This window comes from Limnohabitans sp. (assembly GCF_040400975.1).
Taxonomy (GTDB): domain Bacteria; phylum Pseudomonadota; class Gammaproteobacteria; order Burkholderiales; family Burkholderiaceae_C; genus Limnohabitans_A.
The window spans coordinates 57,672-114,644 of the sequence record NZ_JBBAPF010000004.1 but is presented as its reverse complement, the minus strand read 5'-3'; the positions used below and the strand labels follow the sequence as shown (position 1 = coordinate 114,644).

General features: G+C 58.6%; 53 protein-coding genes (2 of these 53 running past the window's edge). 21 read left to right on the top strand and 32 right to left on the bottom strand.

The window, feature by feature from the left end:
• Nucleotides 1-322, top strand: partial view of an acyl-CoA dehydrogenase family protein gene (locus ABWQ00_RS04735; protein ID WP_353237523.1) — the 3' portion only. 860 nt of this gene lie to the left of the window's left edge; only the last 322 of its 1,182 coding nucleotides appear in the window; the start codon falls outside the window, past its left edge; it ends in the stop codon at nt 320-322.
• Between the two features lie 10 nt (nt 323-332).
• Nucleotides 333-1,448: an acyl-CoA dehydrogenase family protein gene (locus tag ABWQ00_RS04730; RefSeq protein ID WP_353237522.1), complete on the top strand. Its 1,116-nt coding sequence runs from the start codon at nt 333-335 to the stop codon at nt 1,446-1,448.
• Between the two features lie 171 nt (nt 1,449-1,619).
• On the opposite strand, the gene ABWQ00_RS04725 is transcribed toward ABWQ00_RS04730, so the two are convergent.
• Together ABWQ00_RS04725 and ABWQ00_RS04720 are read right to left on the bottom strand one after the other, a co-directional pair.
• Nucleotides 1,620-2,549 (bottom strand): DNA ligase, encoded by a 930-nt coding sequence (locus tag ABWQ00_RS04725; protein WP_353237521.1) that lies wholly within the window; start codon nt 2,547-2,549, stop codon nt 1,620-1,622.
• Between the two features lie 136 nt (nt 2,550-2,685).
• Nucleotides 2,686-3,243 carry an HNH endonuclease gene (locus tag ABWQ00_RS04720; RefSeq protein WP_353237520.1) on the bottom strand — a complete coding sequence of 186 codons (558 nt, stop codon included), beginning with the start codon at nt 3,241-3,243 and terminating at the stop codon, nt 2,686-2,688.
• Nucleotides 3,244-3,422: 179 nt separating this feature from the next.
• Here ABWQ00_RS04720 and ABWQ00_RS04715 point away from each other — a divergent pair, with 179 nt between their 5' ends.
• From ABWQ00_RS04715 to lspA, 3 genes are all read left to right on the top strand, one after another.
• Complete coding sequence (locus ABWQ00_RS04715; protein ID WP_353237549.1) at nt 3,423-4,460, top strand: bifunctional riboflavin kinase/FAD synthetase; 1,038 nt, start codon at nt 3,423-3,425, stop codon at nt 4,458-4,460.
• A gap of 132 nt (nt 4,461-4,592) precedes the next feature.
• On the top strand, nt 4,593-7,460 hold the full coding sequence (gene ileS, locus ABWQ00_RS04710) for an isoleucine--tRNA ligase (RefSeq protein ID WP_353237519.1): 2,868 nt from the start codon (nt 4,593-4,595) through the stop codon (nt 7,458-7,460).
• 31 nt (nt 7,461-7,491) lie between these two features.
• Entirely contained in the window at nt 7,492-8,007 is a 516-nt protein-coding gene (gene lspA, locus ABWQ00_RS04705) for a signal peptidase II (RefSeq protein ID WP_353237518.1), read from the top strand.
• 59 nt (nt 8,008-8,066) lie between these two features.
• Here the strand turns inward: lspA and ABWQ00_RS04700 are convergent, their stop codons facing one another.
• Nucleotides 8,067-9,050 carry a quinone oxidoreductase family protein gene (locus ABWQ00_RS04700; RefSeq protein ID WP_353237517.1) on the bottom strand — a complete coding sequence of 328 codons (984 nt, stop codon included), beginning with the start codon at nt 9,048-9,050 and terminating at the stop codon, nt 8,067-8,069.
• Between the two features lie 131 nt (nt 9,051-9,181).
• Between ABWQ00_RS04700 and ABWQ00_RS04695 the strand changes: the two genes are divergently transcribed.
• From ABWQ00_RS04695 to ABWQ00_RS04660, 8 genes are all read left to right on the top strand, one after another.
• Complete coding sequence (locus tag ABWQ00_RS04695) at nt 9,182-10,081, top strand: DMT family transporter (protein ID WP_353237516.1); 900 nt, start codon at nt 9,182-9,184, stop codon at nt 10,079-10,081.
• An 83-nt stretch (nt 10,082-10,164) separates the two neighbouring features.
• Nucleotides 10,165-13,233: a BPTD_3080 family restriction endonuclease gene (locus ABWQ00_RS04690; RefSeq protein ID WP_353237515.1), complete on the top strand. Its 3,069-nt coding sequence runs from the start codon at nt 10,165-10,167 to the stop codon at nt 13,231-13,233.
• Entirely contained in the window at nt 13,230-14,072 is an 843-nt protein-coding gene (gene dinD / locus ABWQ00_RS04685) for a DNA damage-inducible protein D (RefSeq protein WP_353237514.1), read from the top strand. Before ABWQ00_RS04690 ends, dinD begins: the two co-directional genes overlap by 4 nt.
• Before the next feature lie 12 nt (nt 14,073-14,084).
• Entirely contained in the window at nt 14,085-16,961 is a 2,877-nt protein-coding gene (locus ABWQ00_RS04680; RefSeq protein ID WP_353237513.1) for a site-specific DNA-methyltransferase, read from the top strand.
• A gap of 112 nt (nt 16,962-17,073) precedes the next feature.
• Nucleotides 17,074-18,018: an SIR2 family protein gene (locus ABWQ00_RS04675; protein ID WP_353237512.1), complete on the top strand. Its 945-nt coding sequence runs from the start codon at nt 17,074-17,076 to the stop codon at nt 18,016-18,018.
• Nucleotides 18,015-19,775, top strand: a complete 1,761-nt coding sequence (locus tag ABWQ00_RS04670) for an ATP-binding protein (RefSeq protein WP_353237511.1) — start codon at nt 18,015-18,017, stop codon at nt 19,773-19,775. The genes ABWQ00_RS04675 and ABWQ00_RS04670 overlap by 4 nt, the downstream gene beginning before the upstream one ends.
• 2 nt (nt 19,776-19,777) lie before the next feature.
• On the top strand, nt 19,778-21,061 hold the full coding sequence (locus ABWQ00_RS04665; protein WP_353237510.1) for a hypothetical protein: 1,284 nt from the start codon (nt 19,778-19,780) through the stop codon (nt 21,059-21,061).
• Entirely contained in the window at nt 21,061-23,202 is a 2,142-nt protein-coding gene (locus ABWQ00_RS04660; RefSeq protein ID WP_353237509.1) for a 3'-5' exonuclease, read from the top strand. The genes ABWQ00_RS04665 and ABWQ00_RS04660 overlap by 1 nt, the downstream gene beginning before the upstream one ends.
• Here ABWQ00_RS04660 and ABWQ00_RS04655 read toward each other — a convergent pair whose 3' ends face one another.
• The 11 genes from ABWQ00_RS04655 to ABWQ00_RS04605 form a co-directional block, all read right to left on the bottom strand.
• Nucleotides 23,203-24,003, bottom strand: a complete 801-nt coding sequence (locus ABWQ00_RS04655; RefSeq protein WP_353237508.1) for an SDR family oxidoreductase — start codon at nt 24,001-24,003, stop codon at nt 23,203-23,205.
• A gap of 68 nt (nt 24,004-24,071) precedes the next feature.
• Complete coding sequence (locus ABWQ00_RS04650) at nt 24,072-24,977, bottom strand: DMT family transporter (RefSeq protein WP_353237507.1); 906 nt, start codon at nt 24,975-24,977, stop codon at nt 24,072-24,074.
• Nucleotides 24,978-24,980: 3 nt separating this feature from the next.
• A complete protein-coding gene (locus ABWQ00_RS04645) occupies nt 24,981-25,772 on the bottom strand; it encodes an alpha/beta hydrolase (RefSeq protein ID WP_353237506.1) in 792 nt (263 codons plus the stop codon).
• Entirely contained in the window at nt 25,772-27,394 is a 1,623-nt protein-coding gene (locus tag ABWQ00_RS04640) for a gamma-glutamyltransferase family protein (protein ID WP_353237505.1), read from the bottom strand. Before ABWQ00_RS04640 ends, ABWQ00_RS04645 begins: the two co-directional genes overlap by 1 nt.
• 1 nt (nt 27,395) lies before the next feature.
• Nucleotides 27,396-28,370, bottom strand: coding sequence for a Bug family tripartite tricarboxylate transporter substrate binding protein (locus ABWQ00_RS04635; RefSeq protein WP_353237504.1), 975 nt, complete (start codon nt 28,368-28,370; stop codon nt 27,396-27,398).
• A gap of 166 nt (nt 28,371-28,536) precedes the next feature.
• A complete protein-coding gene (locus ABWQ00_RS04630; RefSeq protein ID WP_353237503.1) occupies nt 28,537-30,048 on the bottom strand; it encodes a tripartite tricarboxylate transporter permease in 1,512 nt (503 codons plus the stop codon).
• 13 nt (nt 30,049-30,061) lie between these two features.
• Nucleotides 30,062-30,550, bottom strand: a complete 489-nt coding sequence (locus tag ABWQ00_RS04625; RefSeq protein WP_353237502.1) for a tripartite tricarboxylate transporter TctB family protein — start codon at nt 30,548-30,550, stop codon at nt 30,062-30,064.
• A 145-nt stretch (nt 30,551-30,695) separates the two neighbouring features.
• The gene (locus ABWQ00_RS04620; protein ID WP_353237501.1) at nt 30,696-31,466 is read right to left on the bottom strand and encodes a class I SAM-dependent methyltransferase; all 771 of its coding nucleotides are present in this window, start codon (nt 31,464-31,466) and stop codon (nt 30,696-30,698) included.
• A gap of 10 nt (nt 31,467-31,476) precedes the next feature.
• Nucleotides 31,477-32,307 (bottom strand): TatD family hydrolase, encoded by an 831-nt coding sequence (locus ABWQ00_RS04615; protein WP_353237500.1) that lies wholly within the window; start codon nt 32,305-32,307, stop codon nt 31,477-31,479.
• A 15-nt stretch (nt 32,308-32,322) separates the two neighbouring features.
• Entirely contained in the window at nt 32,323-33,021 is a 699-nt protein-coding gene (gene lolD / locus ABWQ00_RS04610; protein ID WP_353237499.1) for a lipoprotein-releasing ABC transporter ATP-binding protein LolD, read from the bottom strand.
• Complete coding sequence (locus tag ABWQ00_RS04605) at nt 33,014-34,282, bottom strand: lipoprotein-releasing ABC transporter permease subunit (protein ID WP_353237498.1); 1,269 nt, start codon at nt 34,280-34,282, stop codon at nt 33,014-33,016. Before ABWQ00_RS04605 ends, lolD begins: the two co-directional genes overlap by 8 nt.
• A 49-nt stretch (nt 34,283-34,331) precedes the next feature.
• Here ABWQ00_RS04605 and ABWQ00_RS04600 point away from each other — a divergent pair, with 49 nt between their 5' ends.
• Complete coding sequence (locus tag ABWQ00_RS04600) at nt 34,332-35,279, top strand: hypothetical protein (protein ID WP_353237497.1); 948 nt, start codon at nt 34,332-34,334, stop codon at nt 35,277-35,279.
• A 7-nt stretch (nt 35,280-35,286) separates the two neighbouring features.
• On the top strand, nt 35,287-36,996 hold the full coding sequence (recJ, locus tag ABWQ00_RS04595; RefSeq protein WP_353237496.1) for a single-stranded-DNA-specific exonuclease RecJ: 1,710 nt from the start codon (nt 35,287-35,289) through the stop codon (nt 36,994-36,996).
• 3 nt (nt 36,997-36,999) lie between these two features.
• Here the strand turns inward: recJ and coaD are convergent, their stop codons facing one another.
• The 4 genes from coaD to ABWQ00_RS04575 all read right to left on the bottom strand — a co-directional run bounded on the left by coaD (nt 37,000) and on the right by ABWQ00_RS04575 (nt 41,194).
• Complete coding sequence (gene coaD, locus ABWQ00_RS04590; protein ID WP_353237495.1) at nt 37,000-37,506, bottom strand: pantetheine-phosphate adenylyltransferase; 507 nt, start codon at nt 37,504-37,506, stop codon at nt 37,000-37,002.
• A gap of 50 nt (nt 37,507-37,556) precedes the next feature.
• Nucleotides 37,557-38,204, bottom strand: coding sequence for a 16S rRNA (guanine(966)-N(2))-methyltransferase RsmD (rsmD, locus tag ABWQ00_RS04585; RefSeq protein ID WP_353237494.1), 648 nt, complete (start codon nt 38,202-38,204; stop codon nt 37,557-37,559).
• A 138-nt stretch (nt 38,205-38,342) separates the two neighbouring features.
• Complete coding sequence (locus tag ABWQ00_RS04580; protein WP_353237493.1) at nt 38,343-39,719, bottom strand: M16 family metallopeptidase; 1,377 nt, start codon at nt 39,717-39,719, stop codon at nt 38,343-38,345.
• 32 nt (nt 39,720-39,751) lie between these two features.
• Nucleotides 39,752-41,194, bottom strand: coding sequence for a M16 family metallopeptidase (locus ABWQ00_RS04575; RefSeq protein WP_353237492.1), 1,443 nt, complete (start codon nt 41,192-41,194; stop codon nt 39,752-39,754).
• A gap of 7 nt (nt 41,195-41,201) precedes the next feature.
• Here ABWQ00_RS04575 and ftsY point away from each other — a divergent pair, with 7 nt between their 5' ends.
• The 3 genes from ftsY to ABWQ00_RS04560 all read left to right on the top strand — a co-directional run bounded on the left by ftsY (nt 41,202) and on the right by ABWQ00_RS04560 (nt 44,515).
• Nucleotides 41,202-42,311, top strand: a complete 1,110-nt coding sequence (gene ftsY / locus ABWQ00_RS04570) for a signal recognition particle-docking protein FtsY (RefSeq protein WP_502908074.1) — start codon at nt 41,202-41,204, stop codon at nt 42,309-42,311.
• A 156-nt stretch (nt 42,312-42,467) separates the two neighbouring features.
• Nucleotides 42,468-43,400, top strand: coding sequence for an RNA polymerase sigma factor RpoH (gene rpoH / locus ABWQ00_RS04565; RefSeq protein ID WP_353237491.1), 933 nt, complete (start codon nt 42,468-42,470; stop codon nt 43,398-43,400).
• A gap of 110 nt (nt 43,401-43,510) precedes the next feature.
• Nucleotides 43,511-44,515 (top strand): Bug family tripartite tricarboxylate transporter substrate binding protein, encoded by a 1,005-nt coding sequence (locus ABWQ00_RS04560; protein WP_502908073.1) that lies wholly within the window; start codon nt 43,511-43,513, stop codon nt 44,513-44,515.
• Between the two features lie 13 nt (nt 44,516-44,528).
• Here the strand turns inward: ABWQ00_RS04560 and ABWQ00_RS04555 are convergent, their stop codons facing one another.
• From ABWQ00_RS04555 to ABWQ00_RS04535, 5 genes are read right to left on the bottom strand one after another with little or no spacing between them, the layout of a single operon-like run.
• Nucleotides 44,529-45,137, bottom strand: a complete 609-nt coding sequence (locus tag ABWQ00_RS04555; RefSeq protein WP_353237490.1) for an SCO family protein — start codon at nt 45,135-45,137, stop codon at nt 44,529-44,531.
• Between the two features lie 10 nt (nt 45,138-45,147).
• Nucleotides 45,148-46,044, bottom strand: a complete 897-nt coding sequence (gene cyoE / locus ABWQ00_RS04550) for a heme o synthase (RefSeq protein ID WP_353237489.1) — start codon at nt 46,042-46,044, stop codon at nt 45,148-45,150.
• Nucleotides 46,041-47,171 (bottom strand): COX15/CtaA family protein, encoded by a 1,131-nt coding sequence (locus tag ABWQ00_RS04545; protein WP_353237488.1) that lies wholly within the window; start codon nt 47,169-47,171, stop codon nt 46,041-46,043. The genes cyoE and ABWQ00_RS04545 overlap by 4 nt, the downstream gene beginning before the upstream one ends.
• Nucleotides 47,172-47,174: 3 nt before the next feature.
• The gene (locus ABWQ00_RS04540; protein WP_353237487.1) at nt 47,175-47,888 is read right to left on the bottom strand and encodes a redox-active disulfide-containing membrane protein; all 714 of its coding nucleotides are present in this window, start codon (nt 47,886-47,888) and stop codon (nt 47,175-47,177) included.
• Nucleotides 47,839-48,582, bottom strand: coding sequence for an SURF1 family protein (locus tag ABWQ00_RS04535; protein WP_353237486.1), 744 nt, complete (start codon nt 48,580-48,582; stop codon nt 47,839-47,841). The genes ABWQ00_RS04540 and ABWQ00_RS04535 overlap by 50 nt, the downstream gene beginning before the upstream one ends.
• A gap of 14 nt (nt 48,583-48,596) precedes the next feature.
• Here ABWQ00_RS04535 and ABWQ00_RS04530 point away from each other — a divergent pair, with 14 nt between their 5' ends.
• Nucleotides 48,597-48,830, top strand: coding sequence for a twin transmembrane helix small protein (locus ABWQ00_RS04530; protein ID WP_353237485.1), 234 nt, complete (start codon nt 48,597-48,599; stop codon nt 48,828-48,830).
• Nucleotides 48,831-48,904: 74 nt separating this feature from the next.
• Here the strand turns inward: ABWQ00_RS04530 and ABWQ00_RS04525 are convergent, their stop codons facing one another.
• The 8 genes from ABWQ00_RS04525 to ABWQ00_RS04490 all read right to left on the bottom strand — a co-directional run bounded on the left by ABWQ00_RS04525 (nt 48,905) and on the right by ABWQ00_RS04490 (nt 55,170).
• The gene (locus tag ABWQ00_RS04525; protein WP_353237484.1) at nt 48,905-49,786 is read right to left on the bottom strand and encodes a cytochrome c oxidase subunit 3; all 882 of its coding nucleotides are present in this window, start codon (nt 49,784-49,786) and stop codon (nt 48,905-48,907) included.
• A gap of 42 nt (nt 49,787-49,828) precedes the next feature.
• Complete coding sequence (locus ABWQ00_RS04520; protein ID WP_353237483.1) at nt 49,829-50,056, bottom strand: DUF2970 domain-containing protein; 228 nt, start codon at nt 50,054-50,056, stop codon at nt 49,829-49,831.
• Complete coding sequence (locus ABWQ00_RS04515; protein ID WP_353237482.1) at nt 50,053-50,676, bottom strand: cytochrome c oxidase assembly protein; 624 nt, start codon at nt 50,674-50,676, stop codon at nt 50,053-50,055. Before ABWQ00_RS04515 ends, ABWQ00_RS04520 begins: the two co-directional genes overlap by 4 nt.
• Before the next feature lie 10 nt (nt 50,677-50,686).
• Nucleotides 50,687-50,797, bottom strand: coding sequence for a cytochrome oxidase small assembly protein (locus ABWQ00_RS04510; RefSeq protein ID WP_238147388.1), 111 nt, complete (start codon nt 50,795-50,797; stop codon nt 50,687-50,689).
• Nucleotides 50,798-50,808: 11 nt separating this feature from the next.
• Nucleotides 50,809-52,425, bottom strand: a complete 1,617-nt coding sequence (gene ctaD / locus ABWQ00_RS04505) for a cytochrome c oxidase subunit I (protein WP_353237481.1) — start codon at nt 52,423-52,425, stop codon at nt 50,809-50,811.
• 32 nt (nt 52,426-52,457) lie between these two features.
• Nucleotides 52,458-53,630 carry a cytochrome c oxidase subunit II gene (coxB, locus tag ABWQ00_RS04500; protein ID WP_353237480.1) on the bottom strand — a complete coding sequence of 391 codons (1,173 nt, stop codon included), beginning with the start codon at nt 53,628-53,630 and terminating at the stop codon, nt 52,458-52,460.
• A gap of 77 nt (nt 53,631-53,707) precedes the next feature.
• The gene (locus tag ABWQ00_RS04495) at nt 53,708-54,184 is read right to left on the bottom strand and encodes a DUF2244 domain-containing protein (RefSeq protein ID WP_353237479.1); all 477 of its coding nucleotides are present in this window, start codon (nt 54,182-54,184) and stop codon (nt 53,708-53,710) included.
• A 95-nt stretch (nt 54,185-54,279) separates the two neighbouring features.
• Complete coding sequence (locus ABWQ00_RS04490; protein WP_502908071.1) at nt 54,280-55,170, bottom strand: biotin synthase; 891 nt, start codon at nt 55,168-55,170, stop codon at nt 54,280-54,282.
• Between the two features lie 414 nt (nt 55,171-55,584).
• Here ABWQ00_RS04490 and ABWQ00_RS16320 point away from each other — a divergent pair, with 414 nt between their 5' ends.
• On the top strand, nt 55,585-56,049 hold the full coding sequence (locus tag ABWQ00_RS16320; protein WP_502908070.1) for a ComF family protein: 465 nt from the start codon (nt 55,585-55,587) through the stop codon (nt 56,047-56,049).
• Nucleotides 56,050-56,091: 42 nt separating this feature from the next.
• Nucleotides 56,092-56,589, top strand: coding sequence for a tRNA (uridine(34)/cytosine(34)/5-carboxymethylaminomethyluridine(34)-2'-O)-methyltransferase TrmL (gene trmL / locus ABWQ00_RS04480; RefSeq protein ID WP_353237477.1), 498 nt, complete (start codon nt 56,092-56,094; stop codon nt 56,587-56,589).
• Here trmL and ABWQ00_RS04475 read toward each other — a convergent pair.
• Nucleotides 56,580-56,973 carry the 3' portion of a MaoC family dehydratase gene (locus ABWQ00_RS04475; RefSeq protein ID WP_353237476.1) on the bottom strand. 62 nt of this gene lie beyond the right edge of the window, so only the last 394 of its 456 coding nucleotides appear in the window; its start codon lies beyond the right edge, outside the window; it ends in the stop codon at nt 56,580-56,582. The two genes, trmL and ABWQ00_RS04475, sit on opposite strands and share 10 nt — an antisense overlap.

The window sequence follows — 56,973 nt, the reverse complement described above, 5'->3', positions numbered from 1 at the left end:
CGTGGCACTGGAGATGCTGGTGCTGCGGGTCTTGTCCGCCGAAAAGTCTGGCAAGAACTCACTCGACATCGCGGGCCTGCTCAAGATCAAGGGCAGCGAAATCCAACAGCGCTACTCCGAGCTGATGATGCAAGCCGCAGGCCCCTTTGCCCTGCCCTTCATCTTCGAAGCCATGGACGCGGGCTGGCAAGGCAACTTCCCAGGCGGCGTGGTGGCCAATGCGCCTTTGGCAGCCAACTACTTCAACATGCGCAAGACCACCATTTACGGCGGCAGCAACGAAGTGCAACGCAACATCGTCGCCCAGACAGTTCTGGGTTAAGGAGACACACATGGATTTCGATTTTTCTGACGACCAAGAACAACTGCGCGACGCAGTGCGCAAATGGGTGGACAAGGGCTATGACTTTGACCGCCGCCGCGCCATCGTCGCAGCCGGCGGCTTTGACCGCGCCGCTTACGGCGAAATGGCTGAGCTGGGCTTGACTGGCCTTTACGTGAGCGAAGAGCACGGCGGTATGGGCATGGGCCCTACTGAGGCCATGGTCACCATGGAAGAACTCGGCCGCGGCATCGTGCTCGAACCCTTGACCCAAACCCTGATTTGCAGCGCCACCCTGCAGACCCACGCCCCTGCAGCCCTGCAAGCCGCTTGGCTGCAGCGCATGGCTGCAGGCGAAGCCATCGTGGTGCTGGCGCAGCAAGAACGCGGCGCCCGTTACCAACTGGGCCGCTGCACTGCTGTGGCCAGCGAATCGGGTGGCATCTGGACCGTGAGCGGCACCAAAAGCGTAGTAGCCATTGGCGACCAGGCCGATGCCTTTGTGGTGCCTGCCACCGTGAACGGACAAATCGCATTGTTTTTGGTCGAGCGCAGCGCCAGCGGCGTGAGCACCCAAGCCTATGGCACGCAAGACGGATCAAGGGCCGCCGAATTGGTGCTGAACAAAGCTTCCGCGCAGCTGATCACGCGGAATGGTCTGAACGCTTTGGAAGAAGCGGTGGACATCGGCATCGCCTGCACCTGCGCTGAGGCTGTGGGCGTGATGGACAAAACCTTGGCCATCACTGTGGACTACATGAATACGCGCAAGCAGTTCGGTGTGGCCATTGCCAGCTTCCAGGCTTTGCGTCACCGCGTGGCCGACATGAAGATGCAACTGGAGCTGGGCCGCTCGATGAGCTACTACGCGAGCCTGAAATTGCACGCACCCGCCGACGAGCGCCGTCGCGCCTTGGCCCGCGCCAAGTACCAGCTGGGCGTATCCATGCGCTTCATCGGCCAGCAAGCGGTGCAGCTGCACGGTGGCATCGCCGTCACCGACGAGTACATCGTGAGCCACTACTTCAAGAAATTGACGCAGCTGGACATGACATTCGGAGACACCTTGCACCAGCTGGGTGAAGTTTCAGCCCGGATGCAGGAGACGGCGGGCGTCTTCGCCTGAAGTGAACCAGTAACCCGAGCAAGACGGGAGGGCGGCGCGGTTCGGGCGATGTGGCAAAGCGAAGCGCCTCCGAGCCCGAAGCGCGCCGCCCTTGCGCCTTGCAGCTCAAGACCAGAATCTTCCGAATGAGCAAACCCACAAAAAGGCCCCGCATGGGGCCCTTTGTCATCCTCACTCCGCCTCTCGCACCCGCACAAAAGAGGCAAAGCGCGGCAAACCCGATGGCGTGCGCTCTGGAAAACGGTAGGTGACCCAAGACCCGACAGGCGGCGGGTCTCGGCGCTGGGCATCGCTCAGGCCCGAGCCGAGGGCAAAGCGCTGACCCGAAGGCAGCTGCACCAGCAAAGCCCCTGTTTGGCCTTTCAAACGGCCTTTGCCTGCCTGATGCCCCACCACCAAGCCCTCTTCGTCCAACTCGGGTTTCAGCTTGAACAGGGCATCGGTGCGGCCGGACTGCCACAGGGCATCAGCCCGGTGCAGCATCAGGCCCTCGCCGCCTTGGCGCACCGTCGCTTTTAAAAGCGTTTGCAAAGCCTTGGCGTCGTTCACCACCCGCTGGGCGACAGGTTTCAACCACGCCACTTGTGCTGCGGCCAAGCTGGATTGAACAAGGGCCAACCGCTCTGTGAAAGTGCCGGAATGCCCAAGCGTGTCAAACACCCAATATTGAACCCCACGCCAAGCCTCATCGTTGGGCACCGATTGGCGGACCACGCCCGAGAGCTGGTCGAACATCCCTCTTGCCACCCACAATTCGCCGTCCAGTGGCAAAGGAGGCAGCGCAGAGACAAACCAAGTCGGCGCCACAATGCGACGACCGCTGCGAAAACGCAACACCTGCCCATCCCAAACGGCTCTGACCCCATCGAGTTTTTCGCTGACGCAAAATCCCAAGGGAGATCGATTTTGGGGCCACATCTGGGCCAATTGAACCTGAACAGGCACTGGCCCATGCTCTGCAGGAGCTGTGGTGTTGGATTGAGCCCGTGCGGTGCGCACCAGCCCTGAAACGGTGATCAGCCACATCAAAGCCCGACGCCGCTTGAAGGCTGCAGCCATGAGCGGCTGGACGCGCGGTAAGCCCAAAGAACGTATTGACATGATGTATCTCCCGGAGGACATCAGACCCCTTAATTGGGGTCTTTTGTTTTCAGGGAATCATGATGCTGCGCTTTATGGCCAGGCGCAAGCCCTGTCAGCGAACGTCAACGTCAACGCTTGCAAACAGACCGCTGGGTCATGCCATCAAACGCGAACTCTTGGGCACATGCGCCATCAGAAACTCCATCTGGTCGCTCAAGATGCGGCGGTTCCGCAAGATGAAGTCCTCCCACAGGCTGGGCACATAGGGTGCATACAGCAGGGGCATCTTGGCTTGCTCAGGGGTACGGCTGCTTTTTCGGTGGTTGCAAGAGCGGCAAGCGGTGACCACATTCATCCAGTGGTCAGGGCCTTTTTGGCTGACTGGGACGATGTGCTCACGGGTCAGCACCGATTCGTGAAAATGCCCGCCGCAATATGCGCAGACATTGCGATCGCGCACGAACAACTTGGGGTTGGTCAAACCCGAGCGCATGTCAAATGGGTTGATGCGGGGCACGCCTTGGGTGCCGATGATGCTGTTGACAGTGATGATGGATTGCTGGCCGGTCAGCGCGTTGTGTCCACCGTGGAACACGGCCACTTGCTGGCCCGCCTCCCAGCGCACCTCGTCGGCGGCGTAATGGGTGACCGCTTGCTCCAGCGTGATCCACGATTGCGGCAAGCCTTGGGCCGAGAGTTTCAAAACCTTCACAGACGCCTCCATCCAACAGTTTAAAAAACCACTGACACGAAAAGTCCCGTCTCGATCGGTCCACACGCCTTTGGTGACAGGCTGCGGTGATCGGGCTCAGTCACAATATACCCTCTTACATAGACAAATCCGTGAAAGCTGGCGAGCGGCCAGAACTGCGGCTGGGCATCAAAAACAACATGAAGGTTTTTCGCGGCTTCCACCACCCCCATCTGGCCCCCGCCTGCGCTGTGACCATCGGTAATTTCGACGGCGTGCACCGGGGTCATCAGGCCATGCTGGCGCTTTTGCGCAGCGAAGCAGCGCACCGCAACGTGCCCAGCTGCGTGATGACCTTCGAGCCCCACCCGCGCGACTACTTTGCCAAAGCCCTGAACAAGCCCGATTTGGCCCCGGCCCGCATCGCCACCCTGCGCGACAAACTGCAAGAACTCGAGCGCTGCGGCATCGACCAAGTGGTGGTCTTGCCCTTTGATGCCCAACTGGCCAGCCAGTCGCCGGATGACTTCATTCATCAGGTCTTGGTGCGCGGACTGGGCGTTCGCTATGTGCTGGTGGGCGACGATTTCCGCTTTGGTGCCCAACGCGCGGGCGACTACGCCATGCTCGACACGGCCGGACAAAACTTGGGCTTTGACGTGGCGCGCATGAACAGCTACGAGGTGCGCGGCCTGCGCGTGTCCAGCTCTGCCGTGCGCGAGGCCCTTCACCGGGGCGACATGGCAGCGGTGCAGGCCCTGCTGGGCCGCCCTTACAGCATCAGCGGTCATGTGGTGCATGGGCGCAAGCTCGGCCGTGAATTGGCCGCCTCAGCCGATGGCGCAGGCGATGGCTTTCGCACCTTGAATTTGCGTTTTTCGCACTGGAAGCCCGCGGCCAGCGGCATCTTCGTGGTCGAGGTGCATGGCCTGACAGATCAGCCTTTGCGCGGGGTCGCCAATTTGGGCATCCGCCCCTCTTTGGACCCGAATGATGTCAATGGCGGACGTGTGCTGCTGGAGACCCATGCCTTCGGCTGGCCTGCCCAACTGGGGGCCGAGGGGGGCTACGGTAAAATCATCCGCGTGGACTTGCTGCATAAATTACACGACGAACTCAAGTACGACGGTCTGGACGCCCTGACAAAGGGCATCGCCAAAGACTGTGAAGACGCACAAGCGTGGTTTGCTTCCCGCCACGGTGAAACCAGCCGCCAAACCACCCGCGACCGAATTTGACGCTCCGGCCCTCGTTTGCCGCCTTCGACAGGCTCAGGGCGAACGACTTCAACGGCCCACCCCCTCTTGATCTTTCCGAACGGCTGAGCCGCTCGGGCTGAGCTTGTCGAAGCCCTCTCGACTTGACGCAACATGACCGACAAAACGCAGAACCCTGACACCCGCATCAACATGATGGACACCCCCTTTCCCATGCGGGGCGACCTGCCCAAGCGCGAGCCGGGCTGGGTGAACGAGTGGAACGACGGTGGTTTGTACAAAAAGCTGCGTGCTGCCCGCCAGGGTGCCCCGCTGTTCGTGCTCCACGACGGCCCGCCTTATGCCAATGGCAAGCTGCACATCGGCCACGCACTCAACAAAGTGCTCAAAGACATGATCGTCAAGTCCAAGCAACTCGCTGGCTTTGACGCGCAATACATCCCCGGTTGGGACTGCCATGGCTTGCCGATCGAAAACGCGATTGAAAAACTGCACGGTCGCAAATTGTCCAGAGACGACATGCAGGCCAAGAGCCGCGCCTTTGCCACCGAGCAAATCGGCCAACAGCGCGAAGACTTCAAGCGCCTGGGCGTTCTGGGCGACTGGGAGCGGCCCTACCGCACCATGGACTTCGCCAACGAAGCCGGTGAAATCCGCGCCTTCAAACGCGTGATCGAGCGTGGCTTTGTTTACCGTGGCCTCAAGCCTGTTTACTGGTGCTTTGACTGTGGCTCTTCATTGGCCGAGTTTGAGATCGAATACCAAGACAAACAAAGCGACACGCTGGACGTGGCCTTTGAGACCGACGATGCGGCCAAATTGGCTGCGGCCTTTGGCCTCACGTCTCTTCCTGTTGGGCAAAGCGGCTTTGCCGTGATCTGGACCACCACCGCCTGGACCATCCCCGCCAACCAAGCCCTCAACGCCCACCCCGAGCTGACCTATGCGCTGGTGCAAACCGACAAGGGCTGCTTGGTGCTGGCCGAGTCGCTGGTCGACAAATGCCTCGAGCGCTTTGGCCTGCAAGGCGGCACGGTGCTGGCCACCGCCAAGGGCACGGCGCTGGGCGGTCTGAATTTCCGCCACCCACTGCACGACGTGGATCCCGGCTACAAGCGCCTGTCACCGGTTTACCTGGCCGAATACGTCAGTGACAGCGACGGCACGGGCTTGGTGCACTCCTCGCCCGCTTATGGCGTGGATGACTTCAACTCCTGCATTGCCAACGGCCTGAAGTACGACGACATCCTGAACCCGGTGCAAGGCAACGGCACCTATGCAGAAGACTTCCCGCTGTTTGGCGGACTGCACATCTGGAAAGCCATTCCCGCGGTGCTGGAAGCGCTGCGCAATGCGGGTCGCTTGCTGTCCACCGTGACCATCACCCACAGCTACCCGCACTGCTGGCGTCACAAAACCCCCGTGATCTACCGCGCCGCGGCCCAATGGTTTGTGCGCATGGACGAAGGCGTTGGGGTCTTCACCCAAGACAAAGCGTCCAAGACCTTGCGCCAGCTGGCGCTCGACGCGATCGAGCAAACCCAGTTCTATCCCGAAAACGGCCAATCCCGCCTGCGCGACATGATCGCCAACCGCCCCGACTGGTGCATCTCGCGTCAGCGCAGCTGGGGCGTGCCCGTGCCCTTCTTCCTGCACAAAGACTCGGGCGAGCTGCACCCCAACACCATGGCCATCCTGGATCAGGCCGCTGACATCGTCGAAAAAGGCGGCATCGAAGCCTGGAGCCGCGTGACGGTGGAAGAGATTCTGGGCGCAGCCGACGCCCCGCACTACACCAAAAGCACCGACATTCTGGAAGTCTGGTTCGACTCCGGCTCCACCTTCCAGCATGTGCTGCGCACCAGCCACAAAGACGCTTACGGCGTGCCGCCCTTCCACGAACAAGGTCCCGAAGCTGACCTGTACCTCGAAGGTCACGACCAGCACCGCGGTTGGTTCCACAGCTCGCTGCTGCTGGGTTGCGCCTTGTACGACCGCGCCCCTTACCGAGGCCTGCTGACGCATGGCTTTGCCACAGACGGCCAAGGCCGCAAGATGAGCAAGTCGCTGGGCAACACTGTGGAGCCCCAAACCATCACCTCCAAAATGGGCGCTGAAATCGTGCGCCTGTGGGTGGCCAGCACCGATTACTCGGGTGACCTCAACATCGACGACAAAATCCTGGCCCGCGTGGTGGACTCATACCGCCGCATCCGCAACACGCTGCGCTTTTTATTGGCCAACGTGAGCGACTTCGATCCCGCAAACGACACCGTGCCCGACAACCAGTTGCTGGAAATCGACCGCTTTGCCCTGGCCCGCGCCGCGCAGCTGCAAGCCGACATCCGCGCCCACTTTGACGCGTACGAATTCCACCCTGTCGTCAGCAAGCTGCAAATTTATTGCTCGGAAGACTTGGGCGCGTTCTATCTGGACGTGCTCAAGGACCGCTTGTACACCACAGCCCCCAAGTCGCTGGCCCGTCGCAGCGCGCAAACCGCGCTGCACCGCATCACCCACGGCATGCTGCGCTGGATGGCACCGTTCTTGTCTTTCACGGCCGAAGAAGCTTGGACAACTTTCGGCACATCGGAATCCATCTTCCTGGAAACCTTCGGTGATTTCGGCGTGACCGATGCAGCACAAAACATCGCCCTTTTGGCCAAATGGAGCCGGATCCGCGAGATCCGCGACTTGGTCAACAAGGACATCGAAAATTTGCGCACCGCAGGCCAAGTGGGTGCCTCCTTGCAAGCGGAGATCACGCTGACTGCGCCAAGCGCCGACCACGTCCTGCTGGCAAGTTTGGGTGCAGACATCAAGTTCGTGTTCATCACATCCAAAGTGACTTTGCTAGCGGGCGACACACTCGAAGTGCAAGTAGCGGCCAGCCAAGCCACCAAGTGTGAGCGCTGCTGGCATTACGCCGACGACGTAGGACACGACGCCGACCACCCCACGATTTGCGGTCGCTGCGTGAGCAACCTGCACGGTGCTGGCGAAACCCGCAGCGTAGCCTGAGCTTCACGCACCAACAACACGAGGCAAACCCATGGCCAGCAGCAAAAAAATCGGCAAGAGCTATGCCAGCAAAAGCCAAAGCATGGCGCTTTGGTTGGGCATTGCCCTCTTGGTGCTGGTGCTCGACCAGTTCACCAAAGTGCTGGTGTTGGGTGCTTTCCAGTTGGGCGACAGCACCCCGATCACCTCGTTTTTTAACCTGGTGCGGGTGCACAACCACGGCGCAGCGTTCTCGTTTCTGGCGAGTGCGGGCGGCTGGCAGCGTTGGTTTTTCACTGGTATTGGCGTAGCTGCGGCCATCTTCATCGTCTGGATGCTGCATGCCCACCCCGGTCAAAAACTCTTCAGCTTGGCCATCTCGCTCATCCTAGGCGGTGCGATGGGCAACGTGATCGACCGCCTGCTGCACGGCTACGTGGTCGACTTTCTGGACTTTTACTGGGGCACTTGGCACTTCCCGGCCTTCAATGTGGCCGATGCCGGCATCAGTGTGGGCGCTGCGCTGCTGATCCTCGACGAAATCCTGCGGGTGCGGCGCGGGCGTTGAGCCGAATCCGAGATTAAAAAAAGCCCGCCTGAGCGGGCTTTTTCAATTCAAACGGACCATCAAAGCGTGATGATGGTGCAGCCCGTTGTTTTGCGGGCTTCCAGGGCGATGTGGGCGTCCTGAATTTGCGCCAAGGGGAAGGTCTGGTCGATGTGGATCTTGACCTTGCCGCTGGTCACGGCTTCGAACAAATCATCGGCCATGGCCTGGGTGTTTTCGCGGGTGGTGATGTGGCTGAACAAAGTCTGGCGCGTCACGTAAATGGAGCCCTTGGGGCCCAAAATGCCGGGCGCAAACGGGGCCACCGCGCCAGAGGCATTGCCAAAACTGGCCATCAAACCAAACGGTGCCAAGCAGTCGAGCGACTTGTCCCAAGTGTCTTTGCCTACCGAGTCGTAGACCACCTTCACGCCCTTGCCACCGGTGATCTCTTTCACCTTGGCCTGGAAGTCTTGCGTGGAGTAGTTGATGCAAAACTCGGCACCGTTGGCCAGCGCTAAGGCGCACTTGGCATCGCTGCCGGCCGTGCCAATCAAGCGCAGGCCCAGGGCCTTGGCCCACTGGCAAGCGATCAGGCCCACGCCACCAGCGGCGGCATGGAACAGCACAAAGTCACCCGCCTTCAATCCACCTTGGGGCAAAGTGCGCTTGAGCAAGTACTGCGCCGTCAAACCCTTGAGCATCATGGCCGCACCCGTCTCGAACGAGATCGCATCGGGCAGTTTGCAAACGCACTTGGCGGGCATCACACGCACTTCGCAGTAGCTGCCGGGCGGCTGGCTGGCATAGGCTGCACGGTCGCCCACCTTCAGGTGCGTGACGCCTTCGCCCACGGCTTCGACCACGCCCGAGCCTTCCATGCCCAGCTTGAGGGGCATGGGCAAGGTGTACAGGCCGCTGCGCTGGTAGACGTCGATGAAGTTCAGACCGATGGCTTTGTGGCGGATGCGGATCTCGCCGGGGCCAGGCTCGCCCACGGCGACATCGACCAGTTTCATGACTTCGGGACCGCCGTTCTGGTCGATTTGGACTGCAAGGCTCATGGTGTTCTCCTGTTGGAATGGGGTGACAGACCGGACACTTTGCCACGAAACGCGAGCCTGAGCCGGTAAAAGGGGCAGTTGGGGGACAGTTTGGCGACAGCGGGAAAACCCGAATACCGATACAGTGCCGCATGACTCAGAAACTCTCGCCCATAACCGCCTTGCTCTTGACCATTCCGCCCCTGCTGTGGGCTGGTAACGCGGTGGTGGGTCGCTTGGTCAGCGATTTGGTGCCGCCCATCACGCTCAACTTTTTACGCTGGGCTGTGGCCTTGTTTCTCTTGCTGCCTTTGGCGGCCTGGGTCTTGAAGCGCAACAGTGGCCTGTGGCAGCACTGGCGTCGTTTTGCGCTGCTCAGCTTGCTGGGCGTGGGCTGCTACAACGCGCTGCAATACCTGGCCCTGCAAACTTCCACACCGCTGAACGTGACCTTGGTGGCCGCCAGTGGCCCGGTGTGGATGCTGGCCATCGGGGCGCTGTTTTTTCAGGCCCCGGTGCGGCGCGCCCAGATGTACGGCGCGGTGTTGTCCATTGTGGGTGTGCTGGTGGTGCTGTCACGGGGTGATTGGACGCAGCTGTTGGCCGTTCGGCTGGTCATCGGTGATGTGTTCATTTTGCTGGCCACAGCCTGCTGGTCTTGGTACAGCTGGATGCTGACGCGCAAAGACGAACCGGAGGCCATCCGCCAAGACTGGGCCGCCTTCTTGCTCGCGCAAGTGGTCTTTGGTCTGGGCTGGTCGGGCTTGTTTGCGGGCATGGAATGGGGCCTGACCGATGCCCACATCACCTGGGGCTGGCCCTTGGTCAGTGCACTGGCCTTTGTGGCCGTGGGCCCGGCCGTGCTGGCCTACCGCTGCTGGGGCCTGGGCATCCAGCAGGCGGGGCCCGCAGTGGCCGGTTTTTTTGCCAACCTCACCCCGCTGTTCGCGGCCATCTTCTCGGCTGCATTTTTGGGTGAGTTGCCGCAGCTGTTTCATGCGCTAGCGTTCGCGCTGATCATTGGTGGGATCTGGGTGTCGTCGCGGAGATGAGGCAACTTCCAATTTGAGCCACTGGAAAAGGTATTTTCCGATTACGATAGAACTCATTTTTTTAAAATAGAACTTGTAGTCGGATGAGCAACCTCTTCTTCGAAAAACCCATCCTCAACTCGCCCTACGACTACCCCAGTCAGCACTGGGAGCTGGATGAAACGGGGCAGCCCACACAAAAGATTGTCGAAGCACGTCGTCAGGCTGAATTCATCACGCCCATCCCCAAGCCCAAAAAACCCAAATCCAAAGACGCGCAAGCCGAATTAGACATTGGCAGCGATGTCTCCACTGAAGAACAGCAATACCACTCGGCCATCATCAACGGCGTTCGTGCCGAGGTGGACAAATGGCGGTCCATTCCCAACCCCAACGATTGGGGCGTGACACCCGAAACCGCACGATTGCTCCAGCACTGGCGGCATCACGACTTTAGTGGCGTGCGGCCCTTCTTCTGCCAAGTCGAGGCCGTAGAAACCGCCATCTGGCTCACCGAAGTGGCACCGGGCAAAGGCAAAGCCGCCCAAAAGTTCATTGACCACCTGCACGATGCCAACGAAGACGCCAACCCCGGCGTCATGCGGCTGGCACTCAAACTGGCCACAGGCGCTGGCAAAACCACCGTCATGGCCATGCTCATTGCTTGGCAAACCATCAACTGGGCTCGTCACCCCACCAGCAAAAAATACACACGCGGTTTCTTGCTCGTCGCCCCCGGCCTGACCATCAAAGACCGCCTGCGCGTTCTGCTGCCCAACGACGCAGACAGCTATTACAAAACCCGCGAACTCATCCCCAGCGACATGATGGGCGAACTTGAAAAATGCAAGATCGTCATCACCAACTACCACGCCTTCAAGATGCGTGAGCGCATCGAAATATCCAAAGGCGGCAGGCAACTCCTGCAAGGCCGTGGTGGCCAAGCGCTCGACACCATGGAAACCGAAGGCCAGATGATCCAGCGCGTCATGCCTGAACTCATGGGCCTGAAAAACGTCATGGTCATCAACGACGAAGCCCACCACTGCTACCAGGAAAAACCCGTCAAGCTTGAAGATACCGACGACCTCAAAGGCGACGACAAAAAAGAAGCTGAAGAAAACAACGAAGCCGCCCGCCTGTGGATCAACGGCATCAAAGCCGTGCAACGCCAGTTGGGCGTGAACCGCGTGATCGACTTGTCGGCAACGCCCTTCTTCTTGCGCGGTTCTGGCTATGTGGAAGGCACCCTCTTCCCCTGGACCATGAGCGACTTCTCGCTCATGGACGCCATCGAGTGCGGCATCGTCAAACTGCCCCGTGTGCCCGTGGCCGACAACATTCCCGGCGCAGAAGTCCCCATCTTCCGCAACCTGTGGGACAACATCAGCAAAGACATGCCCAAAAAAGGCCGGGGCAAAGCCGAAGGCCTGGACCCGCTGAAGCTGCCCACCAAACTGCAAACCGCATTGCAGGCCCTGTACGGCCATTATGAAAAAACCTACGACCTCTGGCAGACCGAAGGCATTCGTGTGCCACCCTGCTTCATCGTGGTGTGCAACAACACCTCGGCCTCCAAACTGGTCTATGACTACATCTCGGGCTTTCAGCCCGCAGCCAACCCCGACGGCACATTGCCGCCACCCTATTTGGGTGCCCTGCCCCTGTTCTCCAATTACGACCAAAACGGTGACCCACTGGCCCGCCCCCGCACCCTGCTGATCGATAGCGAACAGCTCGAAAGCGGCGAAGCCCTGGACGACAACTTCCGCCACATGGCGGGCACAGAGATCGAGCAGTTCCGCCGCGACATCATCGAACGCACGGGCGATCAGCAAGCGGGCAGCAAAATCACCGACGCCGAGCTGCTGCGCGAAGTCATGAACACCGTGGGCAAAGTCGGCAAGCTGGGCGAATCCATCCGCTGCGTGGTGTCCGTGTCCATGCTCACCGAAGGCTGGGACACCAACACCGTCACCCACGTTTTGGGAGTGCGGGCCTTTGGCACCCAACTGCTGTGCGAACAGGTCATTGGCCGAGCCCTGCGCCGCCAGTCCTACGAGCTGAACGAAGAAGGCAAATTCAACGTCGAATACGCCGACGTTCTGGGTATCCCGTTTGACTTCAACGCCGAGCCCACCATCTCCAAGCCCGTCAAGCCCCGAGAGACCGTCCACGTCAAAGCCATCAAGCCCGAGCGCGACGCGCACGAAATCCGCTTCCCCCGTGTGCAGGGCTACCGCGTGGTGCTGCCCGAAGAAACACTCGATGCCGTGTTCAACGACGACTCCACCTTGGTGCTCACGCCCGAGCTGGTTGGCCCCTCCATCACCCGGCAAGAAGGCATCATTGGCGAAGGCGTCGAGCTGACGCTGGCCCACACCCGGGACATGCGCACCTCCACCCTGCTGTACCACCTTACGCACCGCCTTCTGTACACCAAGTTCCGCGACCCCGGGGAAGAGGCCAAGCTGCACCTGTTTGGCCAGCTCAAACGCATCGTCAAACAATGGTTGGACCAACACCTGGACTGCAAAGGCGACACCTACCCAGCGCAACTGCTCTATCTGGAGCTGGCCGACCGCGCCTGCGAACGCATCAAACAAGCCATCGACCGCGCCAACCTGGCCCAAGGCAACAGCCAGATTCAGGCCGTGCTCGACCCCTACAACCCCGTGGGGAGCACAGCCCATGTGAATTTCACCACCAGCAAAACCGACCGCTGGGAGGCCAGCGCCCAACACTGCCACCTCAACTGGCTCATCATGGACAGCGACTGGGAAGCCGAGTTTTGCCGCGCCGCCGAAGCGCACCCCCAAGTCCGCAGCTACGTCAAAAACCACAACCTTGGCTTTGAAGTGCCCTACCTGATGGGCGCCGAAACCCACCGCTACCGCCCCGACTTCATCCTGCGCGTGGACGATGGACATGGCCAGGATGACTTGCTCAATCTGGTGGTCGAGATCAAAGGCTACCGTGGCGAAGACGCCAAAGACAAAAAAGCCGCCATGGAAACCCGCTGGTTGCCCGGCGTCAACAACGCCCGCCAATACGGCCGCTGGGCCTTTGCCGAATTCACCGACGTGTACGCCATGCAAAAAGATTTTGGCGACAAAGTGCAGGCGCAATTCGATGCCATGTTGAACAAGGTCAAAACGGGAGCCACACCATGAAAAAAGAAATGGTCCAAACCCTCACCGACACCTTTGAGGGCCATGCACAACAAACCGAAAGTGGTGTCGAATACTGGCTTGCAAGAGACATCCAGCATCTGCTTGGTTACACCAAGTGGGAAAACTTCCTGAATGTCGTCAACAAGGCCAAAACAGCTTGCGAAGTCTCTGGACATGACATCGACAACCATTTTCCTGACGTCAGGAAAATGGTCGACCTGGGCTCCGGCAGCCAGCGCGAAATCGACGACATCATGCTCACCCGCTATGCGTGCTACCTGATTGCACAAAACGGTGATCCTCGCAAGCCTGAAATTGCATTTGCCCAAACCTACTTTGCAGTGCAAACCCGCAAGGCCGAGCTGATCGAGCAACGCATGCTGGATGCCGAACGCATCCACGCACGCAAAAAACTCACTGAGACAGAAAAAGAACTCTCACAAGTCATCTACGAGCAGACCGGCGGAAACCAGGACTTTGCCCTGATCCGCAGCAAGGGCGACCATGCCCTGTTTGGCAAAAGCACCCAGGCCATGAAAGCCCAGTGGAAAGTGCCCGACAGCCGCCCACTGGCCGACTTTGCGCCCACGATTTTGCTCAAGGCCAAAGACTTCGCCACCGAAATCACCATCTTCAACGCCCGCCAGCACCAGATGGACCGTGAGGGGCAAATCTCCAAAGAGCACATCACCAACAACCAAGCGGTGCGCAACACCCTGCTCGAACGTGGCATTCGCCCCGAAAGCCTGCCACCGGAAGAAGACGTCAAAAAGGTCGAACGGCGCTTGCAGTCTGAAGACAAGAAATCGCTGAACAAGCCCGACACCCTGGACAACTGACAAGAACAAACCATGGCCACCCGCAAAACCACCCCCAAAGCACCCAAAGCCGACCTGCAGGTTGAAACGCTCAAGCACGCCGACGACACCCGCAAAAACATCCCCACCGCCGAATTCCAGTCGGTGGTGCAGCGCGAACACCAGCAGCAAGTGCAAGTGACTTACGAGCGCGGTGCACCCGCTGGACCGCTACAAGACGAACGTAACGACCGCAACCGCGACCTGGACCCGCAGCTGGTCTGGCGAGGCAAAGACCAACAAGACTGGAGCGACTTGGTGGTCAACGCGCCGCCGCTTTACATCCAGGAAAAAGTGCACCCCAAGGTGCTGATCGACGACCTCAAGCGACAAACTGAAAAAGCCAAAGCAGCCACAGAGCCCGAGCAACAAGGCTTTACGGCAGACCTGTTTGCCGACATGGCCAAAGACTTCAACGGCCTGCCTGACGACGACGCCAAAACCGAGTTTTATGCGCACGACCAGCATTGGTCCAACCGCATGATCTTGGGCGACAGCCTGCAAGTCATGGCCAGCCTGGCCGAACGCGAAGGCCTGCGCGGCAAAGTGCAATGCATCTACTTTGACCCGCCCTACGGCATCAAGTTCAACAGCAACTTTCAGTGGAGCACCACCAGCCGCGATGTGAAAGACGGCAACGCCGACCACATCACCCGCGAGCCCGAAATGGTGAAAGCCTTTCGCGACACTTGGAAGGACGGCATCCATTCCTACCTGAGCTACATCCGCGACCGCCTGACCGTAGCGCGTGATCTGCTGACCGAATCAGGCTCGATCTTTGTTCAGATTGGGGATGAGAACGTGCACCGCGTACGGGCGGTCTTGGATGAGGTTTTTGGGGAAAACAATCACATAGCCACAATTGCATTCGCAAAAACATCAAGTGCCACATCTTCTTTTGTCGCAAGTACATTCGACACTCTAATTTGGTATTCCAAAAACAAGACAACGGCAAAATTTAGACAGTTAATGCTTGAAAAATCGCATGCAAGCCAAGGAGCTGGTGAATATGCATATCGACGAACAAATAAAGGTGAAGTAATACGACTCACACAGGAAGATCGACTGAACAAAGAAATTTCTTCATCTGCATTAAGGATTGATAACCTAACCTCACAATCAGGTGGTGATTCAACTAGATTTCGTTATCGATTAAACAACCGCGACTTCTTTCCTGGCTCGGGCGGGTGGAAAACCAGTCTTATTGGCATGGAACGTCTTGATAAAGCACACCGGCTTTACATTCGTAGTACGTCAATGAACTATGTACGATTTCTTGGCGACTTTCCCGCACTACCTTTAAGTAATGTCTGGACTGATACCGCCATTGCGGGCTGGAGCGAAGATAAACAATATGTAGTTCAAACTGCTCGTCGCGTTATTGAGCGTTGTATCTTGATGACAACTGACCCTGGTGACCTCGTACTCGACCCTACTTGCGGATCAGGAACAACCGCATACTGCTCAGAACAATGGGGCCGCCGCTGGATCACCATCGACACCTCACGCGTCGCACTGGCCTTGGCACGCGCCCGCATCATGGGCGCACGCTACCCCTTCTATCTGCTGGCCGACAGCAAAGAAGGTCAAGCCAAAGAAGGCGAAGTCACGCGCACCGCACCCAAGAGCCACGCCACCCACAGCAACATCCGTCAGGGCTTTGTGTACGAACGCGTGCCGCACATCACGCTCAAAAGCATTGCCAACAACACTGAAATCGACGTCATCTACGACCACTACCAAGCCCTGCTGGAGCCGCTGCGTGAGCAACTGAACGCAACCCTCAAAACGCAATGGCAAGAATGGGAAATTCCTCGCGAACCGGGCGAGAAGTGGAGCGATGCCGCCAAAAAACTGCATGCCGACTGGTGGAAGCAGCGCATTGCCCGTCAGCAAGAAATTGACGCATCGATTGCCGCCAAGGCCGACTTTGAATACCTGTACGACCGCCCTTACGAAGACAAAAAGAAGGTGCGTGTGGCAGGACCCTTCACCGTGGAGAGCCTGCTGCCCCACCGCGTGCTGGGCGTGGACGAAGACGACAACCTGATCGACCCCGCCGCGCAAGAGCAAGGCGGCTCGTACGAGCGCAACTTTGCGCAAATCATCTTGGACAACCTGCGCACAGCAGGTGTGCAGCAAGCGCACAAGACCGACAAGATCAACTTCACGTCGCTCACGCCTTGGCCTGGCGAATACGTGTGCGCCGAAGGCCGATACATGGAAGGCGCTGATGCCGAAGGCAAGGGCGGCACAGAAAAACGGGCAGGCATTTTCATCGGCCCCGAGTTCGGCACCGTCAGCCGCCCCGACTTGGTGACCGCCGCCCGCGAAGCGGGGGACGCAGGCTTTGACGTGCTGATCGCCTGCGCCTTCAACTACGACGCACACAGCAGCGAGTTCTCCAAACTCGGCCGCATCCCCGTGCTCAAGGCCCGCATGAACGCCGACCTGCACATGGCCGATGACCTGAAAAACACAGGCAAAGGCAACTTGTTCGTTATCTTCGGTGAACCCGACATCGACATCATCGAAAGCGGCGAACAGATTCAAGTCAAGGTCAACGGCGTGGACGTGTTCCACCCCAACACAGGTGAAGTGCGCAGCGACGGCGCCGACGGCATCGCCTGCTGGTTCATCGACACCGACTACAACGAAGAAAGCTTCTTCGTCCGCCACGCCTACTTCCTCGGTGCCAACGACCCCTACAAATCCCTCAAGACCACGCTCAAGGCTGAGATCAATCAAGAAGCCTGGGAGTCACTCAACAGCGATACGTCAAGGGTGTTTGACAAGCCGAAGTCTGGGCGCATTGCAGTCAAGGTGATCAATCACCTTGGGGATGAGGTGATGAAGGTGTTCAAAATCTGAGGGAAATCAGATGGACCTTCACACAATAAAAGTAAGACTCCAAGAACACCTTAGTGACGGATTGGTCACGATTGTGGGATCTGGTCTATCGTGCGCCGAAGGGCTGCCTGGCATGGGCGCGCTGGCCACTTATCTGCAGCAGCAGGTCGGAGGTACGCTGTCTGGAGATGACGCCACGACATGGGCTAGAGCATCGGCACTGTTCGCAACAAAAGGGTTAGAAGGTGCGCTTCTTGCTGTCCCACCAACTCCGGCTGTTGAGTTGGCAATTGCGACCGCCACCGGTAGGTTAATTGCTGAAAGTGAGCGCACTGTCGTGTCGGAGGTCTTTGCGGGCAAGCGAAAGCTTCGACTGACCCGACTGCTGCCCCACTTGGTTAAGCCCGCAGCCGGCCTGACCATCGTCACAACGAACTACGACCGACTGGTGGAGATTGCGGCGGAAGAAGCTGACATTGGTGCCGACACGATGTTTGTGGGCCGCTTCGCAGGGCGACTGAACGAGCGAGAGAGTCAATTGAGTTTCTGTCGCAATGTCACTGTCAAACAACGACCTGCTGTGGCAACGTTTCACTACCGTCCACGCACCCTGATATGCAAGCCCCACGGCAGCTTGGATTGGTACGTGAGGGCTGGCCGCCCAGTTTTTTATCCCGGTGATTTGGTTGATGCTGTTCGATTGATCATCACGCCAGGGCACAACAAATTTCGCAACGGATATGACAGTCCTTTTGATCACCACCGATCCAAAGCCAACGATGCTATTGATCGCGCAAGCCGATTCCTCTTGCTTGGTTACGGATTCAATGATGACCATCTGGAGACGCATCTGTCGCCTTGTATCAAAGGGGGGAGGCCGACGTTGATGCTGACTCGGTCGCTGTCCACTGTGGCTCGGCAGTTGGCGCTGATGCACGCGAATGTCATTGCCCTTGAATATGCTGAGGTGGAAGGTGTCGCCGGGACCACAGTCATCATTGAGCAAAAAGAGTCCTTCTTTCCGGGAATCGGAATGTGGGACGTAGATTCATTTGTTACGGAGGTTCTTGAACCATGACAGCTACGCCCGCAGCACTGCAATTTGCCGAGGCAGATTTGCTTGGCCGTGTTTCCTCTGTCGATACAAGCCGTGTTGCTGTCGATGTTTCAAATTCAGTTCTACTGACTCGGATTGGTATCGGCAACCTGATTGCTATCAAAGGCAGCACTGAGCGTGAATACCTGATTGCCATCACCGAGCGGGTGACCCGGAGTCTGAGCGATGCGCTGCCAGACGAGTTACCTGCTGATGGGGATGACTTGCCGTTGAGCGCCGTTCCAACGGACACAGTACGTGGCGCGTTGATTGGCACCTTTCGGACTGTCGATGGTGAGAAGAAGAATACATTCAAGCGGGGCGCGGATAGCTTTCCGCAGATTGATCGGGAATGCTACGTATTGGAGGGAGCAAACCTCCAGCGGTTCATGGGCATCCTTGGCGCAGACTACCCACCCAATGAACGATTGAAGTTGGGAGTGTTCGTCGCAGACAGAACTGCGGAGGCAATTGCCAGCGGCGACAAGTTCTTTCAAAGGCATGCCGCGATTTTGGGCAGCACGGGCTCCGGAAAAAGCTACGCGGTGGCATTGATTCTTGAGAGGGCTGCTCAGCTCAAGTTTCCGAACATTCTGGTGTTCGACATGCACGGGGAGTATGCCCCGCTGGCCGATGAGAGCAAGGGCGGTTTCGCCACGCGGCTTCGCATCGCTGGCCCAGGCGAACTGGCCGCACCGGCAGATGATGCGTTATTTCTGCCCTATTGGCTGCTGAACCGTGACGAGATGCTGTCAATGATCCTCGACCGCAGCGACCAGAATGCACCCAATCAGGCGTCGCGGTTCACGTCCCACGTTCGTGCGTTGAAGGAGGCGACACTCAAGGCCGAAGGAAAAAATGAAGTTGCGAAAACCTTCACCGTTGATTCCCCAATTCCGTATGCGATCAAAGACTTGCTGGATATTCTGATTACAGACAACACGACAAAAGGCGTCGGCAAGACTGGGCCGGTCAAGGGCGAGTGGGAAGATAAGCTCACAAGGTTTATTTCTCGAATGGAGGCCAAGCTCGAAGATCGTCGTTATGGCTTCATGTTTACGCCGCCTGCTGCTGCTAATACGTATGACTGGCTTGCCGCGCAGATTGCCAAACTGCTCGGATCGAACGGCGGCAAAGGCATCAAGATCATCGACTTTTCAGAAGTCCCGGCTGACGTTCTGCCTGTGGTCACTGGAACGCTCGCGCGGTTGCTCTATGACGTGCAATTCTGGATGGCCGCCGAAAAGCGAACGCCAGTAACTTTGCTGTGCGATGAGGCCCACCTGTATCTGCCGGTGCGTGATGATGCCGACGCTGTTCAGCGTCAGGCCCTTGGGGCCTTTGAGCGGATTGCGAAAGAAGGCCGCAAGTACGGATTCTCGTTACTGGTGGTGAGTCAACGTCCATCCGATGTGAGTAGGACGATCCTGAGTCAATGCAACAACTTCCTGTCTTTGCGTCTGACCAATGACGCAGACCAAGGAGTTATCAAGCGTTTGATGCCCGACTCATTGGCTGGCCTGACTAGCGTACTTCCGCTGTTGGACACCGGCGAGGCCCTGATGCTTGGCGATGCTGTCTTGCTGCCATCGCGGATCAAGCTAGATCTGCCGACTGTCCCGCCGGACAGTGCTACGCGTGATTTCTGGAAGGACTGGGGAGCACAGGCGCCTGATGTGGCTGCACTTGCAAACGCCGTCGAGGCCTTGCGCAGTCAGACCAGAAATATTGGCGCGTGACCATGAGTTGGCTTCAGACACTCAAAGACTATGCGGAACAACACCCAATTGTCGTCTTGCGATTTGGCTCGGACGAGTGGGAGTCCTTGTCTAATTCGCGTCGAGGTGTCGGTGAGTTCACTGTTGCCTTACCTCATGCTCTGGTGAGCGGGGTAAAAGCTCCCGCACCTTGCTTGCTACTCGGTAATGACGGTAAAGCTGAGCAGGTACTTTTTGGTCTGGTTTCCTCAAGAAGTCCAATCACCACATTGGATTCAAGAATCAAGGTGACGCGGTCGGTGGTGGTTGCCCCCTCTTCACTGGCAGGATTGTCCGCTTTGATTTGCGACGCACCGCACGCGAAGAATTTTTCGTCTCGCGTGAAAGACGGGCAAGCAGTTTCATTGCTATCGCCGAAGCTGAGCAGTTACCTCATAGAGAGGCTGGCAACTATCTCCTCTAACAATGGCAGTCTAAGGGCCGTCGCGGAAAAGTTGTCTGTCCCTAAGCGATTCAAAGGCAATACAGCCATGCAGGAGGACGCAGTACATACTGCACTCGCGGCCTTTGGGTTGGGCTCGAGCGATCAAGCCTCCAGCGTTGAATTGGCTGAAGGTCGTTCGACAGCCCTTGGTCGGGTGGCAATCATGGAAGACTCCGTCGTTGAACATGATGCCCGCAGCGTTCCCGGATACTCTCTGATCCAGAGTGACGTTACCGGGCGGGCACTGTTCCAAAAGGGTGATGACCAATTGGAAGTATTCACCGCCAATCGGCGTGAGTTGGAGCATTGCTTTGGGGTTGATCTCATCTATGTCAATCTGACAAAGCAAAACGTTGTGATGCTCCAGTACAAGATGCTGGAGCCGTCAAGTAATTCTGATGATCAAACTGATTGGATCTATCGACCGGACGGACAACTGGATGCGGAGATAGCCAGAATGAACGCCTTTGCTGCAGCGCATTCACCAGGACCAAAGGAATACAGGTTAAACCCGCAGGTTTTCTATATGAAATTCGTGAAGCGAGACGCATCAATCGGCGATGGTGGAATCATTACTCCATTGGATCACTTCGAGAAATTACGTGCCGATCCTTCTTTCAAGGGACCGAAGAAAGGCCTTCGTCTGAGTTTCAAGAGCTTGAGCGGACGGTATCTTCGCCAGACACCATTTCTTGATCTAGTTAGGTGCGGATACATCGGAGCACATGCGCAGACAACAGCTGATCTTCAAGTACTCATCGAGGCCATCCTAGATGGCAATAAAGCAGTGGTTGCAGCTGTTCAACAAAAGGTTAGTGAATAATGCATTTTCGTATCTCCGACACCTTTACCGACAGCCTCTCCCGCCTGACCGCCGACGAACAAAAGGCAGTCAAGATCACCGCCTTTGACTTGCAGCAAAACCCGGCCAATCCGGGCATGCAGTTGCACCGGATCGAAAAGTCCAAGGACAAGCACTTTTGGTCGGCACGGGTGGGCAGTGACTTGCGCTTGATCGTGCACAAGACAGACAGCAGCTTTTTGCTTTGCTACGCCGACCACCACGACAAAGCTTATCAGTGGGCCGAGCGGCGCAAGCTGCAAACACACCCCACAACGGGTGCGGCGCAGTGGGTGGAGATTCGTGATCGGGTGGTTGCGGCTCCGGCCCCCGCCAACCTGGATTCCCGCGTGCGCGGGAAAGACAAAGAGGCCAGCAAGCCTCTGTTGTTTGCTGGCATGACCGACGAACAGTTGTTGGCCTATGGCGTGCCTACCGAATGGCTGGCCGATGTGAAGTTGGCCAACGAAGACAGCTTGCTGACTCTGGCCGAGCATTTGCCCGCCGAGGCGGCGGAAGCTTTGCTGGAACTGGCCACGGGCGGCAAACCGCAGCCTGTCAGCATGGGCAAGGTCACCGACCCGTTCAGCCACCCCGACGCGCAGCGCCGCTTCCGTGTGATGCATGGCGTGGCCGAGTTGGAGCAGGCGCTCAACTACCCCTGGGAAAAGTGGACGATCTTTTTGCACCCCTCGCAGCAGCAGTGGGTGATGCGCGACTACGCTGGCCCAGCCCGTGTGTCGGGTTCAGCAGGCACGGGCAAGACCATCGTGGCGCTGCACCGTGCGGTCACTTTGGCACGCGAGCACCCCGATGCCCGGGTGTGGCTGACCACGTTTTCAGACACGCTGGCCCATGCGCTGCAAAACAAGATCAACTGCCTGATCAGCCACCAGCCCCGCCTGGCCGAGCGCTTAGAGGTAGCCGACATGAACACCATGGGCCAGCGCTTGATGGATCGGCTCACGCCCAAGGGCCAAGCCAAGCCACGTTTGGCCACGCCAGCGCAGGTGCGTGAGGCCGCTGCCGCCGCGCTGGCAGAGGTCAAGGCAGCAAGCGATGGTGCCCTGCTCACCCGCTTCAACCTGAACTTTGTGCTGGGTGAGTGGACCGATGTGGTGGACGCTTGGCAACTGCAAAGCTGGGACGACTACCGCGATGTGAAGCGCTTGGGCCGCAAGACCCGCCTGAACGAAGCGCAGCGCCAGGCTTTGTGGCATGTGTTCAGAGGCATCCAGTCAAGGCTGGCTGCTACGGGCGTGGTCACACATGCGGCCATGTTCACGCAACTGGCGCACCAGCTGGCCACGCTCAAGCACCCGCCGTTTGACTATGTGGTGGTGGACGAGGCGCAAGACGTGAGCATCAGCCAGCTGCGCATGCTGGCCGCCATGGCGGGCGTGGCCCCCGATGGCTCGGGCAGCGTCAGGCGAAACAGTTTGTTTTTTGCGGGCGACTTGGGGCAACGGATTTTTCAGCAACCGTTTTCTTGGAAAAGCTTGGGTGTAGACGTGCGGGGGCGTTCGCGCACGCTGCACATCAACTACCGCACATCGCACCAGATTCGTCAGCAGGCCGACCGTTTGCTGGGGCCTGAGGTCAGTGACAGCGACGGCAACACCGAAAGCCGCAAAGGCACGGTGTCGGTCTTCAACGGCCCGACCCCACTCATTTGCAGCTACAAAAACCAGGCCGCCGAAATCGCCGCTGTGGCCGACTGGCTCAAGGGCTTGACCGCAGCGGGCTATGCCCCACACGAGGTGGGCGTGTTTGTGCGCTCAGAGGCGCAACTGGACCGTGCCATTGCCGCCATGCAAAGCGCCAACATGCCGATGCAGGTTCTGGATGAACACGTTGAGACATCGAATGGCCAAGCCTCGGTGTGCACCATGCATTTGGCCAAAGGCTTGGAGTTCAGGGCCGTGGTGGTGATGGCCTGCGACGACGAGGTGATTCCGCTGCAATCACGCATCGAAAGCGTGATGGACGAGTCAGACCTGCTGGATGTCTATGACACCGAACGCCACCTGCTGTATGTGGCTTGCACACGGGCGCGGGACAGGCTGCTGGTGAGCAGTGTGTCACCAGCGTCGGAATTTGTAGATGATTTGGCCAAAGGGTAATCAAAACGTCCCTGCGTAAGACCCGCCATCGGCCAACACGTTTTGGCCCGTCATGTAAGCCGCATGCTGGCTGCACAAGAAGGCGCAGATCGCGCCGAACTCTTGGGGGTTGCCGTAGCGCCCGGCCGGGATTTGGGCTTGCTGGATCACGCGCAGCTCTTCCACTGTTTTGCCTTGCTTTTGCGCCATGGCGGGCAGCGTGGCGCGGATGCGGTCGGTATCAAATTTGCCGGGCAGCAGGTTGTTGATGGTCACGCCTTTGGCTGCGATGGCGCTGCGCGAAGCCCCCGCCACAAAGCCCGTGAGGCCGCTGCGTGCACCGTTGGACAGGCCGAGCACATCGATGGGCGCTTTGACGGCGCTGGAGGTGATGTTGACGATGCGGCCAAAGCCGCGTGCGGCCATGCGGTCCACGGTGGCTTTGATGAGTTCGATGGGAGTGAGCATGTTGCCGTCGATGGCCTTGAGCCAGGCCTCGCGGTCCCATTCGCGGAAGTCGCCGGGCGGCGGGCCGCCTGCGTTGGTGACCACGATGTCGTAGTCTTTGCCGGGGCCGCCTGCCACGTTCCAGATGGCTTCGCGTCCGGCTTCGGTGGTGATGTCCACCGCCACGCTGATGAGTTGAACCTTGCCGCCTGTTTCGGCACGCAAGTCTTCCACGGCTTTGTTCAGCACCTCGGCGCCTCGGGCCACCATGACGACGTTCACGCCTTCCAGGGCCAATGCCCGTGCACAACCCCAGCCCAAGCCTTTGCTTGCGCCACCCACCAAAGCCCACTTGCCTGCAATGCCCAAGTCCATGTCAATCTCCTGAAGTTGATGCGATGTGGCCCTTTGGCCACATCACGGTTTTCGGCCCTTCGGCCGCGTTACGTGGTGCGGCCCACCGGCCGCGTGACCCAAAACACACCGCCCAGGACCAACACGGTCCCAGCGATGATCCAAATATTGAAAGGTTCGCCCAAAATCCATACGCCCATCATCAGCGTGGACATCGGGCCGATCATGCCGGTTTGCGCCGTGAGCCCGGGTCCAATGCGCTCAATGGCCATCATCACCAACAAGACCGGCAAAACGGTGCAGACCGTGGCATTCAAAAAAGACAGCCACAACACAGCCTCGGGCACCTGCACGGCCGTCATGGGCTGCAGGAATGCGAACTGCACGATGCAAAAAAAACACGCCACACTGGTGGCCAGCCCTGCCAGACGCAAGGCGCCCAGGCGTTGAACCAACTGGCCGCTGTAGGTCAGGTACACCGCGTAGGTCACCGCACTCAAAAAGACCAGCAATGCCCCCCAAGCCGCGTGCGGCCCTGCCAGCCCGAGCTCGTGCCCAAACACCAGCAAAACGCCCGAATAGCTGATGGCCATGGCCACGCCCTGGCGCTGAGTGATGCGTTTTTTGAACAGCAACCAACCGAGCAGCAGCACGAGCGTGGGGTTGAGGTACAAAATCAGCCGCTCCAGCGAGGCAGTGATGAACTCGAGTCCCCAAAAATCCAGAAAGCTCGACAGGTAATAACCGCAAAACCCCAGACCCACCACGCCCAGCCAGTCACCTGGTGTCAAGCGCGCCTTGCCACGCCCAGCCCACCAAGCCATGAGCAGAAAAAAGGGCAAGGCAAACACCATGCGCAGCATGAGCAGCGTGACCGCATCGACGCCGTGGCGGTACGCCAGCTTGACGATGATGGCCTTGCCACTGAAAGCAATGGAGCCTGCTGCCGCCAGCATCAGACCCGTGGTCAATTTGGAAGGCGCTTCAACCTGCATCGCTCAGCGACCGATCCGGGCTTTCACCCAAGCGAGCAACTCATCTGCAGACACTTCGGGGGTATTGGCATGATTGGCACGCACCACCAAATAGCGGCTGTCAGCGTGCGCTGGCAACTTTTGATAAATCTCAGTCGAGCCCGAACCATGCAAAGGGTCTATGGTGCCAATGGCCCAAAAAACCGGCACAGACTTGCGGGAAGCCGCAGCACTCAACCCCATATTCCCCCAGCCTTGGGGGTTGAAATAACTCCACAACGATGCAGCGGAGGTTTTGACCAAGCGGCGTTGACCTTGGTTGATGTCGGTCATCTCGACCTGGGTATCGCCTTTGCCAGTCTCGACCCACTGGCGAGCAGCATCCACACTGCGGCGCACATCAGAAATTTGGTAAAAAACCTCGGGCACATGGCCGGGTGCCATAGGCAGTATGGCGTCCGCGTCTCCCACCTGCGCCATGTAAGCCAAGGATGCATTGGCACCAAAACTCTGTCCCCCCACGGCCACCCACTGCACACCGGCTTTGCGGAATTCGGCCACAGCCTCTCGAATTTGTGCCAAAGCATCGGTATAGGGCAGGTCATACAAGCGTTGGCGCGACCAAGGCATCTCCAGCAGCTTGACTTGACAATGGGGTTCGAGTTTTTGAACCACGGGTTGGAGGTAAGGCGACTGGGGCATCCCCCACTTGCCGTGCATCAGCACCACGCCGCATGACAGGGGCTGCCCTGATGCGGCGGCACCGGCCATGGTGCCCATGGCCACCATGGCGAGGTGCAGCCACCCACGTCGCATCAAAAGCCCACGGCCTGTCCGTCGCGGCGCGGGTCACTGGCCACCTGGTAACCCTGCACCGCCGGATCGCCCATGCGCCAGATGAACTGCCCCGCGCCAAAGTCCTGGTAGGAGTCGCTGATGATGTCGAGCTGGTGCCCGCGTGCGATCAGCTCTTGCACCGTGCCGCCGTTCATCGCGGCTTCAACGTTGATGTTCAGGCCCGTGTTGAAGCGCCAGCGCGGTGCGTCACACGCCGCTTGCGGGTTCTGGCCGTAATCCAGCATGCGCACCAGGGTTTGCATGTGGCCTTGGGGCTGCATGTTGCCGCCCATCACGCCATAGCTCATCACAGGTTGGCCGTCTTTGGTGACAAAGGCCGGAATGATGGTCTGGAAGGGGCGCTTGCCCGGCAGCACCAAATTGGCGGGATTTTGGCCCTGCAGATCGGTACTGAAACCGTGGCCCCGGTTTTGCATGCTGATGCCATAAGTGGGCTCGACCACGCCCGAACCAAAGCCCATGTAGTTGCTCTGGATGAAGCTGATCATCATGCCGTTTTCGTCGGCGGCCGTGAGGTAAATCGTGCCGCCCTTGACCGGGTTGCCCGCCTTGAAGTCTTGCGCCTTTTTCATGTCGATCAGCTTGGCGCGGCTGGCGAGATAAGCCGGGTCCAGCATTTGCTCAGGCGACAGTTCCATGTAGCGCGGATCGGCCACGTAGCGGTACAGGTCGGCAAAGGCCAGTTTCATGGCCTCGATCTGCAGGTGCTGCGAATCGGCGCTGTCCACCTTGTGGCTGGCCATGTCGAAGTGGGACAAGATACCCAGCGCAATCAGGGCGGCGATGCCCTGGCCGTTGGGCGGGATCTCGTGCAGGGTGTAGCCCCTGTAGTCTTGCGCCATGGGCTTGACCCATTCGGGCTTGAAGTCGGCCAGGTCTTTGGCGGTGATGCTGCCGCCGTTGTCCTTGGCAAACTTTTCAATAGCTTGGGCGATTTCGCCGCCATACAGCGCCTGGCCTTTGGTGGCCGCAATGGCCCTGAGGCCCCGCGCCGCATTTTTGAACTGGAACAACTCGCCCACCTGCGGCGCACGGCCCCAAGGCAAAAAGCTTTGTGCAAAGCCAGGCTGTGACTGCAACTCAGGTGTGGCCGCGGCCCACTTTTGCTGCACCACCACGGGGATGAGATAGCCGCGCTCGGCCACTTCGATGGCAGGCTCCAGCAAATCGGCAAAAGGCAGCTTGCCAAAGCGGTCACTCAAAGCCACCCAACCCGCCACGGCGCCGGGCACGGTGACCGAGTCAAAACCGCGCTTGGGCGGTGTTTTGGTCTCGGCACCGTATTTGCGGTGGAAGTACTCGGGCGTCCAGGTCGCGGGCGCAGGGCCTGACGAGTTGAGGCCGTGCAGCTCTTTGCCGTCCCAAAGGATGGCAAACGCGTCCGAACCCAAACCGCAGCTGACGGGCTCGGTCAAGGTGATGACAGCAGCGGCAGCGATGGCGGCGTCGACCGCATTGCCACCTTTGAGCATCATGCGCAAGCCCGCTTGTGCGGCCAGTGGGTGCGAGGTGGAGACCACATTGCGCGCAAACAGCGGCAAGCGGGTGCTGGTGTAGGGGAACTGGTAATCGAAATTCATGTCAATCCAAGGTGATCTTGCGTTCGGTGATGATCTTTTTCCACTTGGCCGATTCGCTGGCCAGCATGGTGGTGAACTGAGCGGGTGTGCCGCCAATCGGCTCAATGCCAAAGCGCAGCAGTTTGTCCATCACTTCAGGGTCCTTGAGAACCTGGTTAGCCACCGTGTTGATGCGGCTGACTACCTCAGGGGGCAGGTTTTTGGGGCCAAAAAAACCAAACCAGGTGTTGGACTCGTAGCCGGGCAAGACATCGGCAATCGCGGGGATGCCCGGGGCGAGCGCTGTGGGTTTGAGAGTGGTCACACCCAAGGCACGCAAGCGGCCGTCGCGCACATGCGGCATGCCGGTGGGCAGGCTGTCAAACAGCACGTCCACTTTGCCCGAGATCAGGTCGGGGATGGCCAGCGCCGTGCCCTTGTAGGGAATGTGCACCACGAACACATCGGCCTGCGCCTTGAACAGCTCGGCCGACAACTGCACGATGGTGCCGTTGCCGCTCGAAGCGTAATTCAAACGTCCTGGGTTTTTCTTGGCATAGTCGACCCATTCCTTGACGGTTTTGGCGGGCGAGTTGTTGGGCACCAGCATGATGCTGGGCGCATTGCCCAAATGCGCAATGGGCGTGAAGTCGCGCACCGCGTCGTAGGGCATGCGCGGGTTCAGGTTGGGGCCAATCGAGTGCGTGCTGGAGGTGGACAACAGCAGCGTGTAGCCGTCGGGGCTGGCCTTGGCAGCCAGGTCTGCACCCAAAGTGCCGCCAGCACCAGGGCGGTTTTCCACCACCAAAGTTTGGCCGAGCTTTTCGCTGATCTTTTGCGACAAGGTGCGGGCAAACAAATCGGTGGCACCACCCGCTGGAAACGGCACGATCAAGCGCACGGGCTTGGTGGGGTAGCCCTGAGCCTGGGCCATACCCAGGCCAGCCAAAGAAAGCGTGAGCGCAGACAGTGCACGCAACAGATGTCTTTTTTTCATGGTGATGTTCCGGTCGATGACTGACGCAGCCATATGGGAAATGATTCTCTCAGAGGGCCTGTGCGCTCGCTGAACCCAAGTGACAAGACCATGGTCTGCACCTGCATGATGCGCACCAACGACAACGGCCTCCGAAGAGGCCGTTGTGGCTTAAGGCACAGTGCGGTCAGTCTTCGACGAAAGCTTCTTCGCGTTTCGACTTGATCGAGGGCAAAGTCACAATGATCAACAGCAGCAAGGCTACGGCCAACAAGCTGGCAGACAACGGACGGGTCACAAAGACGCTCCAGTCACCACGCGAGAGCAGCATGGCGCGGCGCAGGTTTTCTTCCATCATTGGCCCCAAGATGAAGCCCAGCAGCAAAGGAGCTGGCTCCATGCCCAGTTTGATGAAGGTGTAACCGATCACGCCAAACATGGCCACCATCCAAATGTCCCAAGTGTTGTTGTTGGTCGAGTAAACGCCAATCGCGCAGAACAACACAATGGCCGGGAACAACCAGCGGTAAGGCACCGACAGCAACTTGATCCAAATGCCGATCAAAGGCAGGTTCAAGATGATCAGCATCGCGTTGCCAATCCACATCGAAGCGATCAGGCCCCAGAACAACTCGGGGTTGCTGGTCATGACCTGAGGGCCTGGCTGGATGTTGTGAATGGTCATCGCGCCCACCATCAAAGCCATCACCGCGTTGGGTGGGATGCCCAAGGTCAGCAAGGGAATGAAAGAGGTTTGCGAGGCGGCGTTGTTGGCCGATTCAGGCGCTGCCACACCACGGATGTTGCCTTGACCAAAAGGCACTTCACCCTCATTGATTTTGGTTTTCTTCTCGATGGTGTAGGCCGCAAAAGCCGCCAGCAAGGCACCGCCACCGGGCAAGATACCCAGCGCCGAGCCCAAAGAAGTACCGCGCAAAACAGCCGGCACCATGCGCTTGAAGTCTTGTGCAGTGGGCATCAAACCTGTCACTTTGGCAGTGAAGACTTCACGCTCTTCGTCGGGCTTGGACAGGTTGGAAATGATTTCGCCGTAGCCGAACACACCCATGGCAATGACGATGAAACCAATGCCGTCGGTCAACTCGGGAATGTCAAAGCTGTAGCGGGCTACACCGGAGTTCACATCGGTACCGATCAGGCCCATCAGCAGACCCAGAACGATCATGCCAACCGCTTTGATCAGGGAGCCCGAAGCCAGCACCACCGCACCAATCAGACCCAAGACCATCAAGGAGAAGTATTCGGCCGGACCGAATTTGAAGGCCACTTCAGTCAAGGGCGCGGCAAAGGCAGCGAGGATCAAAGTGCCCACGCAACCCGCAAAGAACGAACCCATGCCAGCAGCCGCCAAAGCGGGACCCGCACGGCCTCTGCGGGCCATTTGGTAGCCGTCGATCATGGTCACCACCGACGAGGCTTCACCCGGGAGGTTCACCAAAATCGCAGTGGTCGAGCCACCGTACTGAGCGCCGTAGTAAATACCGGCCAGCATGATCAAAGCCGCAATGGGGGGCAAGGCATAGGTCGCTGGCAGCAACATGGCGATGGTGGCCACAGGGCCCACGCCAGGCAGCACACCGATCAAGGTGCCCAACAAGCAACCGATGAAAGCGTAAATCAGGTTTTGGAAGGTGAAAGCCACCCCAAAACCCAGCGCAAGGTTGTCAAACAAGTCCATGAATTATTTCTCCTCAACCGGTGATGAAGGTGGGCCAAACTGGGAACTGAAGCTTCAAGAGCAACACGAACGCGCAGTAGCAACCGATGGACAAAATGGTGGCCAAGATGGCCACTTCCTTGACCTTGTAGGTGTCACCCGCCAAGCTCACCACAAAGGTGGTGCCAAAGATGGCCACCACCAAACCCATGGCCGGCACACCCAAACTGGGCAAGCCACCGAGCAAAATGCCAAACAACAAGTTGCCCGCGATGATGAAGAACAAGGGCTTCCATGCCCATTTGCCGATTTTGTCGCCGTTGGGTGTTTTCACCACCATGGCCTTGAACATGATGTACAGGCCAATGATGGCCAATATCACGCCCAACAACAAGGGGAAAAAGCCCGGGCCCATGCGTGCACTGGTGCCAATTTTGTAGGTGGTGGCACCCATGGCAAACGCGCCGCCTACAGCGGCGTACAGCAGTCCGGCGAAAAAGTCCTTTTGACTCTTGATGATCACGATAGCGCTCCTCTAATTTGAGTTGGCGCAATTCTGCGGGAATCCAAGCCCCAAAGCGATGTGGGTTACACCTATCTCCCGGGCGTGACCACACCATGGTTTACCCTGATGACCACCCCGCCTTGCCCCAAGGTCTTGGCCTGCTTCAACGGATCATGGGCTTGAAGACATGAAGCCATTTGGTGGCCGGCCATCCCCATTTGTCCTGGATCACACTGGCCGCTTGCGCTAGGGCCTCACGGGATGGGCGACTGGGGGTGCGCCGCGCCAAAACGATGGCATTGCCCTCTCGGGTCGGCTTGAAAGCCCAGATGGCGTCTTGGCCAAACGCCTCAGAGATTTTTTGCAGGCTCTCGGCGTAACTGGAGGAGCGGCCAAACAAATTGACGGTCATGCAGCCTTGGGGGCTGAGCAGTTCGCGGCAATGGCGGTAAAAGTCCAAGGAGTCCAAAACGGGTGCCGCAGCCTCGTCGTCGTACAAGTCCACCTGAAGCGCATCCACGGTGCCACGCCACTCGTCTTTTTGAATTTCAAGCGACGCATCGGCCAACACCACGCGCAAACGTTCGTCGTCAGGTGGCAGGCGAAACCAAACCCGACAGGCGTGCACAACCCCCGGGTTCAACTCTACGACGGTGCAGGTCATCTGGAGTTTTTTGTAACAAAACTTGGTGATGGTGCCCGCGCCCAGCCCCAGCTGCATGGCGTGTGCGCCCTTGAGCTCTACGGCTGGAAAAAACAAGAGCCAAGCAAACATGCGCTGCACGTACTCCAACTCGATGTCGAAAGGACGGTCAAGGAACATCGAACCTTGAATCCACTCGGTGCCCAAGTGCAGGTAACGGATGTCGCCATCCTCAGAAAAATTGACTTCGGGCAGTTCGAGGCTGGCAACAGAGGATTTTTTTCGGCTCATAGGGCTGATGTTACAGAGGCGCGTTGGCCAACTTGGGCAACACGCGGCAAGCATTGGCCGAGGTGGCTGTGGCCAAGTCGGGCCATGACAGTCCCCGCAAATCGGCCAGCACTTGCGCCATGCGGGGCAACTCGGCGGGGCTGTTGCGCCCCTGAGCTGCACCCTGCGACCGTTGCTCGGCGGTTTTGTAAAGCCACTGTGGTGGGATGTCGGGCGCATCCGTCTCCAGCACGAGGGCGCTCAGGGGCAGCTCACAAGCTAGGCGGCGCAGCTGCAAAGAGCGCTCGTAGGTCAGCGTGCCGCCAAAGCCCAACGTAAAACCCATGTCGACAAAGGCCTGCGCCTGCTGGGTGCTGCCGTTGAAGGCGTGCGCAATGCCTGAAGAGATGCGGCACTGGCGCAAGCCTTTGAGCAAGAGGTCCGCCGAGCGCCGCACATGCAAGATCACGGGCAGGCCATGCTTTTGCGCGAGCTTCAGTTGCGCGGTGTAAAAAAACCATTGCCGCTCCCGCATCTCGGGGGTGCACAGTTCGGGCACAAAAAAGTCCAACCCGATCTCGCCCACGGCCACCAGGCGCGGGTCCTCTTGGCGCTCGGTCAATGCGCGGTCCAGCGCCAGCAAGTCAGTTTCTTGCGCTTGCGGCACATACAGAGGGTGAATGCCCAGGGCGTAGGCATCGCCATGCCGTTCGGCCAGCTGCGCCACATCATCCCAGTGCGCACGATGTACTGCCGGGATCACGCAGCGCGTGACGCCAGAAATGCGGGCCGCTTCGCGCACCACGTCGCGGTCGGCATCAAACTCGGCCGCGTCCAGGTGGCAGTGCGTGTCGATCCACATCGCGCGTCAAACCGATCAAACAGGCGCTTGCAACACGCCCTTGACCAAATGCAATTGCCGGTCGCAGCGAGCTGCCAAGGCTTGGTCGTGCGTGACCACCACAAAGGCGGTGCCGCGCTCGCGGGCCAGTTGCAGCATCAGCGCAAACACACCGTCGGCGGTTTCGCGGTCCAGGTTGCCTGTGGGCTCGTCGGCCAGCACACAGGCCGGGTCGTTCACCAAGGCGCGGGCCAGCGCCACACGCTGGCGCTCGCCGCCCGACAACTCGGCAGGGCGGTGGTGCAATCGCTCGCCCAGGCCCACACGCTGCAGCCACTGCGTGGCCACGGCTGCAGCTTCTGATCTGTCTTGCCTGCGGATCCACAGCGGCATGGCCACGTTGTCCAAGGCGCTGAACTCGGGCAGCAGGTGGTGGAACTGGTAAACAAAACCCAAATAGCGGTTGCGCCACTGGCCTTGCTCGGCCGCGCTCAGGGCCGACAGCAACTGGCCCTTCAATTGCACCGAGCCTTGGGTGGGCGCATCCAGCCCGCCCAGCAAATGCAGCAAGGTGCTTTTGCCCGAGCCCGAAGCGCCCACGATGGCCAAGGTCTCACCGGCTTGCACCTGCAGGTCCACGCCTTGCAACACGGTCACATCCAGGCGCCCTTCGGTGAAGCGCTTGGTCAGGCCCTGGGCCTGCAGCACTGTGCCCACACTTTTCGTGTCATTCATAGCGCAGCGCCTCCGCCGGGTTGACCTGGCTGGCACGCCAGCTGGGGTAGAGCGTGGCCACAAAAGCCAATACCAAAGAAATGATGGCCACAGGCAGGATGTCGCTGGCCAGGGGCTCACTGGGCATGCGGCTGATCAGATAAATGTCACGCGGCAAAAAGCTGGCGTTGAAGAGTGTCTCCAGCGCGGGCACGATCACGTCGATGTTGAAGGCCACCAGCAGCCCCAAGCCCAAGCCACTCATCGTGCCGATCACCCCCACCGTCGCGCCCTGCACCACAAAAATGCCCATGATGCTGCGTGGGCTGGCCCCCAGCGTGCGCAAGATCGCGATGTCGGCGCGTTTGTCGGTCACCGTCATCACCAGCGTGCTGACCAAATTGAAAGCCGCCACCGCCACGATGAGCGTGAGGATGATGAACATCATGCGTTTTTCGACCTGCACAGCGGCAAACCAGGTTTTGTTTTGTTGTGTCCAGTCGCGCACAAAAAAGCCTGGCCCCAAATCCAGCTGCAGGTCCCTGGCCACTTCACGCGCTTGGTGCAGGTCTCGCAATTTCAGGCGCACGCCGCTCGGGCCTTCCAAGCGGAACATGCGCACGGCGTCATCCACGTGCATCAGCGCCAACGCCGAGTCGTATTCGTAGTGGCCGGACGAAAACGTGCCCACCACGCACATTTGTTTCATGCGCGGCACCACGCCCGCAGGCGTGACCTGGCCAGACGGCGACACCAGGGTCACCGGGTCGCCGTTTTGCAGACCCAGGTTGTTGGCCAAATCGCGGCCCAGCACCAGGCTGAATTCCCCTGACACCAAGCGCCCCAGCACGCCCGCTTGGGTGTCTTGTGACAGGTCGCTGACCTCAGGCTCACGTGCCGGGTCGATGCCGCGCACCAGCACACCCTTCATGTCCTCGCCTCGCGCCAGCAAGGCCTGGGCGGTGACAAAGGGTGCAGCACCCAACACCTGGGGATGCGCTTTCAGGCGGGACAACAAGCTAGGCATGTCGGCCACAGCCGCTGAATCCACCACGTAAACCTCGATGTGCGAGACCACCCCCAGCATGCGGTCGCGTACTTCTTTTTGGAAGCCGTTCATCACGCTCAGCACGATGATGAGCGCCGCCACGCCCAGGCCAATGCCCATCATGGACACCCCAGAGATGAAAGAAATGAAGCCATTGCGACGCGTGGCGCGGCCTGCGCGCGTGTAGCGCCAGCCCAGCACCAGCTCGTAAGGGATGTTTTTGAAAAAAGCCATAAGCCGCTATTGTGCCGCGCCCCTACTGGGCCTGCGACAATCCAGCCCCATGCACCTGATCATTCCCTACGCGGCCAGCCATCACTTGAGCGAACCCGAAGCCTGGGCGGGTCTGCGATTGCCAAATTTGCAAACGCTGCTGAGCCTTTTGCAGCGCCAGCAAGTCTGGCAAGACACCGACCCCACCCCTTTGCACCTGCCACACGAACGCCTGCAGTCCCAAGCCCTGGGCTGGTCCCTTGAAGCAACCCACCTTCCCTGGGCTGCCTGGCACAGGGCTCAACAAGGCCAACCCAGCCAAGCACCCCAAGCCTGGATGACGCCCTGCCACTGGCAAATCGGCATGGACCAAGTGGTGATGGCCGATCCAGAGCATTTGCAACTGTCGGACGAAGAATCCCAACAACTGCTGCAGGCCATGCAAGCGTTTTTGCTCGAAGACGGCTTGCATGTGACTTGGCACAGCGCTTTGCAATGGCACGTTCAGGGCGACATGTTGACCGATCTGCCCACCGTTTCGCTGGATCGGGTGATCGGTCAAAACGTCAAGGACTGGATGCCAGACCATCCAGCCACAAGGCCGTTTCAGCGTCTGCAAAGCGAAATGCAAATGCTGCTGTACAACCACCCGGTGAACGACGCCCGCGAGGCCCGCAGACAACACACTGTGAACGCCTTTTGGCTGCACGGCGCGGGGGTCTTGCCTGCTGATGTCGCCCAACCAGCCCAGGCCGTGAACATGCCGGACACCCTGCGTGCCTGTGCCCTGAGAGGCGATGCGCAGGCATGGCGACAAGGATGGCAACTCTTGGATGCCACGGTCGTGGCTGATGCGCTGAAACACCTAGAGGCCACCGGCCAAGTCACCCTCAGCCTGTGCAGCGAACACACCGCCCACACCTTCACTGCCGCGGGTGCTGCTTGGCACCAAAAAATCTCGCGACTGTTCAACAAACCCTCCCCTGCAGCGGCACTCCAAGCCCTCATCCAAAGCTGATCGCCCCATGAATTTGCTCACCCGAGATGTGCCTCCTCGCAGCGCCTGGGCGCTGGAACAAGCGGGTATCCACCCCCTGCTGGCCCGCCTGTATGCCGCCCGCGGCGTGCTGTCCAAAGACGAACTCGACGACGCACTGAACCTGTTGCTGCCCCCGGCCGGCATGTTGGGCACACAAGAAGCCGCCAAGCTGCTGGCCGACGCCATGGCGCAAAACCAGCGCTTGTGCATCGTGGCCGATTACGACTGCGACGGCGCGACAGCTTGTGCCGTGGGTGTGCGTGGCCTGCGCATGCTGGGAGCGCAAAACGTGAGCTATCTGGTGCCTGACCGCGTGGTCGATGGCTACGGCCTGACTCCAACGATTGCCGAACGCGTGCACCAACAAGGCGCGGATGTGTTGATCACCGTGGACAACGGCATCGCCAGCGTAGCGGGCGTGCAAGCGGCGCAAGCCCTCGGCCTGCAGGTGCTGGTGACCGACCACCATTTACCGGGCAGCGAGCTGCCCACGGCCGAGGTCATCGTCAACCCCAACCAGCCCGGCTGCAGCTTCACCAGCAAATCCATCGCGGGCGTGGGCGTGATGTTTTACGTGCTGCTGGCCCTGCGGGCCGAGCTGCGCCAGCGCGGCGTGTTTGACGCCAGCAACCAACCGCGCCTCGACGCTTTGCTGCCCTTGGTGGCACTGGGCACTGTGGCCGATGTGGTCAAGCTCGACCCCAACAACCGCCGCCTGGTAGCGCAGGGCTTGCGCCGCGTGCGGGCCGGGGCCATGCCGCCCGGCATGTCCGCGCTGATGCGGGCCGCCAGCCGCGAAAGCACCAAGGCCACCACCTTTGACTTTGGCTTTGCATTGGGCCCGCGCATCAACGCCGCAGGCCGCTTGGCCGACATGACGCTGGGCATCGAATGCCTGCTGACCGACGACGCTGGCCGCGCCGACGAGCTGGCCCGGCAGCTGGACGCGATCAACCGCGAACGCCGCGTGATCGAGGGCGACATGCGCGAGATGGCGATGGAGATGGCCGAGTCGCTGTTTGACGAAGGTGACGAGCCGCCGCCCGCCATTTGTGTGTTCGACCCAGATTTTCACGAAGGCGTGGTGGGCATCGTGGCCTCGCGCATCAAGGACAAATTGCACCGCCCCACCTTTGTGTTTGCGGCCAGCAGTGCGCCGGGCAAGGAGCACGAACTCAAAGGCTCGGGCCGATCCATTGCGGGCTTTCATTTGCGCGATGCGCTCGATTTGGTGGCCAAACGCGCCCCGGGCGTGCTGCTGCGCTTTGGCGGTCACGCCATGGCGGCGGGCTGCACCATTGCCGAAGAGCACCTCGATGTGTTTGAAGAAACGCTGAACCAGGTGGCCATGGAATGGCTGGACGCCGCCACGCTGCAACGCCGACTGGAAACCGATGGACCGCTGCCCGCCGAATACCGCCGGGTCGACCTGGTGGAGATGCTGCACCACGAGGTCTGGGGCCAAGGCTTTGCGCCGCCCGTGTTTTGCGAGGAAATCGAAATCGTGTCCCAGCGGCTGGTGGGTGAAAAACACCTGTCCCTCAAAATGAAGCACCAAGGCCAGCCCGTCGACGGCATCTGGTTTGGCCGGACTGAGCCTTTACCCGCACGCGTCAAACTGGCCTATCGGCTGGACGCCGACGAATGGCAGGGCCAAAAGCGGGTGCGCTTTCTGGTCGAAGGCGCACAGCTGTGAGCTTCAATGCTTGGTCGCGACCTTGCCCTGTAAGGCGTTGAGCACGGGGGCGGAGACCAGGCCCGACACATCACCGCCGAGCTTGGCTATTTCGCGCACCAGGGTGCTGCTGATGTGTTGCACAGGGGCGCTGGTGTGCAAAAACACGGTCTCCACTTCCGGTGCCAGGTGGCGGTTCATGCCCGACATTTGCGTTTCATAGTCGTAATCGGTCACCGAGCGCAGGCCACGCACGATCACCTGCGCATGTTGCGCCCTGACAAATTCCACAATCAGGCCATCAAAAGGCCGCGCCTTCACATTCGGGCAATCGGCCAGAGCGGCTTGCGCCAGGGCCACGCGCTCTTCCAGACTGAACAGGGTTTTCTTGTGGTGCGCCACGGCCACGGCGATGATGACCTGGTCAAACATTTGCGCAGCGCGGCGGATCGCGTCTTCATGACCCAGCGTGAGTGGATCAAAGGTGCCCGAATACACAGCGGTCACAGCGGCATTGGCAGATTTGCTCATGGAGGTGTCCTTGAAAAACGCAGTCGGGCTTGGATGGCTTGACCCACCCATTATGCGGTCCGTTGCAACAAATGAGCATGTACGGCACCCGCTTTGAGGTGGCGCTCGCATTGCAAGCCCAAAACACCCAAGGACTCGGCGGGCCAGGCCACCGGCGATTCCAGGTAAATCCAGCCCCCCACAGGCACGGCACGGGCCGCTGCTTTGAGCGCAGGTTCAAACCAAGGGCCGTCAAAAGGCGGGTCGATGAAGACGATGTCCACACTGCCCGCAGGCAAACGGCCCAAAGTGCTCACGGCGTCGCCGCGCTGCACGCTCACCATGCTGGCTTTGAGGCGGTTGGCGTTGTCCTGCAAATCACGCACCAGCACGGCGTCTTGCTCGACCATCAACACATGGGCCGCGCCGCGCGAGGCGGCCTCGAGGCCCAACACGCCCGTGCCCGCAAACGCATCCACACATCGCCAGTCCGTGAGGTCTTGGCCCAGCCAGTTGAACAGGGTTTCGCGAACCCGGTCAGGCGTTGGGCGCAAGCCCGGCTTGTCCAGCACCTTCAGTCGAGTGCGGCGCCACAGCCCACCGATGATGCGGATTTCGTGAGAGGACGGGCCCTTGGGCACCGGATTTTGGGGCTTTTTGGCCGCGGCGTGGCGTGCCGCACCGCTGAGCGCTGGACGTTTGGAGGGTGCTGATGGCATAGCCTGCGAGTGTAAAGGCCCACACAGGTAGACCCCAAAAACCATGACCCTTTGCGTCAAAACCCAGAACCAACAAGTTCGATGTCAGCTCTGTCGCAAACCGTTGCAAACCGTTGCAAACCGTTGCAAACCGTTTCTTCACGGCTGACCACCCACCACCACGGTGACCATGCGCTCGGGCTGCAACACCCGGGCCATGGCGCGTTGGATATCGGCGGCGGTCACGCGCTCGATTTGCCGCGTCCAGGTGCTCAGATAGTCCAGTGGCAGCCGGTTCCAGGCGATGTTGGCCACGTTGTCAAGCAACTTGCGGTTGCTGTCAATGCGCAGTGCAAAACCTCCCACCAAATTGGACTTGGCCGCAAGCAACTCAGCTTCGGTGGGGCCTTCACGCACAAAGCCTTGCACCACCTCTTGGGCCACCGCGACGGCCTGCGCAGCTTGATCAGGACGTGTCTGCAAACCTACAGTGAAAGCGCCCGCATGCAGGCCCGGCGAAAAGGCGCTGTAGACGCTGTAACTCAGGCCCCGCTTTTCACGCACCTGCTCGGTCAGGCGCGACACAAAGCCGCCACCACCCAAAATATGGTTACCCACCAGCAGAGGAAAAAAGTCAGGGTCAGAGCGCTTGTAGCCCGGTTGGCCCATCAGCACATGGGCCTGGGCCGAATTGAATGGGAGGTTCAGGTTTTGTGCGGCGGCCAAAGGAGCCACTTCAGGCACAGGCGGCAAACTTTGGCAGCCTGCATCGCGGGGCCACTGCGCCACGAGGCGTTGCACCAAGGCATCGGTTTGGGCACGGGTCAAAGCCCCCACCACGCTCACCGTGGCACGGCAAGCGCGCAAACTCTGCGCGTGCAGCTTGTGCAAATCTTGCACACCAATGCGTGAGAGGGTCTCGGGCGTGGTGCGCTGGCCATAGGGGTGCGTGCCAAAAACGGCTTGGGCAAATCGGTGCTGCACCACAGTGCCAGGCTTGGTCAAGGATTCACGGATCGCTGCCCCAAAGCGTTCACGGTCGCGCAACCACATGGCTTCAGGAAAAGCCGGATGGGCCATTTGACGGGCTGCCAGAGCCACGGCTTTGTCCAGCAAATCTGGGAAACTCAGGCTGCGCAGTCCAAAGCTCAAACGGTCGCCGCTGGCGCTGATGCCCAGGCTGGCGCCCAAGTCGGCCCAAGCTTCACCGATTTGGTTTTCGTCCATGGCCATGGGGTAAGGGCCTTGACCTTGGGGGTCGGCCCGGGTGCCGTTCGCAATTTGGCCCGCCATGACCGAAGCCAAGCCGGCCTGCGCGGCAGGATCACGGCGGCTGCCCGCATCGATGTCGATCTGCACATCGACCATCGGGATGGCATGGCTTTCAACCAGGTAAACACGGGCCCCATTGGCTTGGATCCAATGCTGGATGGGCAAAGCGGCTTGCGCACCCGTGTTCATGGTCCAGCAAGCCAGCAAACAGCTGAAAAGCCAAAGCGTTTTTCGGGTCTTGGACAACAAAGAGGTCGATGGCATGAGAGTCTGGTTGTGCATGGCATTCACCGGGTTCAGTGCCGAGCGCCGGCGGCTGGGCGGCGCGGACGGGGCTGGCCCGACATGGGCTGCGGCCGCAAAATGGCCACCGTGAGGCTGTCGTCGCCAAAAAATTTTTGTGCCACAGCTTGCACCTGAGCGGGCGTGACTTGACGCAAGCGGGCGATCAACTGCGAACCGTAGTCAGGCGGCAGGCCCAAAGTCCAGGCTACACCCAGCTCGCGGGCTTGGTTAAAAACAGAGTCCAGTTTGTAGATTTCGCTGGCCACCCATTGGGTCTTGACGCGCTGCAACTCTGCTTCAGTCACGCCTTCCGTGGCCACGCGTTGTACTTGGGCACGCAAGGCAGATTCGAGTGCCTCTGGGCTTTGACCTTTGGCAGGCACACCTTCCAGATAAAAGAACTGGGGGCCTCGACCCATCAGTCCGTTGTAAGCCCCCGCACTGTCGGCCAGCCGGTTTTCTCCTTGCGTCAGTGCGCGGTCGAGCCGAGCACCGCTGTAGCCGTCGAGAACAGCGGCCAACACGGTCAAAGCCAATGCCTCGTCATGCTCAGGGGCAGGGGCCAAGCTGGCCAGACGCGGCACCTTGAAAGCGAGAGCCACATAGGCTTGTTCGGCTGGCGCCTTGAACTCAAACCGACGCAGGCCTTGCTGCACAGGTTCTTCACGCGGCTTGCGCTCGGGCACGGCACGGGCAGGGATCACGCCATAGTATTGGTCGGCCAAGGCCTTGACGCGCATTGGATCAACATCGCCCGCCACCACCACCACAGCGTTCGAAGGCGAATACCACTTGCGGTAGAAGTCGCGCGCATCTTGTGCTGTCATGGCCTCGAGGTCGCTCATCCAGCCCACGATGGGACGACGGTAAGGCGATGCGACCAAAGCGGTAGCCGACAGCATTTCATGCAACTGGGCGCGGGGGTTGTCGTCGGTCCGCAAGCGCCGCTCTTCTTTGACCACCTCCAACTCCTTGATGAATTCGCTGTCAGGCCACTGGTTGTTGGCAAAGCGGTCCGACTCCAAACGCATCACGGCTTCGAGCTGAGCAGAGGGTATCTGCTGAAAATAGCCGGTGTAGTCCTTGGCGGTGAAAGCATTTTCACGGCCTCCCAATGCTGCCACTCGGCGGGAAAACTCACCAGCTGCCAAAGTGGGCGTGCCCTTGAAAAGCAGGTGCTCCAGCACATGGGCCACACCACTGGTGCCGTCGACCTCGTCCATCGAGCCCACGCGCAGCCACACCATGTGCACGGCGGTGGGCGCGCGCCGGTCGGGCTTGACCCACAAGGACATGCCATTGGCCAAGGTGAAGGTGTGGACCTGCGCCACTGCGGCTGGACTGGTCGCTGTGGCGATATTTTTTGGCCCTTGCGAAGCTTGAGCGAATGCTGTCGCACCAGAGCCCCACAGGGCCGCTGCCAAAGAAAGTCCCAAGAGAAGGTTCGGTTTCATAGAATGCATGATCCTTGAAATCCAAGCCATGTTCAGTTTCTTCAAAAAAAAATCCCCAATAGCCGAGGTCCCATCTTCGGCCAAGTCCGAAACGGCCACCTTACCCTCTGCCACCACGGGCTCTGCCGCGATGGCGGAATCAACCTCTCAAACGCCTTCACCTTGGGTGCCACAGGCCGACAGCGCGGCTCCTCTTGTTGACGCACCCAAGCCTGTGGGTCGCCAAGCTTGGCTGGACCGCCTGAAAGCGGGCCTGCGCAAGACCGGCGCCAGCATCACCACCGTCTTCACCGGCACGCGCATCGACGACGAACTCTATGAAGAGCTGGAAACCGCCATGCTGGTCGCCGACACCGGTGTCAAGGCTACGGAATATTTGCTGCAAGACCTCAAGCGCCGCGTCAAAGCGAGCAAGACCACCGAACCGTCACAGGTCAAAACCTTGCTGGCCGATGCCATCACCGACTTGCTGCAACCCCTGCAAAAGCCCTTGAGCATTGGCGACCACCACCCCACCGTGATCATGGTCGCAGGCGTCAATGGCGCAGGCAAAACCACCTCCATTGGCAAACTGACGAAACACTTGGCGGATGAGGGCCTGAGCGTGCTGCTGGCCGCGGCCGACACCTTCCGCGCTGCAGCCAAGGAGCAACTGGCGGTTTGGGCCACCCGCAACACGGTCGAAATCATCAGCCAACAAGGCGGTGACCCGGCTGCCGTGAGCTTTGACGCCGTGAGCGCTGGCCGCGCCCGGGGACGCGATGTGGTGCTGGTGGACACGGCCGGGCGTCTGCCCACCCAAACCCACCTGATGGAAGAGCTGAAAAAAATCAAGCGCGTGGTGCAAAAGGCCGATGGCACTGCCCCGCATGAGGTGCTGCTGGTGATCGACGGCAACACCGGACAAAACGCCCTGGCCCAGGTCAAAGCCTTTGACGACACGCTCGGCCTGACAGGCCTGATCGTGACCAAGCTCGACGGCACGGCCAAGGGCGGTGTGCTGTGCGCCATTGCCCGGGAAAAGCCGATTCCGGTGTACTTCATCGGCGTGGGCGAGAAGCTGGAAGACCTGGAAACCTTCAACGCCCGCGAGTTTGCCCAAGCCCTGCTGAGCTGAACACCCTGACTTGCGCCGTTGCCCAGTGCACAGACGGACCCAGCCCTGGCCCGCAAAATCAGGGAAAACCCGAGGAACCTCAGACCCCCGAGGCGGTCCTTTAGCACTCCTCACCAGAGAGTGCTAATATTGGGGTATTCTGAAAGGAGTTCTGGTATGAACATTCAAACTGGTTCCCCCGCCACAGCCATCGCGCTGAGCAACCCTTGGGCGGTCGTGCCCTCGCTCGGCCACCTGGACGCCTACATCTCTGCGGTCAACCGCATGCCCATGCTCACCCTCGAGGAAGAGCAGGAAGCCGCCCGGCAACTCAAAGCCAACGACGACCTCGAAGCCGCCCGCAAACTGGTGCTATCCCACCTGCGTCTGGTGGTGTCGGTGTCGCGCCAGTACTTGGGCTACGGCCTGCCGCACGGTGACCTGATCCAGGAAGGCAATGTGGGCCTGATGAAAGCGGTCAAGCGCTTTGACCCCGATCAGGGCGTGCGTCTGGTCAGCTACGCGCTGCACTGGATCAAGGCCGAGATCCACGAGTACATCCTGAAAAACTGGCGCATGGTCAAAGTGGCCACCACCAAAGCCCAGCGCAAGCTGTTTTTCAACCTGCGCTCAATGAAGCAAGGCTACAAAGCCGATGCCGACGAAGGCACGCACCGCGACACCCTCACCCCCGACCAGGTCGACGCGATGGCGCACAGCCTGAACGTCAAGCGCGAGGAAGTGCGGGAGATGGAAATGCGCATGTCCGGCGGCGATGTGTTGCTGGACCCAGCCCCATCGGACGATGGCGAGCAGGCCTTTGGTCCCATTGCGTATTTGGCCGATGTGAACCACGAGCCCACCGCGATGATCGAAGCCCACGAGCGGGACGTGATGGCCAGCGATGGCCTGGCCAGCGCCTTGAATGTGCTGGACGAGCGCAGCCGCCGCATCGTGGAGGAGCGCTGGCTCAAGGTGAACGACAACGGTTCGGGCGGCATGACCTTGCACGACCTGGCCGACGAATACGGCGTGAGCGCCGAGCGCATCCGCCAAATCGAGGTAGCGGCCATGAAAAAGATGAAAAAGGCGCTGGTCGAGTTCGCTTAAAGCCCACAAGCCTGTGGGCTGCATGGCATTCGGATACCCGGTTTAGACCGGGTATTTTTTGGCCTGCAATGCGCTAAAGTCACTGCAGTTTTGTTTTGAAAGGCTCTGCCATGACCGCTCGCACCCAAACTGGTTTTTCTCGCCGCCATTGGACACTGGCCATCAGCGCTGTTTTGGCTTTGGGAATGACACCCTCATGGGCCACCGCATCGACAGCGGCATGGCCCACACAAACCGTTCGCTTGGTGGTGGGCTTCCCGGCCGGCTCCAGCCCCGACTTGACGGCACGCGCTTTGGCCGAGCCTTTGTCCAAGGCCTTGGGCCAAAACGTGATCGTCGAAAACAAAGTGGGTGCCGGCGGCAACATCGCGGCCGACTTCGTGGCGAAATCCACCGATGGCCACACGCTGGGTCTGATGATCAACGGCAACATGACCATTGCCCGCATTCTGAATCCCAAGGTGCCTTATGACCCACTCAAAGACCTCGCGCCCATCAGCCTGATTGGCAAAGCACCTTTGGTCCTGACCGTGCCCGCCAATGCGCCCGGTCAGAGTGCTGCCGAATGGTTGAGCCAGGCCCAAAAGGCGGGCGACAAACTCAGCTATGCATCGCCCGGCGTTGGCACCGTGGCGCACCTGGGCATGGAACTGCTCAAAACCAAAGCCGGCATTGCCCCTGTGCATGTGCCCTACCCCGGCAACCCGCAGATCATCACGGCCATGCTGGGTGGCCAAGTGCAATTGGCCTTGCTGCCCCCTGCGATGTCGGCAGCCCAAGTCAGTGCGGGCAAACTGCGCGCCATTGGGGCTTCCAGCAGCGGCCGCAGCCCCGTGGCGGCCGAAGTGCCCAGCCTCTCAGAGATCGGTATCAAGGACTACCAGTTGGAAATTTGGAATGCAGTGGCTGCCCCAGCCTCCATGCCCGCAGCGGTCGCCAGCCGCTTGTCGGCCTTGGTCAGCGACATCGTGCGTTCCCCCGACATGCGGTCACGTTTGTTTCAACAAGGTTGGCAGGTGGTGGGCTCCTCGCCAGAGGGCTTGCGCAACCGCATCGAGTCTGATACCCAAGCCTTGGGCGCCATCATCCGCAGTCAGAAGATCGAGCTGAACTGAGGCCCAGTGTGCCTTATTTGCCGCTGAGCAAAATTTTCACGTCAGAGGCCAAGGTTTCTGCACCGCTGGCGTGGCGGTTGTAAAGCCGAATGCGGCCTTGCGGATCAAAGGTGAAACTGCCTGCCGAGTGGTCCAGGGTATAACTGGTGGGGGTTTTACCGTCGACCTTTTTGTAATAGATCTTGAAGTCTTTGGTCACTTTGGGCAGCTGCTCCGGGCTGGGACGCAGGGCCACAAAATCAGCACCGAAGTTGGCGACATAGGCTTTGAGCAACTCGGGCGTGTCACGCTCGGGGTCAACCGTGATGAAGATGCCTTGCAATTTGGCGCCATCCGCACCCAACAGCTTTTTGGCTTGGGCGATTTCTTGCAAGGCCGTGGGGCACACGTCAGGGCATTGGGTGAAACCAAAAAATACCACCACGGTCTTGCCGGCAAAGTCTTTCAGGGTGCGCACCTGACCGTCTTGATCACTCAGCGAAAAGCCCTGCGCGTAATCAGCGCCAGTGATGTCCACGCCTTTGAAAGCAGGTTTGTCTTGGCCACAACCGGACAAAACCGCGAAGGCGCTGACCCAGCCTAAAGCCCAAAAGGCTCTCGAAATAACTCTTCGCTGCAGCATGACTTTAGCCTTAAAAAATATAGTGGTCGAGCAGCAAAGCGGCAAACAAGGCACTCAGGTGGACCAATGAAAAGCGAAAGGTCTTGCGGGCCAGTTCATCCGAATACTCACGGTACAAAGCCACCGCGTAGCCGATGAAACCGATGCTGAGCACCACCGCCGCCGCCAAATAGAGCCAAGAACTCATGCCATAGACAAACGGCATCAGGCAAGAGGCCATCAACACCACGGTGTACAACAGAATTTGCAGCCGTGTGAATTCGTTGCCATGGGTGACCGGCAACATGGGCAAGCCGGACTTGCGGTAATCCTCAACGCGGTAAAGCGCCAGCGCCCAAAAATGCGGCGGCGTCCACAAGAAAATGATCAAAAACAGGATCAAGGCTTCCGGTCCAACCTGACCGGTCATGGCCGCCCAGCCCAGCACCGGTGGCATCGCGCCACTGGCACCGCCGATCACAATGTTCTGAGGCGTCAGAGGTTTCAGGATCACGGTGTAAATGATGGCGTAGCCCACAAAGGTGGCAAAGGTGAGCCACATGGTGAGTGGGTTGACCAGCACATACAGCACGGCCGAACCCACGGCGCACAAAACCCCTGAGAACAACAAGGCCTGACGGTCGCTCAGCTCGCCTTTAGCGGTCGGTCGCCAGGCAGTACGCCTCATCTTGGCGTCGATGGTTTTTTCAACCAAACAGTTGAAAGCCGCAGCGGCGCCGGCTACCAACCAAATGCCGATACAAGCCCAAAGACCCAGCTTCAACTCGGCCCAACTGGGCACACCGGGCACGGCCAGCACCATGCCAATCAGGGCGCAAAAAACAATCAGTTGAACCACGCGCGGCTTGGTCAACGCGTAATACTGCTGCCATGCAGACATGGGAATTGGAGCAATCGCGGCGGTCATGGGGCAGGCCTTGGGGAGAACGTCATACGCTGAGGATTATCGGTCCGACTGATGCTGAGCGCCCAGGTCAGCGTCACCACCAAGGCCGCAGCCCCACCGGTGTGCAAAACGGCAGCCAACAAGGGCCAACCCAAAACCACATTGCTCAAGCCGGTGATCAACTGCAAAGCCGACAGACCCAGCAAGCAACGTCCCGCCACCGACAAGCCCTCTTGTTGTCGCAACTGCCAACCCACCCACACCATGACACCCAATACCAACCAAGCGGCCGAGCGGTGAACAAAGTGGATGGTGGACAAAGCCAAGAAGGGCAGCAACTCTCCTTGGGGGGTATAACCCAGTTCGCGCCAGAGGCTAAAGCCCTGCCAATTCATTTCAGGCACCCACTGACCATTGCAAGTGGGGAAGTCTGGACACGCCAAAACGGCATAGTTGGTGCTGACCCAGCCGCCCAAAGCAATTTGGGCCCAGAGCAGTAGAAATCCGATCCACAAGCCCCGACGCAAAAACGCTGGCAATGGCCGCAGTCCAGCACCGTCGTAGCGCACGGCTTGGGCCATGAGCAAAGCCAACAAACCCATGCCGCCCATCAGGTGCAAGGTGACGATGGCAGGGAACAGCTTCATGGTGACGGTGAGGGCACCGAAAGCCCCTTGCATGCAGACCCACAGCAAGGTCAAAGTCGGCAACCAAGGGCTGACTTGTTGGCTTTGGCGACGCAACCACCAAGTCGCGCTCGCCAAGGTGAGGATCAAAACCCCCACCCCTGTGGCCAAATAACGGTGGACCATCTCGATCCAGGCTTTGCTGTGAGTGACCGGGCCTGTGGGCATGGCGGTTTGAGCCGCTGTGATTTCAACTTTGGCGCCAATGGGTGTTGCGCTGCCATAACAACCTGGCCAATCGGGACAACCCAGTCCCGAGTCGGTCAAGCGGGTGAAGGCACCGAACAACACCAGGTCAAATGTGAGAAACAAGGTGATCAGCGTCAGCGCCTTCAATCGGCTGGACGCAGCGGCATGGCGCTGACGCCAAAGCCACCAAGCCAGCGGCAAAGCAGCCACCGCCAAACCCACCGCCATCAGCTCCAGCAAGGGCTCGAGGTTGTACAACGCAACTTCAGTCATGGTTCATCGTCCCGCTTGATCCCAAGACGATGACGCCTTGAGCAAGCGGTTCAAGTCTCTTTTGGCTTTGGAGGCTCCCGGGACATCCATGTTGGCCGGAAATCGCATCATGAAGTTGCCCATGGGGTCCACCACATAGAGATGGTCTTGCAGCTGCTGCCCTGCTCCCGGGGTGATCCAGCGCGCCACCGTTTCGGCGTCCATCCGAAGCACATGGGCCCCCTGGAGTGCGGCTTGTAACTCAGGTGGAACGGGCGCAGCATCGGTCACCAACCAGACACGGTCCAATCGGTCTTTCTCACGACCCAGAATTTCCCTCAACTGTCTTTGAAAATAAATATTTTGCTGGCAGCGCTCATTGCACGAACCAGAAGCCACGGTCACCAACAACCACTGGCCTTTGAGCGACTGCAAAGCAACATCTTGCGCCTGCTCATTTTTAACCGTGATGCTGGGCATGTCCTTTTGCGGCTGAATCAGTTCACCATACACGCTGCGGCCCTCGGGTCGAAGTACGTAATAGGTGAAATAAGAAGCCAAAACGGGCGAGGCGCAGACCAACATCATGGCGATCATCTTCCAGCGACCGATGCGCGTGCGCTGGGCATCCGCCTGCACCACGTCGCCCGGACTTGGCAAATCATGAATGGTCATGGCCAAGGGGCTTTCAGTGGATTTTTGGGGATCGGCGGGGTTGGACAATTTGGAACCAGACATAAAGTAAAGCGATCAAGGCGCTGAGGCCAAACCATTGAAAAGCGTATCCATGGTGCTTTTCGACACCACTGGCCACCACAGGCCATTCACGCAGCAGTCCTTCCGACGCTGCACCGGACTGCAGCAGTGTGAACTTGGGCAAGTCCAAACCCGTTTCTTGTTTGAATTTTTGCCAATCGAGATTTTGCCGTATCGGCCCTTTCTCCTCGCCACCGAAATCGTAGAGCCTTGACGGCCATGGGGCCAAATTTCCAGCCACCTCCACGCGCTCAGTGGTCTGATCGATGGTCGGCAGGACCGTACGATCCGTGAACGACCGTTGAGCCCAACCACGTTGGACCACGACAGTCAGGCCAGAGTCTTCCAATTTGAGCGGCGTCAAAACAAAAAAACCCGGCTTCGCATTCATTTGCCTGTTTTCCAAGAAGACCGTGTGCTGGTGCTGCCAATGGCCCACCAAGACCATGCGTCGGTGCATCAAATTGTTGGGCACATCAGACGGGTCGACGTCCACTTTCAGGCTTTGACCATTGAGCACCGGCTTTTCGGCCTGCTGGGTTCGGGCCAGTTGCAAAGCCGTTTTTTCAGCCGCACGGCCCAGCTGCCATAAACCCAGCGAACAGGTCAGGCCCACGCTCAGCACAGCCAGTGCCAGCAAGAGCCATCTTTGTCGCCCCGGGGTTTTTTCAGTCATCGGATAATGCCACCATGAAAATATTGGTTGTTGTTGCTTTTGCGGCCATTTTGGCCAGTCTGGTTTGGGCTCTGCTTCACATGATGAGAGGCAGTGTGCCCCCGGAAGACGGTGCTGCGCCACCCAAAAACAAAATGGCCACTGCGCTCGCCCTTCGGGTGGGTTTGTCGATCGTTTTGTTTCTTTGTGTATTGATTTCTTGGAAGATGGGTTGGATTCAACCCACAGGCATTCCACCTGGGCTTTGATTCAATCACCCTGTCTTCAAAACATCTCAATAAAAAAGCGCCCAAGGGCGCTTTTTTAACGATTAAGGCGAGTCTTACATCCAATAAACCAAGATGTACAGGCCCAGCCAAACCACGTCAACAAAGTGCCAATACCAAGCAGCGCCTTCAAAACCGAAATGTCGGTCTTTGGTGAAATGGCCTTTTTGCAAACGCAATGTGATGAACAACAACATCAACATGCCCACAAACACGTGGAAACCATGGAAACCCGTCAGCATGTAAAAGGTTGAACCATAAATACCGGACGATAGTTTGAGGTTCAATTCGCCCCATGCATAAGCGTATTCATAACCCTGAACAAACAAAAACACGAGGCCCAAAACGACCGTCATCCACATGAATTTGATGGTTTTGAGTCGATCTCCGACTTGCAAGGCATGGTGCGCGATGGTCAATGTGACACCGGACGTCAAGAGCAATGCCGTGTTGATCGTGGGCAACCAGAAAGGTCCCATGGTCTTGAACGGCTCCACAATGCCCGCAGGCGAAGTGGTGGCACCCGCTACAACGCTAGGCCAAGCCGCTTTGAAGTCAGGCCAGAGCAAGGCATTTTCCAAGCTGCCCAGTGCTGGGATGGAATGGGACCTGGCCCACCACAAGGCGGTGAAGAAGGCACCAAAGAACATGACCTCTGAAAAAATGAACCAAGTCATACTCCAGCGGAAGGACAAATCGATCTTTCGGCTGTACATGCCGGTTTCGCTTTCGTGCACAGCTTCTGAGAACCACTGGTACAAGACGATCAGCCACCAAGCCATGCCAAAGAACAAGCAATACATGCCCCATTCGGAGCCATTGATCCATTGACCTGCGCCCAAAATGACGAAGAACAAACCGATGGCCGACATCACGGGGTGACGTGATTCGTGTGGGACGTAGTAGTAAGGCGTGCTGCCGTGTGCTGCTGAACTCATGAATACTCCTGCTCTCTCTTCATTCGAAATCTGATAAGGGGGTTACAGCACATGAGGCTGTGCCACCACCCAATTGACCAAGGCGATGAGCCCCAATACAAACAACAAAGCCGCACCGATTCCGACACCGATGATGTGGAAAGGATTGAGCTTCTCTAGATCCTGTTGGTAATCAGAACCTTTTCGTAAACCCACAAAAGACCAAAGCACGGCCTGAACCGTCCTCAACCAGTTTGAGCGCTTCACCGATTTGGCCTCTAGCTCGCTCATGAACCTGACCCTGTTAGGGTGGTCACTGCCTTGGAGGCCAAAGGCGCAGTGGGTGCCACGGGTGTCTTGCCACCCACTTCAAAGAAGGTGTAGGACAACGTGATCGTCGTGACATCCTTGGAAAGTTTCGGATCGATCACGAAAGCCACAGGCCATGCTTTTTTCTCGCCTGCTTCCAAGGTGTACTCGTTGAAGCAAAAACACTCCAGCTTGTTGAAATGGCTAGCGGCTTGCTTGGGGGCGTAACTGGGAATGGCTTGCGCGGCCATCCGGCGGTTTTGGATGTTTTGAAACTCGTACATGACCGTGGTGAGTTCACCCGGATGCACTTGCATCGACCTTTTTTCTGGCTTGAAATCCCAAGGCCCGCGCACATTGGCATCGAACTCAACGGTGATGGTGCGGCTGGTGTCCACTTGGCTGTTGCGCAGGACCTGCGCCGCTTGCGCGGCTTTGGCGTTACCAGGCACCTGCGTCTCAGAGATGGACAAAACGTTGATCCCCGTGATGTCGCATATGGCCTTGTAAATTGGCACCAATGCGTACCCGAAGCAGAACATGCCCGCAGTGACCACCGCCAGCTTGCCGACCATCTTCAGGTTTGCACCACGCAGGTTCATCAAATGTCCTTCAGGTATTGAGCAACAAGATTTTGGCCACGAACCCGGCCAAAACAACGCAGGCCACGGATAACAAGATCAAGCCCAGACGAACATTGCTTTTTCTTTGTTCGGGTGTCATGGCCATGTTGCTCAACCAATCACGCGGGTCGCAGTGGCGTCCAGCTTGGGTGGGTTCTCAAAGGTGTGGAAAGGTGCGGGAGATGGGACTTCCCACTCCAGGCCTTCTGCGGCTTCCCAAGGCTTCTGAGGCGCTTTTTCGCCCTTACCCAGCATGCAAGGCAAGACCACGAACAGGAAGAAATACACCTGAGCGAAACCAAAGAAGAAGGCACCCACCGAAGCAATCATGTTGAAGTCGGTGAACTGCATGGGGTAGTCAGCGTAGCGACGGGGCATGCCGGCCAAACCCAGGAAGTGCATCGGGAAGAAGGTGATGTTGAAGGAGATCAGCGACCACCAGAAGTGGATCTTGCCGCGTGTTTCGTTGTACATCACACCGGTCCACTTGGAAATCCAGTAATAGACACCGGCAAACAGGGCAAACAAAGAACCCGCCACCAAAACATAGTGGAAGTGCGCCACCACGTAATAAGTGTCTTGCAACTGGATGTCGATCGGGGCCATGGCCAAAATCAAACCTGTGAAGCCACCCATGGTGAACACAAAGATGAAGCCCACAGCAAACAACATGGGAGTTTCAAAGGTCATGGAGCCGCGCCACATGGTCGCGATCCAGTTGAAAATCTTCACGGCAGTGGGTACAGCGATCAGCATGGTCGCGTACATGAAGAACAACTGACCTGTGACAGGCATGCCCGTCGTGAACATGTGGTGGGCCCACACGATGAACGACAAGATGGCAATGGAGGAAGTGGCATACACCATGGAGGCATAACCAAACAACTTCTTGCGAGAAAATGCAGGGACGATCTGGCTGATGATGCCGAAAGCCGGCAAGATCATGATGTACACCTCAGGGTGACCAAAGAACCAGAAAATGTGCTGATACATCACTGGATCACCACCGCCTGCGGGGTTGAAGAAGCTGGTACCGAAGTGACGGTCAGTCAAGGTCATGGTGATCGCGCCAGCCAACACAGGCATCACAGCGATCAGCAAATAGGCAGTGATCAACCATGTCCAAGCGAACATGGGCATTTTCATCAAAGTCATGCCAGGCGCACGCATGTTCAAGATGGTGACGATGATGTTGATCGAACCCATGATGGACGAAGCACCCAAGATGTGCATCGCAAAAATCGCTGCATCCATCGAAGGCCCCATTTGCAGGGTCAAGGGCGCATACAAGGTCCATCCGGCGGCAGGTGCACCACCGGGCATGAAGAACGAACCCACCAACATCAATGACGCGGGAATCATCAGCCAGAAGCTGAAGTTGTTCATCCGGGCAAAAGCCATATCGGATGCGCCGATTTGCAGAGGCAGCATCCAGTTTGCAAAGCCCACAAAGGCCGGCATGATCGCGCCGAACACCATGATGATCCCGTGCATGGTGGTGAACTGGTTGAACAACTCAGGGTTCACAATTTGCAGACCAGGCTGGAACAACTCGGCACGGATGCCCAGGGCCAACACGCCGCCGACCATGAGCATGGCAAAGCTGAACAGCAGGTACAAGGTACCAATGTCTTTGTGGTTGGTGGCATACACCCAACGACGCCAGCCAGCTGGCGCGTGACCGTGGTCGTCATGGGCGTGATCGTGATGGTCTAGAACGGCACTCATCTTGATTTCCTTTGATTTGAATACGCTTGGGCTTATTTGCGAGCGGCCAGGACGTCGGCTGGCTGCACGATTTGCCCCGTCTTGTTGGACCAGTTGTTTTTGGTGTAAGAGATCACAGCAGCGATATCGGTATCAGACAACTGCTTCCAAGCTGGCATCGCACCATTGCCTGCACCATTGAGCAAAACAGCAATCTGTTTGGACTTGTCGGCATCCAGAACAATGGCTGAACCGTCAAGCGCCTTGATCGAACCAGCCACTTTTCCGGAGGCTTGGTGGCAAGCGATACAGTTGGATGCATAGACTTTCTCACCGCGCTTGGTCAAATCTTCGAGAGCCCAAACTTTGCTAGGGTCATCTGCTTTGGCGAGTTGTTTCTTTTTCTCAGTGGCCACCCAAGCTGTGTAATCTTCCGCAGACAAAACCTTGACATGGATGGGCATGTAGGCATGCTCTTTTCCACACAGTTCTTGGCATTGGCCGTAAAAATCACCTGTTTTTTCAGCACGGAACCATGTGTCGCGCACAAAACCCGGGATGGCATCTTGTTTGATGCCAAAGGCAGGCACCGCAAATGCGTGGATCACATCATTGGCCGTGGTGATCACGCGAACTTTTTGGCCCACAGGAACCACCAAGGGGTTATCTACTTTGAGCAGGTAATTATCACCTGCAGGCTTGCCAGCATCGGACATGGCACGGTGAGATGAATCAAGCGTAGAAATGTAGCTCAGACCTTCGCCTTGTCCATTGATGTAGTCGTAACCCCATTTCCACTGGTATCCAGTGACCTTGACGGTCAAATCGGCATTGGTGGTGTCTTTTTGAGCCACCAAAACCTTGGTGGCCGGCAAGGCCATCAAGATCACGATGACGAAGGGAACAGCGGTCCAAACCACCTCGACCGTGATGGATTCGGTGAAAGTGGCTGGTTTGTGACCCACCGACTTGCGGTGCTTCCATATGGAATAGAACATGACCGCAAAAACGGCGATGAAAATGACCGTGCAAAGGATCAGCATGAACCAATGCAGCCACTGCTGCTCTTCGGCAATTTTGGTTACTGCGGGATGCAAATTGAGCTGATTGACCGCGGGGCCACCCGGCAAGTCGTTGACAGCTTGGGCTGCGGTTGCAACCCATGCACCTGCAAAAATGCCCGCGCGTGATAGCAGCGAAGCCAATTGGTTGGAAATATTCTTCATGGTTCTCACTAACTTCCAAGACACTGTTGAATTCAAACTCTAGAAAAACTGTTACAGATTCAAATGGCCACAAGGCATCACGCTGAACGCAATGCCTTTCTGATTTCTCGCGCCAGCACTTGCCGCAGTTCGGGGCGCACAAAACGCCCCACCTCAATCGAACGACCTTGACCCGACAACTCGATCAAGCTCAAGTCTCCGGATTTAGGCTCAACCCTCACCCATTGACGCTCAAACTCTGCCCTTTCGAGGCGACCTGCTGTTTCCAGCTCCACCACCAAATTGGCACCTTGAAGCGAAATCATTTCACCGTCCGCCGCATGGCGGGCATAAGCCAAAAAAGCCAAGCCCACGACAGCTACTTCCAAGCCAGCAAAAGCCAACACAAGGGTGGCACCTTGCAACCAAAAAAACACCCCAATACCCAAAGAAACAGCGCACAAGAGCATGTACACCCAGCCCAATTGGACTGGCGTAAAGGAACAATTGCGTTTGAGCCGCCAATGGATAGAGGGACCAGAGACTTGAGCAAACTGGTAAGCCTGATTTGACATCTGTCAACTTTCAATAAACTAACACGCAATCAAGCAATCACTGCGATCAATTCCGGCCGGATTTTACCTGAGATCAATGCCGCTTTTGACAAAACTCAAAGTTTGTCCGGCATACCCCCAGACGAACGCAGCATATGTCGCATTTGGTCCAGTCCGATTTCTGTTTTCGGTCCCAATTTGAGCCTGGGCTGGGGTTTAAGAGCATGGCCATACACGATTTCAAAGCTCAAAGAAAGACGGCCATCATGTTCTGGATGGGCCAGAGCCATCAAGGCACTCAGCAAGGCTGTCTTCCAGGTGCGCCCTCGCAAACCTGCAAAACGATTGACATGCAAATTGCGCCCGAGTTCGCGCAAATCGGTCAAAAGGCCCTCTGGCGAGGCATAGGTCAAGGTGATCCGCTCCATGTCCATGACCGGTTCGGCAAATCCAGCCTGCACCAACATGTCACCCCAATCGTGCATGTCGGTGAACTCATGCGCCGGTTGGGGCCAACCGGCACGTTCATAGACTTGGCGCAGCTCGCGCACTGTATCGGGACCGAAGCACGAAAACATCAAAAATCCATTCACAGACAAAGCTTGATGCCACGCTCGCAGCAAGGCTTCTGGTTCGGGGTGTCCGTGAAGTTGCATGTTGGCCCACAGCATGTCGGCCGATGACTCTGAGGGCAAGCCAAGCTGCTGCTTTTGCTCACGCCAAGCCAGCACCTGCCACCAATGACGCGCCATCAAGGAACGTGCTGCCAGGGCATTTTCAACTTGTTCACAGACCAACCATGCCCGCGCATTGGGGTAACGCTGCACCAAGGCCCTGTGCGCAGCCACGCCTCCGTTCAAAGGCTCCCAATGAACCCATTGTTTGGGCTGAAGGGTGATGAAATCCAAACGCTCTTGCATGCGGGAGGCCACTTCCTCATGCAACCAAGGCGAGGTCAAGGAGGGCGCAGGCCTGCCCAGCCACTTGGCTGCTGCGACTGGGTCCATGGACGGGGGTCTGGAAACTGGAGACATCGAAGATTGAAATGAATGACGCGCGTTTACTGGCTTTTTTGCACACCCAGCCGAATCGGATGAGACTGCCTTGCTCATGGACTTTGGCTTGAGTATATTGACACGATGTGGCCTCTCTTACCCAAGCTGATGTCTTTTGCGCCCAGTGCCAGCGGTCCAGCGGGGTTTTGGCGCTGGTTACCCAGCCGCTGCGCCATTTGTCAAGACTGGCCTCATGCGCCTTTGTGTGAAGCTTGCATCAGCCGCTTTGCCCAACCCCAAAACCGTTGTCATGGATGCGCATTGCCATGGGCGAATGCTGGACGGCGCTGTCCAGACTGCCTGGCAGAACCACCCCCACTCGATATGTGCCTGGCCGCTGTGACCTACGATTGGCCCTGGGTTGACTTGATTGCAAGATTCAAGTTTCAACAACAGGCCGGTTGGTCCAATGCCTTGGCCACCTTGATGATGAGCACCCCATTGGCAGATGATGTGCTGGACAACGCGGATCTGGTGCTGCCGATTCCACTTTCACCACAAAGACTGGCCTTCCGGGGCTATAACCAATCATGGGAGCTGGCCCAGCAACTGAGCCCTGGCAAAGCAGATGTTCAATTGCTGCTGCGCACCCGCGACACCCCCTCACAGCGGCTGTTGCCCCGCCATCAGCGACTCGCCAATTTGGTGGGCGCATTCGCTGTGGAGCCATTGAGGGCTGCGCAACTCAGAGGAAAACGGGTGGTGCTGGTGGACGATGTGATGACCAGTGGTGCCTCTTTGCATTCAGCAGCTCGCGTGCTGCGCCAAGCGGGAGCGGCCCACATCAGCGCTTTGGTCTTGGCCAGAACCGAATCCTTGGCTTCCGAATGACATTTCGCAAGCCGAACAAGACAGCAAGGCACAATGTGCGCCATGTTTCATATTGTCTTGGTTGAACCTGAAATCCCGCCGAACACCGGCAACGTCATCCGACTGGCCGCCAACACCGGGTGTACTTTGCACTTGGTGGAACCCTTGGGGTTTTCGATGGATGACAAACACATGCGGCGCGCTGGACTCGATTACCACGAGTATGCCGACTTGCGTCGCCACGCAGATTGGGATGCTTTTATGGCCCAAGAGCGCCCCACACCAGAGCGCATGTTTGCCCTGACCACCAAAGGCAGTCGAGCCGCTTTCGGCGTGCACTTCGAACCCGGTGATTGGCTGATTTTTGGCTCAGAGACGCGTGGTTTGTCACCCGAATTACGAGAGAAGTTTGCACCCAGTCAGCGCATCAAACTGCCCATGCTTGAAGGCCAGCGCAGTCTGAACCTGTCCAACGCGGTGGCTGTGACTGTGTTCGAAGCTTGGCGGCAAAACGGCTTCGGTGCGGTGCCCACCTCGCAAGGACAGCCTGCTCAGGCGTAAATGCGCACCAAAGACTCGGCTGCACAAACAGGTTTGTCGCTGCCTTCGCGCTCCACCGTGACGTTCCACTGCAACTGAAGGCCACCGCCTTCAATGGGCGTGGCCGAATGCAGATGCAAATGCGCACGCAATCGACTGCCCACGGGCACCGGTGCCATAAAGCGCACTTTGTTCAAGCCGTAATTCACGCCCATTTTCTTGCTGCTGACATGGATGGTCTTGTCAAAAAACTGGGACAACAAGGACAGCGTCAAAAAACCATGCGCAATAGGCGCCCCAAAAGGCCCCTGTTTGGCCCGCTCCACGTCAACGTGGATCCACTGGGGATCCCCCGTGGCCTCGGCAAACTGGTTGATCTGATGCTGGGTGATTTCCACCCACTCG

What these genes read in the sequence shown, in the direction of transcription:
- ABWQ00_RS04730 (WP_353237522.1), top strand. Translation starts at nt 333, where the DNA reads ATGGATTTCGATTTTTCTGACGACCAAGAACAACTGCGCGACGCAGTG.
- ABWQ00_RS04725 (WP_353237521.1), bottom strand. Translation starts at nt 2,549, where the DNA reads ATGTCAATACGTTCTTTGGGCTTACCGCGCGTCCAGCCGCTCATGGCT.
- ABWQ00_RS04715 (WP_353237549.1), top strand. Translation starts at nt 3,423, where the DNA reads ATGAAGGTTTTTCGCGGCTTCCACCACCCCCATCTGGCCCCCGCCTGC.
- ileS (WP_353237519.1), top strand. Translation starts at nt 4,593, where the DNA reads ATGACCGACAAAACGCAGAACCCTGACACCCGCATCAACATGATGGAC.
- lspA (WP_353237518.1), top strand. Translation starts at nt 7,492, where the DNA reads ATGGCCAGCAGCAAAAAAATCGGCAAGAGCTATGCCAGCAAAAGCCAA.
- ABWQ00_RS04700 (WP_353237517.1), bottom strand. Translation starts at nt 9,050, where the DNA reads ATGAGCCTTGCAGTCCAAATCGACCAGAACGGCGGTCCCGAAGTCATG.
- ABWQ00_RS04695 (WP_353237516.1), top strand. Translation starts at nt 9,182, where the DNA reads ATGACTCAGAAACTCTCGCCCATAACCGCCTTGCTCTTGACCATTCCG.
- ABWQ00_RS04690 (WP_353237515.1), top strand. Translation starts at nt 10,165, where the DNA reads ATGAGCAACCTCTTCTTCGAAAAACCCATCCTCAACTCGCCCTACGAC.
- dinD (WP_353237514.1), top strand. Translation starts at nt 13,230, where the DNA reads ATGAAAAAAGAAATGGTCCAAACCCTCACCGACACCTTTGAGGGCCAT.
- ABWQ00_RS04680 (WP_353237513.1), top strand. Translation starts at nt 14,085, where the DNA reads ATGGCCACCCGCAAAACCACCCCCAAAGCACCCAAAGCCGACCTGCAG.
- ABWQ00_RS04675 (WP_353237512.1), top strand. Translation starts at nt 17,074, where the DNA reads ATGGGCGCGCTGGCCACTTATCTGCAGCAGCAGGTCGGAGGTACGCTG.
- ABWQ00_RS04670 (WP_353237511.1), top strand. Translation starts at nt 18,015, where the DNA reads ATGACAGCTACGCCCGCAGCACTGCAATTTGCCGAGGCAGATTTGCTT.
- ABWQ00_RS04665 (WP_353237510.1), top strand. Translation starts at nt 19,778, where the DNA reads ATGAGTTGGCTTCAGACACTCAAAGACTATGCGGAACAACACCCAATT.
- ABWQ00_RS04660 (WP_353237509.1), top strand. Translation starts at nt 21,061, where the DNA reads ATGCATTTTCGTATCTCCGACACCTTTACCGACAGCCTCTCCCGCCTG.
- ABWQ00_RS04655 (WP_353237508.1), bottom strand. Translation starts at nt 24,003, where the DNA reads ATGGACTTGGGCATTGCAGGCAAGTGGGCTTTGGTGGGTGGCGCAAGC.
- ABWQ00_RS04650 (WP_353237507.1), bottom strand. Translation starts at nt 24,977, where the DNA reads ATGCAGGTTGAAGCGCCTTCCAAATTGACCACGGGTCTGATGCTGGCG.
- ABWQ00_RS04645 (WP_353237506.1), bottom strand. Translation starts at nt 25,772, where the DNA reads ATGCGACGTGGGTGGCTGCACCTCGCCATGGTGGCCATGGGCACCATG.
- ABWQ00_RS04640 (WP_353237505.1), bottom strand. Translation starts at nt 27,394, where the DNA reads ATGAATTTCGATTACCAGTTCCCCTACACCAGCACCCGCTTGCCGCTG.
- ABWQ00_RS04635 (WP_353237504.1), bottom strand. Translation starts at nt 28,370, where the DNA reads ATGAAAAAAAGACATCTGTTGCGTGCACTGTCTGCGCTCACGCTTTCT.
- ABWQ00_RS04630 (WP_353237503.1), bottom strand. Translation starts at nt 30,048, where the DNA reads ATGGACTTGTTTGACAACCTTGCGCTGGGTTTTGGGGTGGCTTTCACC.
- ABWQ00_RS04620 (WP_353237501.1), bottom strand. Translation starts at nt 31,466, where the DNA reads ATGAGCCGAAAAAAATCCTCTGTTGCCAGCCTCGAACTGCCCGAAGTC.
- ABWQ00_RS04615 (WP_353237500.1), bottom strand. Translation starts at nt 32,307, where the DNA reads ATGTGGATCGACACGCACTGCCACCTGGACGCGGCCGAGTTTGATGCC.
- lolD (WP_353237499.1), bottom strand. Translation starts at nt 33,021, where the DNA reads ATGAATGACACGAAAAGTGTGGGCACAGTGCTGCAGGCCCAGGGCCTG.
- ABWQ00_RS04605 (WP_353237498.1), bottom strand. Translation starts at nt 34,282, where the DNA reads ATGGCTTTTTTCAAAAACATCCCTTACGAGCTGGTGCTGGGCTGGCGC.
- ABWQ00_RS04600 (WP_353237497.1), top strand. Translation starts at nt 34,332, where the DNA reads ATGCACCTGATCATTCCCTACGCGGCCAGCCATCACTTGAGCGAACCC.
- recJ (WP_353237496.1), top strand. Translation starts at nt 35,287, where the DNA reads ATGAATTTGCTCACCCGAGATGTGCCTCCTCGCAGCGCCTGGGCGCTG.
- coaD (WP_353237495.1), bottom strand. Translation starts at nt 37,506, where the DNA reads ATGAGCAAATCTGCCAATGCCGCTGTGACCGCTGTGTATTCGGGCACC.
- rsmD (WP_353237494.1), bottom strand. Translation starts at nt 38,204, where the DNA reads ATGCCATCAGCACCCTCCAAACGTCCAGCGCTCAGCGGTGCGGCACGC.
- ABWQ00_RS04580 (WP_353237493.1), bottom strand. Translation starts at nt 39,719, where the DNA reads ATGCCATCGACCTCTTTGTTGTCCAAGACCCGAAAAACGCTTTGGCTT.
- ABWQ00_RS04575 (WP_353237492.1), bottom strand. Translation starts at nt 41,194, where the DNA reads ATGAAACCGAACCTTCTCTTGGGACTTTCTTTGGCAGCGGCCCTGTGG.
- ftsY (WP_502908074.1), top strand. Translation starts at nt 41,202, where the DNA reads ATGATCCTTGAAATCCAAGCCATGTTCAGTTTCTTCAAAAAAAAATCC.
- rpoH (WP_353237491.1), top strand. Translation starts at nt 42,468, where the DNA reads ATGAACATTCAAACTGGTTCCCCCGCCACAGCCATCGCGCTGAGCAAC.
- ABWQ00_RS04560 (WP_502908073.1), top strand. Translation starts at nt 43,511, where the DNA reads ATGACCGCTCGCACCCAAACTGGTTTTTCTCGCCGCCATTGGACACTG.
- ABWQ00_RS04555 (WP_353237490.1), bottom strand. Translation starts at nt 45,137, where the DNA reads ATGCTGCAGCGAAGAGTTATTTCGAGAGCCTTTTGGGCTTTAGGCTGG.
- cyoE (WP_353237489.1), bottom strand. Translation starts at nt 46,044, where the DNA reads ATGACCGCCGCGATTGCTCCAATTCCCATGTCTGCATGGCAGCAGTAT.
- ABWQ00_RS04545 (WP_353237488.1), bottom strand. Translation starts at nt 47,171, where the DNA reads ATGACTGAAGTTGCGTTGTACAACCTCGAGCCCTTGCTGGAGCTGATG.
- ABWQ00_RS04540 (WP_353237487.1), bottom strand. Translation starts at nt 47,888, where the DNA reads ATGTCTGGTTCCAAATTGTCCAACCCCGCCGATCCCCAAAAATCCACT.
- ABWQ00_RS04535 (WP_353237486.1), bottom strand. Translation starts at nt 48,582, where the DNA reads ATGACTGAAAAAACCCCGGGGCGACAAAGATGGCTCTTGCTGGCACTG.
- ABWQ00_RS04530 (WP_353237485.1), top strand. Translation starts at nt 48,597, where the DNA reads ATGAAAATATTGGTTGTTGTTGCTTTTGCGGCCATTTTGGCCAGTCTG.
- ABWQ00_RS04525 (WP_353237484.1), bottom strand. Translation starts at nt 49,786, where the DNA reads ATGAGTTCAGCAGCACACGGCAGCACGCCTTACTACTACGTCCCACAC.
- ABWQ00_RS04520 (WP_353237483.1), bottom strand. Translation starts at nt 50,056, where the DNA reads ATGAGCGAGCTAGAGGCCAAATCGGTGAAGCGCTCAAACTGGTTGAGG.
- ABWQ00_RS04515 (WP_353237482.1), bottom strand. Translation starts at nt 50,676, where the DNA reads ATGAACCTGCGTGGTGCAAACCTGAAGATGGTCGGCAAGCTGGCGGTG.
- ABWQ00_RS04510 (WP_238147388.1), bottom strand. Translation starts at nt 50,797, where the DNA reads ATGACACCCGAACAAAGAAAAAGCAATGTTCGTCTGGGCTTGATCTTG.
- ctaD (WP_353237481.1), bottom strand. Translation starts at nt 52,425, where the DNA reads ATGAGTGCCGTTCTAGACCATCACGATCACGCCCATGACGACCACGGT.
- coxB (WP_353237480.1), bottom strand. Translation starts at nt 53,630, where the DNA reads ATGAAGAATATTTCCAACCAATTGGCTTCGCTGCTATCACGCGCGGGC.
- ABWQ00_RS04495 (WP_353237479.1), bottom strand. Translation starts at nt 54,184, where the DNA reads ATGTCAAATCAGGCTTACCAGTTTGCTCAAGTCTCTGGTCCCTCTATC.
- ABWQ00_RS04490 (WP_502908071.1), bottom strand. Translation starts at nt 55,170, where the DNA reads ATGGACCCAGTCGCAGCAGCCAAGTGGCTGGGCAGGCCTGCGCCCTCC.
- trmL (WP_353237477.1), top strand. Translation starts at nt 56,092, where the DNA reads ATGTTTCATATTGTCTTGGTTGAACCTGAAATCCCGCCGAACACCGGC.